Annotated in this window: 47 protein-coding genes and 2 pseudogenes (2 of these 49 only partly in view); 17 read left to right on the forward strand and 32 right to left on the reverse strand. The window is 72.4% G+C overall.

What is annotated here, in order from left to right:
• Positions 1 to 1,609 carry the 3' portion of a subtype B tannase gene (locus tag ACIGO6_RS05680; RefSeq protein ID WP_399871813.1) on the forward strand. It extends 128 nt beyond the left edge of the window, so 1,609 of the gene's 1,737 nt are visible here — the last part of the coding sequence; its start codon lies off the left edge, out of view; the stop codon is at positions 1,607 to 1,609.
• A gap of 188 nt (positions 1,610 to 1,797) precedes the next feature.
• Positions 1,798 to 2,481 (forward strand): DUF899 family protein, encoded by a 684-nt coding sequence (locus ACIGO6_RS05685; protein WP_399871815.1) that lies wholly within the window; start codon positions 1,798 to 1,800, stop codon positions 2,479 to 2,481.
• A 170-nt stretch (positions 2,482 to 2,651) separates the two neighbouring features.
• Here the strand turns inward: ACIGO6_RS05685 and ACIGO6_RS05690 are convergent, their stop codons facing one another.
• Positions 2,652 to 3,731 carry a hypothetical protein gene (locus ACIGO6_RS05690; RefSeq protein ID WP_399871818.1) on the reverse strand — a complete coding sequence of 360 codons (1,080 nt, stop codon included), beginning with the start codon at positions 3,729 to 3,731 and terminating at the stop codon, positions 2,652 to 2,654.
• Between the two features lie 72 nt (positions 3,732 to 3,803).
• Between ACIGO6_RS05690 and ACIGO6_RS05695 the strand changes: the two genes are divergently transcribed.
• Entirely contained in the window at positions 3,804 to 5,639 is a 1,836-nt protein-coding gene (locus tag ACIGO6_RS05695) for a LuxR C-terminal-related transcriptional regulator (protein WP_399871819.1), read from the forward strand.
• 188 nt (positions 5,640 to 5,827) lie between these two features.
• Here ACIGO6_RS05695 and ACIGO6_RS05700 read toward each other — a convergent pair whose 3' ends face one another.
• Positions 5,828 to 8,488 (reverse strand): CHAT domain-containing protein, encoded by a 2,661-nt coding sequence (locus ACIGO6_RS05700; protein ID WP_399873558.1) that lies wholly within the window; start codon positions 8,486 to 8,488, stop codon positions 5,828 to 5,830.
• Between the two features lie 146 nt (positions 8,489 to 8,634).
• Between ACIGO6_RS05700 and ACIGO6_RS05705 the strand changes: the two genes are divergently transcribed.
• The 3 genes from ACIGO6_RS05705 to ACIGO6_RS05715 all read left to right on the forward strand — a co-directional run bounded on the left by ACIGO6_RS05705 (position 8,635) and on the right by ACIGO6_RS05715 (position 11,197).
• Positions 8,635 to 10,068: a S8/S53 family peptidase gene (locus tag ACIGO6_RS05705; protein WP_399871820.1), complete on the forward strand. Its 1,434-nt coding sequence runs from the start codon at positions 8,635 to 8,637 to the stop codon at positions 10,066 to 10,068.
• A 71-nt stretch (positions 10,069 to 10,139) separates the two neighbouring features.
• Positions 10,140 to 10,715, forward strand: a complete 576-nt coding sequence (locus ACIGO6_RS05710) for an RNA polymerase sigma factor (RefSeq protein ID WP_399871821.1) — start codon at positions 10,140 to 10,142, stop codon at positions 10,713 to 10,715.
• Positions 10,712 to 11,197, forward strand: coding sequence for a hypothetical protein (locus ACIGO6_RS05715; RefSeq protein WP_399871823.1), 486 nt, complete (start codon positions 10,712 to 10,714; stop codon positions 11,195 to 11,197). The genes ACIGO6_RS05710 and ACIGO6_RS05715 overlap by 4 nt, the downstream gene beginning before the upstream one ends.
• 321 nt (positions 11,198 to 11,518) lie before the next feature.
• On the opposite strand, the gene ACIGO6_RS05720 is transcribed toward ACIGO6_RS05715, so the two are convergent.
• From ACIGO6_RS05720 to ACIGO6_RS05740, 5 genes are all read right to left on the reverse strand, one after another.
• Entirely contained in the window at positions 11,519 to 12,319 is an 801-nt protein-coding gene (locus ACIGO6_RS05720; RefSeq protein WP_399871825.1) for an N-formylglutamate amidohydrolase, read from the reverse strand.
• Positions 12,320 to 12,442: 123 nt separating this feature from the next.
• Entirely contained in the window at positions 12,443 to 14,662 is a 2,220-nt protein-coding gene (locus ACIGO6_RS05725) for an NADP-dependent isocitrate dehydrogenase (protein ID WP_399871826.1), read from the reverse strand.
• A gap of 128 nt (positions 14,663 to 14,790) precedes the next feature.
• The gene (locus ACIGO6_RS05730) at positions 14,791 to 15,870 is read right to left on the reverse strand and encodes a mechanosensitive ion channel family protein (RefSeq protein WP_399871828.1); all 1,080 of its coding nucleotides are present in this window, start codon (positions 15,868 to 15,870) and stop codon (positions 14,791 to 14,793) included.
• A gap of 216 nt (positions 15,871 to 16,086) precedes the next feature.
• Positions 16,087 to 17,631: an amino acid permease gene (locus ACIGO6_RS05735; RefSeq protein ID WP_399871830.1), complete on the reverse strand. Its 1,545-nt coding sequence runs from the start codon at positions 17,629 to 17,631 to the stop codon at positions 16,087 to 16,089.
• Positions 17,632 to 17,671: 40 nt separating this feature from the next.
• Complete coding sequence (locus tag ACIGO6_RS05740; RefSeq protein ID WP_399871832.1) at positions 17,672 to 18,676, reverse strand: hypothetical protein; 1,005 nt, start codon at positions 18,674 to 18,676, stop codon at positions 17,672 to 17,674.
• Positions 18,677 to 18,956: 280 nt separating this feature from the next.
• Between ACIGO6_RS05740 and ACIGO6_RS05745 the strand changes: the two genes are divergently transcribed.
• From ACIGO6_RS05745 to ACIGO6_RS05755, 3 genes are all read left to right on the forward strand, one after another.
• Entirely contained in the window at positions 18,957 to 20,396 is a 1,440-nt protein-coding gene (locus tag ACIGO6_RS05745) for an FGGY family carbohydrate kinase (RefSeq protein ID WP_399871835.1), read from the forward strand.
• A 178-nt stretch (positions 20,397 to 20,574) separates the two neighbouring features.
• On the forward strand, positions 20,575 to 21,981 hold the full coding sequence (locus ACIGO6_RS05750; protein ID WP_399871836.1) for an FAD-dependent oxidoreductase: 1,407 nt from the start codon (positions 20,575 to 20,577) through the stop codon (positions 21,979 to 21,981).
• Positions 21,978 to 23,192, forward strand: coding sequence for an NAD(P)/FAD-dependent oxidoreductase (locus tag ACIGO6_RS05755; RefSeq protein ID WP_399871839.1), 1,215 nt, complete (start codon positions 21,978 to 21,980; stop codon positions 23,190 to 23,192). Before ACIGO6_RS05750 ends, ACIGO6_RS05755 begins: the two co-directional genes overlap by 4 nt.
• Before the next feature lie 43 nt (positions 23,193 to 23,235).
• Here the strand turns inward: ACIGO6_RS05755 and ACIGO6_RS05760 are convergent, their stop codons facing one another.
• Complete coding sequence (locus ACIGO6_RS05760; protein WP_399873560.1) at positions 23,236 to 24,168, reverse strand: YbhN family protein; 933 nt, start codon at positions 24,166 to 24,168, stop codon at positions 23,236 to 23,238.
• 180 nt (positions 24,169 to 24,348) lie between these two features.
• On the opposite strand from ACIGO6_RS05760, the gene ACIGO6_RS05765 reads away from it, so the two are divergent.
• Positions 24,349 to 26,274 carry an ABC transporter ATP-binding protein gene (locus ACIGO6_RS05765; RefSeq protein ID WP_399873563.1) on the forward strand — a complete coding sequence of 642 codons (1,926 nt, stop codon included), beginning with the start codon at positions 24,349 to 24,351 and terminating at the stop codon, positions 26,272 to 26,274.
• Positions 26,275 to 26,281: 7 nt separating this feature from the next.
• Here the strand turns inward: ACIGO6_RS05765 and ACIGO6_RS05770 are convergent, their stop codons facing one another.
• The 9 genes from ACIGO6_RS05770 to ACIGO6_RS05810 form a co-directional block, all read right to left on the reverse strand.
• Positions 26,282 to 28,063: a SpoIIE family protein phosphatase gene (locus tag ACIGO6_RS05770; protein WP_399871842.1), complete on the reverse strand. Its 1,782-nt coding sequence runs from the start codon at positions 28,061 to 28,063 to the stop codon at positions 26,282 to 26,284.
• An 89-nt stretch (positions 28,064 to 28,152) separates the two neighbouring features.
• Positions 28,153 to 29,757, reverse strand: coding sequence for a glycoside hydrolase family 13 protein (locus ACIGO6_RS05775; protein ID WP_399871844.1), 1,605 nt, complete (start codon positions 29,755 to 29,757; stop codon positions 28,153 to 28,155).
• Positions 29,758 to 29,867: 110 nt separating this feature from the next.
• A complete protein-coding gene (locus ACIGO6_RS05780; RefSeq protein WP_399871846.1) occupies positions 29,868 to 30,743 on the reverse strand; it encodes a carbohydrate ABC transporter permease in 876 nt (291 codons plus the stop codon).
• Positions 30,744 to 30,759: 16 nt separating this feature from the next.
• Positions 30,760 to 31,719, reverse strand: a complete 960-nt coding sequence (locus ACIGO6_RS05785; RefSeq protein ID WP_399871849.1) for a carbohydrate ABC transporter permease — start codon at positions 31,717 to 31,719, stop codon at positions 30,760 to 30,762.
• 67 nt (positions 31,720 to 31,786) lie between these two features.
• Positions 31,787 to 33,202, reverse strand: a complete 1,416-nt coding sequence (locus tag ACIGO6_RS05790) for an extracellular solute-binding protein (protein ID WP_399871852.1) — start codon at positions 33,200 to 33,202, stop codon at positions 31,787 to 31,789.
• Positions 33,203 to 33,353: 151 nt separating this feature from the next.
• Positions 33,354 to 34,367 carry a LacI family DNA-binding transcriptional regulator gene (locus tag ACIGO6_RS05795; protein ID WP_399871855.1) on the reverse strand — a complete coding sequence of 338 codons (1,014 nt, stop codon included), beginning with the start codon at positions 34,365 to 34,367 and terminating at the stop codon, positions 33,354 to 33,356.
• 73 nt (positions 34,368 to 34,440) lie between these two features.
• Positions 34,441 to 38,730 (reverse strand): discoidin domain-containing protein, encoded by a 4,290-nt coding sequence (locus ACIGO6_RS05800; protein ID WP_399871858.1) that lies wholly within the window; start codon positions 38,728 to 38,730, stop codon positions 34,441 to 34,443.
• Between the two features lie 263 nt (positions 38,731 to 38,993).
• The gene (locus ACIGO6_RS05805; RefSeq protein WP_399871860.1) at positions 38,994 to 40,007 is read right to left on the reverse strand and encodes a LacI family DNA-binding transcriptional regulator; all 1,014 of its coding nucleotides are present in this window, start codon (positions 40,005 to 40,007) and stop codon (positions 38,994 to 38,996) included.
• A 51-nt stretch (positions 40,008 to 40,058) separates the two neighbouring features.
• On the reverse strand, positions 40,059 to 41,105 hold the full coding sequence (locus tag ACIGO6_RS05810; RefSeq protein ID WP_399871863.1) for an endonuclease/exonuclease/phosphatase family protein: 1,047 nt from the start codon (positions 41,103 to 41,105) through the stop codon (positions 40,059 to 40,061).
• A gap of 265 nt (positions 41,106 to 41,370) precedes the next feature.
• Here ACIGO6_RS05810 and speB point away from each other — a divergent pair.
• A pseudogene (gene speB / locus ACIGO6_RS05815) lies at positions 41,371 to 42,440 on the forward strand (agmatinase).
• Positions 42,441 to 42,448: 8 nt separating this feature from the next.
• Here the strand turns inward: speB and ACIGO6_RS05820 are convergent.
• The gene (locus ACIGO6_RS05820) at positions 42,449 to 42,664 is read right to left on the reverse strand and encodes a class II aldolase/adducin family protein (RefSeq protein ID WP_399871866.1); all 216 of its coding nucleotides are present in this window, start codon (positions 42,662 to 42,664) and stop codon (positions 42,449 to 42,451) included.
• A 213-nt stretch (positions 42,665 to 42,877) separates the two neighbouring features.
• Positions 42,878 to 43,027 (reverse strand): annotated as a pseudogene (locus tag ACIGO6_RS05825) (DUF397 domain-containing protein); the annotation flags it as partial.
• A gap of 335 nt (positions 43,028 to 43,362) precedes the next feature.
• Here ACIGO6_RS05825 and ACIGO6_RS05830 point away from each other — a divergent pair.
• On the forward strand, positions 43,363 to 43,794 hold the full coding sequence (locus tag ACIGO6_RS05830; RefSeq protein ID WP_399871869.1) for an ATP-binding protein: 432 nt from the start codon (positions 43,363 to 43,365) through the stop codon (positions 43,792 to 43,794).
• Here the strand turns inward: ACIGO6_RS05830 and rpsR are convergent.
• The 4 genes from rpsR to rpmG are packed head-to-tail and all read right to left on the reverse strand — an operon-like array spanning position 43,748 to position 45,642.
• On the reverse strand, positions 43,748 to 43,984 hold the full coding sequence (rpsR, locus tag ACIGO6_RS05835) for a 30S ribosomal protein S18 (protein WP_399871871.1): 237 nt from the start codon (positions 43,982 to 43,984) through the stop codon (positions 43,748 to 43,750). The genes ACIGO6_RS05830 and rpsR overlap by 47 nt on opposite strands.
• A gap of 38 nt (positions 43,985 to 44,022) precedes the next feature.
• Positions 44,023 to 45,177, reverse strand: a complete 1,155-nt coding sequence (locus ACIGO6_RS05840) for a CobW family GTP-binding protein (protein ID WP_399871873.1) — start codon at positions 45,175 to 45,177, stop codon at positions 44,023 to 44,025.
• On the reverse strand, positions 45,177 to 45,431 hold the full coding sequence (locus ACIGO6_RS05845) for a type B 50S ribosomal protein L31 (RefSeq protein WP_399871875.1): 255 nt from the start codon (positions 45,429 to 45,431) through the stop codon (positions 45,177 to 45,179). Before ACIGO6_RS05845 ends, ACIGO6_RS05840 begins: the two co-directional genes overlap by 1 nt.
• A gap of 46 nt (positions 45,432 to 45,477) precedes the next feature.
• Positions 45,478 to 45,642 carry a 50S ribosomal protein L33 gene (gene rpmG / locus ACIGO6_RS05850; protein ID WP_399871878.1) on the reverse strand — a complete coding sequence of 55 codons (165 nt, stop codon included), beginning with the start codon at positions 45,640 to 45,642 and terminating at the stop codon, positions 45,478 to 45,480.
• 68 nt (positions 45,643 to 45,710) lie between these two features.
• Here rpmG and rpmB point away from each other — a divergent pair, with 68 nt between their 5' ends.
• Together rpmB and rpsN are read left to right on the forward strand one after the other, a co-directional pair.
• A complete protein-coding gene (rpmB, locus tag ACIGO6_RS05855) occupies positions 45,711 to 45,947 on the forward strand; it encodes a 50S ribosomal protein L28 (RefSeq protein ID WP_399871879.1) in 237 nt (78 codons plus the stop codon).
• A complete protein-coding gene (rpsN, locus tag ACIGO6_RS05860) occupies positions 45,947 to 46,252 on the forward strand; it encodes a 30S ribosomal protein S14 (protein WP_399871882.1) in 306 nt (101 codons plus the stop codon). Before rpmB ends, rpsN begins: the two co-directional genes overlap by 1 nt.
• A gap of 81 nt (positions 46,253 to 46,333) precedes the next feature.
• Here rpsN and ACIGO6_RS05865 read toward each other — a convergent pair whose 3' ends face one another.
• The 8 genes from ACIGO6_RS05865 to ACIGO6_RS05900 form a co-directional block, all read right to left on the reverse strand.
• Positions 46,334 to 46,984, reverse strand: a complete 651-nt coding sequence (locus tag ACIGO6_RS05865) for a class F sortase (RefSeq protein WP_399871885.1) — start codon at positions 46,982 to 46,984, stop codon at positions 46,334 to 46,336.
• 43 nt (positions 46,985 to 47,027) lie between these two features.
• Positions 47,028 to 47,516: a sortase gene (locus ACIGO6_RS05870; protein WP_399871888.1), complete on the reverse strand. Its 489-nt coding sequence runs from the start codon at positions 47,514 to 47,516 to the stop codon at positions 47,028 to 47,030.
• Between the two features lie 278 nt (positions 47,517 to 47,794).
• Positions 47,795 to 48,514: a FadR/GntR family transcriptional regulator gene (locus ACIGO6_RS05875; protein ID WP_399871891.1), complete on the reverse strand. Its 720-nt coding sequence runs from the start codon at positions 48,512 to 48,514 to the stop codon at positions 47,795 to 47,797.
• A gap of 121 nt (positions 48,515 to 48,635) precedes the next feature.
• Entirely contained in the window at positions 48,636 to 48,971 is a 336-nt protein-coding gene (locus ACIGO6_RS05880) for an SMP-30/gluconolactonase/LRE family protein (protein WP_399871894.1), read from the reverse strand.
• Between the two features lie 58 nt (positions 48,972 to 49,029).
• Entirely contained in the window at positions 49,030 to 49,950 is a 921-nt protein-coding gene (locus tag ACIGO6_RS05885) for a sugar kinase (protein ID WP_399873565.1), read from the reverse strand.
• 38 nt (positions 49,951 to 49,988) lie between these two features.
• A complete protein-coding gene (locus ACIGO6_RS05890) occupies positions 49,989 to 50,633 on the reverse strand; it encodes a bifunctional 4-hydroxy-2-oxoglutarate aldolase/2-dehydro-3-deoxy-phosphogluconate aldolase (protein ID WP_399873568.1) in 645 nt (214 codons plus the stop codon).
• A gap of 88 nt (positions 50,634 to 50,721) precedes the next feature.
• Entirely contained in the window at positions 50,722 to 51,867 is a 1,146-nt protein-coding gene (gene dgoD, locus ACIGO6_RS05895) for a galactonate dehydratase (RefSeq protein WP_399871897.1), read from the reverse strand.
• A gap of 48 nt (positions 51,868 to 51,915) precedes the next feature.
• Entirely contained in the window at positions 51,916 to 52,692 is a 777-nt protein-coding gene (locus tag ACIGO6_RS05900) for an SDR family NAD(P)-dependent oxidoreductase (protein WP_399871900.1), read from the reverse strand.
• 234 nt (positions 52,693 to 52,926) lie between these two features.
• Here ACIGO6_RS05900 and ACIGO6_RS05905 point away from each other — a divergent pair, with 234 nt between their 5' ends.
• The 3 genes from ACIGO6_RS05905 (at position 52,927) to ACIGO6_RS05915 (ending at position 56,715) form a co-directional block, all read left to right on the forward strand.
• Entirely contained in the window at positions 52,927 to 55,353 is a 2,427-nt protein-coding gene (locus ACIGO6_RS05905; RefSeq protein ID WP_399871903.1) for a beta-galactosidase, read from the forward strand.
• A 76-nt stretch (positions 55,354 to 55,429) separates the two neighbouring features.
• Positions 55,430 to 56,428, forward strand: coding sequence for a cellulase-like family protein (locus tag ACIGO6_RS05910; RefSeq protein WP_399871906.1), 999 nt, complete (start codon positions 55,430 to 55,432; stop codon positions 56,426 to 56,428).
• The gene (locus tag ACIGO6_RS05915; protein ID WP_399871908.1) at positions 56,422 to 56,715 is read left to right on the forward strand and encodes a hypothetical protein; all 294 of its coding nucleotides are present in this window, start codon (positions 56,422 to 56,424) and stop codon (positions 56,713 to 56,715) included. Before ACIGO6_RS05910 ends, ACIGO6_RS05915 begins: the two co-directional genes overlap by 7 nt.
• Before the next feature lie 19 nt (positions 56,716 to 56,734).
• Here the strand turns inward: ACIGO6_RS05915 and ACIGO6_RS05920 are convergent, their stop codons facing one another.
• Positions 56,735 to 57,671 carry the 3' portion of an alpha/beta hydrolase gene (locus ACIGO6_RS05920; protein ID WP_399871911.1) on the reverse strand. The gene runs 650 nt beyond the window's last position, so the window shows 937 of its 1,587 coding nt (coding positions 651–1,587); its start codon lies off the right edge, out of view; its stop codon occupies positions 56,735 to 56,737.

Below are 57,671 nucleotides of genomic sequence, written 5' to 3' on the forward strand. Positions count from 1 at the left end.
GGACCCCCAGGACGCCGCCCTGGACTTCGACTCCGCCGCCTACACGATGATCACCGTCACCGTCGACGGCCGGCCGATGAACGTGCGCTGGTACAAGGAGATCTGCTACGTCGCGAACCCGGTCGCGGCGGCGGCGCAGCAGCCCGGCGGCCCCGGCGGCGGCACCACCACGATCTCCAACACCGCCTGCGGCTACCAGAGCATGAACGTGTTCGTTCCCGAGAACGCCTTCGGCGACCAGCGCACCCCGGTCTACTTCGCGGTGAACAACGGCGGCTGGAAGGCCAGTTACATCAGGGCGAGCGTCACCGACGGCACCTCCTACAACAGCTCGACCAGCAACGTCGGCGCCGCCCTGAAGGCGGGCTACGTCTTCGTCGACGTCGCCAACCGCAGCCGCGGCCTGGTCGGCGCCGACGGCTCCGCCCCCGGCAAGGCCCCCGCCGCGGTGGTCGACGCCAAGGCCGCCGTCCGCTATCTGCGCCTCAACGACGCCACCATGCCCGGCAGCGCGGAGCGGATCGTCATCAACGGCACCAGCGGCGGCGGCGCCCTGGTGTCGATCCTGGGCGCCTCCGGCAACAGCGGCGAGTACACCCCGTACCTCGCCGCGATCGGCTCCGCCGGTATCGACGCCAAGGGGCGCAGCACCCTGCGCGACGACGTCTTCGCCGTCAACGCGTACTGCCCGATCACCGACCTCGGCAACGCCGACGTCGCCTACGAGTGGCTGTACAACGCCCTCGCGACCCGCGACACCACGGGCTCGAACCCCTCGCCCGAGGACGCCGCCGCGATCGCGGCCGAGTTCGCGGCGTACGAGAAGAGCCTCGGGCTGCGCAACCCCGACGGCTCCCGGCTCACCGTCGCGAACATGCTGGACACCATCAAGGCGGAGGTCGTCCGCTCCGCGGAGACCTACCTGCAGGCGGACCCCGCCCACACCGTCCCGCCGCTGGGCGGCACCTTCGAGATCACCTCCGGCGGCCCCGGAGGCCCGCCCACCACCACGTCGTACGTCAACGACTGGATCGACGTCGACACCGCCACCGGCACGGTGCGCTCCGTCGACATGGCGAAGTACCTCGCCTTCGTCGCCACCCAGGCCAGGCTCAAGACGACCCCCGCCTTCGACGCCGTGGGCGTCGACGGGAACACCACCAGCGGCACCGAGACCGACCTCTTCGGCCCGTCGACCCAGAAGTACATGAACTACACCGAGTACAGCTGGAACCACAACGACGTCGCCGGGGACGGCAGCGGACTCGACGACACCGGGCTCACCTGGGACCGGTACACCCGCAGGAAGAGCACCACCGTCGACGACCAGGTCCACCTGATCAACCCGATGGACTTCGTCGGCACGCGCGCCGACACCGCGCCGAACTGGTACGTCCGCCACGGCACCCGTGACCGGGACACCGCGTTCACCGTCTCGGTCAACCTCGACCGGGCGCTCGCCGCGGACCAGCAGGTCGAGGACCTGAACTACCGGCTCGCCTGGAACCAGCCGCACGCCGGCAACTACGACGTGCCCGAAGCCATGGCCTGGATCGCCGAGGTCGTCCGCAAGGCCGGCGACCCGCTCGCCTCCGGGAACCACGGATAGCGAGGCTCGCCGACCGCCGCGCCTCGCAGCGCGCGATCCGTGACGGTCGCTTCACGGGCCGCAAGACGAACGCCACGGCCGGACCCCGGCTCATCGGCTCAGGTGTCGGCCGGCCGTGGAGCGGCCATAGACTCGAAGAACCGGTTCGGGACCCGGGCACGGGGGGACGGCTACCCCAGGAGGACGCGATGTTGCGGCACACCAGACTGGCCGGCGAATCGAAGGACTACCTCGACGCCCGCGAGGAGCTGCGTCTGGCCGAGATCGACCTCATGCGCCACCGCGAGAAGGTGGCGGCCCGGAGACGGGAACTCCCGCCGGGGCCGGCCGTCGACGACTACGTCTTCCAGGAGGGCCCCGCCGACCTCGACGCGGGCGACACACCGGTCCGCGAGGTCACGCTGAGCGAGTTGTTCACCGCCCCGGACCGCCCGCTGATCGTCTACCACCTCATGTACGGCAAGCTGCAGACCGAGCCCTGCCCGATGTGCACCCTGTGGGTCGACGGCTTCGACGGCATCGCCCACCACATCGCCCGCAACGCCGACTTCGTCGTCGCCGCGGCCGCCGACCTGCCCGCCCTGCGACAGCACGCCCGCCATCGCGGCTGGTCCCGGGTACGGCTCCTGAGCTGCGGTGACAGCACGTTCAAGTACGACCTGGGCAGCGAGGACGAGCACGGCGAACAGGACTCCACCGTCTCCGTGTTCACCCGCGACGGCGACGGCACGGTCCGCCACTTCTACTCCACCCACCCGCGCATGGCCGCCGACATCGACGAGCGCGGCATCGACCTCCTGGCCCCCGTCTGGCACCTCCTCGACGTGACCCCGCAGGGCCGCGGCGACTGGTACCCGACCCTCGACTACTGACCCCCGGCCCAGCCGGGCCCTCGGAAAGACATGACCGGGCCCGCCGCCTCCCCCGAAGCGGCGGGCCCGGCGTGCCGCGGAACGTCACCCTCCCCCGAAGGCGACGTCCCGCGGCCGGCCCCCGGCGCCGGTCTGTGGCCGTGGCGCCCGGGTGGTTCGGAGCCGTGCGGTCACCAGCACATGACCGCCGTCTCGCCCACACCCCACGTGGAGTACAGGCGCACCCGGACGACATAGCGGCGGCCCTTGACGAAACGGGCCCTGATCGTGGCGTTGCGGGAGGTTCCCCCGTCGTCCTGTCCGACGAGGTAGCGGGGCTCGCCGTCCCGCTCCTCGAAGATCACGACGACGGCGTCGCTGTCGCCGAAGGTGCCCACGGTGTACTCCCGGGTCTCCGGCGGATCCAGACGGAAGTCGGCCTGTTCGCCCGGGCCCAGACCGAGCGGCACCGAGCGGAACGGCACCAGGGGCCCCGGCCGGCCGGTGGGCGGGTACCAGCGCAGGGCGAACTCCTTGTCGGCCGCGGAGAGGGTGCCGGGCGGGTGCAGGCCGGAGCGGTAGTGCTCGGGCTCCAGTATCAGCCCCGACGGGAAGGGGTACTCCATGATCGACTGCGGGTCCCAGACCGGGCCGTTGACCTCGTCGGTGTCCAGCTTGCGCAGGATGTTGTGGAAGGTCCGCTCCCGGCTCCAGTGGTTCGGCGGGCCCGCCAGCTCGGCGTAGACGGCCTCGTCGTCCCAGAGGATGCCGGCGTACGGGTTCTGGTGCTCGTGCAGCATGCCGAGCGCGTGCCCGATCTGGTGCAGGGCCGTCGCACGTTCCCCGGGTGCCGTCAGGTCCCAGCCGAAGTTCATCGTGCGGTCGTTCAGCCCCACCCGGAGGGCGTCCTTGCCCACCGACGACCAGGAGCCGTCGCCGGGCTGGAAGCCGATGCGCAGCTCGGCCTCCGAACGGTCGCCGACCTCGGTGAGGACGAGTCCGATGCCGAGGTCCTGCCACTCCCGGAAGCAGTCGCGCACCACGCTGCGCTGCTCCTCCGTCCCGGACCACGACACGCGCCGGGGCCGGCCGGTGCCCGGCATGGGCACGACCGAGGCGTCGGTGTCGCCGCCGAGGAAGCAGTAGTGCAGGACGGTGCCGTTGGCCCACATCCGCTGCCCGCCGACGAGCGCGGCGACCCGCCCGGCGGCCAGCCCCGGCGCGAACGCGGGGGCGGGCTGCTGCGCGAGCGAGCAGTAGCGTGCGGTCATGGCCTCCACCCTGCCGCCCGGCCCGGCCCGCACGCTTGAGTCGAGGGCTACTCAAGTCACCCTGTATCAGGGATGAGTATGCCGACTCATGTTGCCGTGACGACTTCTCTGCGGCACGTGAGGACGCTGGAACCGGCCTGGCCGTTCACCGGGCGGGCGGACGAACTGGAGTTGGTGCGCCGGTCGCTGGCCGCCGGACGGAACGGCATCGTGGTGACCGGCCCGGCGGGCTGCGGCAAGACCCGGCTCGTGACGGAGGCCGTCCGCGGCACGGAACACGCCCGGGTGGCCGGGACGCCCGCGACCGGAGGCATCCCCTTCGCCGCGTTCGCCCATCTGCTGCCGGAGACCGTCACCCTGCACCGTGCCGTCCAACTCCTGTCCGGTGTGCGGCTGCTGGTCGTCGACGACGCCCACCTGCTCGACGACGCGTCCGCCGCCCTGGTGCACCAGCTCGCGGTGCACGGCCGTACCCGGCTCGTGGTCGTCGCCACGGAGGGCGTCCCCGTGCCGGGCGCGGTGTCCCGGCTGTGGTCCGGCGAGCTGCTGCCGCGCCTCGCCCTGGAGCCGCTGCCCCGCGAGGAGACGGCCGAACTGCTGTCGGCGGGCGCGGGAGGCGGCCTCGAGCCGCTCACCGTCGACCGGTTGCACCGCCTGTGCCGGGGGGACCTGCGGCTGCTGCGCGAGCTGCTGACCGCCGTGCGCGAGCGGGGGCTGCTCACGCCGGTCCCGGGCACGGACCGGTGCGCGTGGCGCGGGCCGGTGCCGGTCACCGCGGCCGTGCGGGAGCGCACCGCCCACGTCCTCGACCGGGCCCGCCCCGAGGAGCGCGAGACGCTCGAACGCCTGGCCTTCGCCGAGCCCTTGCCCCTCGACCCGGACTCCCTCGACGCGCGCACCCTGGAGCAGCTGGAGGCCGAGGGCCTGGTCGGCGTCGACGAGCGCGGGGCCACGCGTCTCACCCACCCCCTGCACGGCCCCGTCCTGCGTGCCGCCGCGGGCCGGCTGCGGGCGCGGCGCCTGTCCCGCACCCCGGACCAGTGCGGACCCGCGCTGGCGGCGGAGCAGGCGGAGCTGGCCCTGCGCATCGAGCAGGCCGACGTACGGGCCTTTCGGACGCCCGTGGGGGAGTGGCTGGTGGCCGAGGGGGTGCCGCTGCCGCCCGAGTACGCCGCGCTGCGGGCGCGGTTCGCCCGGCTGCGGGGCCTGCTGCGCGAGGCCGGGGCCTGGGCCCGCGAGGGCCTGCGGACGGCCACCGACGATGCCTCCTGCCGACGCGAACTCGCCCTCGCGGCGGCCCAGTCGGGAGACGCGGCGGCGGCGTCGGCCCAGGGTGCCCCCGGCGCGGAGGCCGCCGTCTGGGCCGCCGCGGCGTGCGGCGACCTCGACGACGCGGTCCGGACGGCGGCGCACGCCGGGGACCCGTACGACGCGGTCCGGCTCGGTACGCCCGAGTGGGCGGCCGGCCGCCTCACCGGCGTCTTCGCCGCGCACGCCGACGCCCTCGCACGGGGCGACGGGCCGGCGCTGGACGCGGTGGCCGAGCAGCTGGAGGGGCGGGGCTTCCTGCTGTTCGCGGCCGAGGCACACGCCCAGGCGGTACGCGCCCACCGCGACCCGAGCGCCGCCCGTACCGCCCGTACCCGCGCCGCCGCCCTCGCCCGGCGCTGCGAGGGCGCCCGGACCCCCGCCCTGTCCGGTCTGGTGCTCGGCGAACTCACCGCCCGCCAACGGCAGGTCGTCACACTCGCCGCCGCCGGTCTGAGCAACCGGCAGATCGCCGAGAGACTCACCCTGTCCGTCCGCACCGTCGGCAACCACCTCTACGGCGCCTACACCCGCCTCGGCGCCGGCGACCGCGACGCCCTGCCCTGGCTGACCACCCTCCCCGAAACCCAGCCGGCCTGACCCCCGGCCCGATCCCGCCCGCCCTGCCCCCCGGCGTGCCCCGCCGGGCCGGACCCACCTGGTCGGCCCCGCCCGGCCCGAGCGATCTGGCCTTGACCCGCGCTGCCGGGCCCGAGCCCGGCCCGACCGGCCCAGGGGGCGGCGTGGCGTGCCCGGTCCGAGCCTCCCGGCCCAGGGGCCAACGGCCCTCAGGCCGCGCCGAAGGCGCTGAATGCCCACCCCGTCGCCTGGTGCACCGCGTCGTCCGGCAGGGCGGCCCGTGCGTCGCGGAGTGCCTCCGCCAGGGACAGTCCGGCGTCCAGGCCCTTGTGCAGGGCGAGCATCAGCGGCACCACCGCGGCGTCGTTGACCGGTGCGCTGCACGCCACCACCCCGGCCGTGCCCAGCGGCAGCAGCGCGGTGACCAGCCCGAGCAGCTCGTCCGCGCCGACCGATGCGAAGCGGGCGGTGTCGCAGCAGGACAGGATGATCCGGTACGGGCTGCGGTCCAGCCGTTCGAAGTCGTGCACGATGAGCGGCCCGTCCGCCATCCGCAGCGACGAGAACAAGGGGCTGTCCGCCCGGAAGGTGCCGTGCGCGGCGATGTGCGCCAACGCGGCCCCGTCCAGCTCCCGCAACACCCGCGGCACCCGCGCCTCGCCCCCCTCCAACACGGTGGGCGACCCCTGCCCGTACGCCGCCCGAGCGCCGCCGCTCTCCGCTTCCGTGCGGGTGCGAGGCGTCGCCCCCGCGCCCTCCGGCGAACGCGGCACCCCGTACCGGGCGGCGAGTTCCGGCACCTCCGCGCCGCCGCTCGCCAGCCCCGGGCCGCGGACCAGGACCTGGCGGCCGCCGGGCGGGGGCGCGGTCTCCCTCGCGCGCAGCCAGCTGGTCGCCGACGGCGACACGCTCAGGACCCGTTCCCGCAGGGCGGGCAGCAGAGCCCACGGCACCCGGTGCAGTCGCCCCGGCGGGACCACGACGACCGGGCCGGAGCCGAGGTGTGCCACGGCCCGGCCCAGCAGCAGCTCCTGGAGGCGCGCGCCCGCCGCCTCCACCAGCGGCAGCCGGGCCTCCGCCCCCGGATGGGCCAGCCGCCGCAGCCCGGCCTGTACGTGCTCGGCCTCCCGCTCCGCCTCGGCCAGCAGCCCCGCCTCGAACCGCCGCACCCGGCCCTGCCCGCACAAGAGCACGTGCACCCGCCCGTCGAGCACCGCCAGCTCCACCAGCCGTACGTCGTCACCCAGCCGCCGCAGCAGACGGCCGACGTCGAACCGGTCACCGTCACCGGGCGCCTCGCCCCGCATGTGCAGGGTGCGGGAGCGGATCTCCCGCTCCAGGCGCCGCCGTTCGCGCTCCAGGGCGGGCGCGGGCCGGCCCCCGTCCAGCCGGGCCTCGTCCGCGCGGGCGGCGATCTCCCGGAACGCCGTCATACCGCTCAGCAGCGCGGGGTCGGCCGGCGGCCGGGTCGGCGGCGCGGCCAGCACCGTCGCCCGCCAGCGCTCGCTCCACACCAGCAGCCGCCGCGGCCCGCCCGAGACCAGACTCGCCCGCTGGGCCAGCGCCGCCAGCTCCGCGCCCTGCGCGGTGGCCCGGGCCCGCAGCTCCGACGCGCCCAGCGTCATCCGGTGGTCGTCGAGTACGTCCAGCCCGCGCCGGCAGGCTTCCAGCACGCCCCGCGCCGAGCCCGCCGCCCGCGCGCGCAGCGCCTGCGCCGCCCAGCCCGTCATCCGCGCCAGCGGCGGCCCGCGGTGCCGGCTGCGCGCGGCGACCGCCAGATGCCGCTCCGCGTCCGCCGTCCAGCCCAGGCCCAGCGCGATCCGGCCCGCCAGCAGCGACGCCTCCGGCGCGGCCGGCGCCCCGAACGCGGCCAGCCGCTCCGCCACCGCCGCCGCGTCCGCCACCATCCGCCCCGACCCGCGCCCCGCCGCGACGCGCGCCTCGATCAGCACCAGCCGGGCGTGCGTCTCGTACCAGGTGCGCCGCTGCCCGGCGAACAGCCGCACCGCGACGGCCGCGCGCGCGATCGCGGTCTGCGGATCGTCCGCCAGCCGGGCCGCCCGCGCGGCGACCAGCAGCAGCTCCGCCCTGCGCGTGGACTGCCCGCCGATGCCGTCCAGCGCGGCCAGCGCCCCGTCCGCCTCGGCCAGCGCCTCCGCGGCCAGCCCCGCCGCCATCAGCACCTCGCAGCGCCGGATGGACAGCATGAACGTGGGCGTGTCCAGCTTGGCGTACCGCTCCTCGGCCTCGTCCAGCAGCCGCAGCGCCGCCGGCACGTCGCCCGACCGGAACGCCGCGAGCCCCCGGCTCTCCACCGCGTCGGCCTTGTCGTGCTCCTGGCCGGTGGTGTCCCACAGGGCCTCCGCCGCGGTGAAGTCGGCGTCCGCCCGCTCCACCGCGCCGAGCGCCAGATGCACAGTGGCCCGCAGCGTCAGCGCCCGCGCCGTCCAGATCACGTCGTCCGCCTGCCGCAGCACCGGGATCGCCCGGCGCACGTCCTCCAGCGCCTCGCCGTGCCGGCCCAGCACCCACCAGACGTACGCCCGCCGGTACAGCACCCGCGCCCGGGTGTGCCCGGTGCCCCGCGCCACGCCCCGCTCGAACGCCGCCAGACCGTCCCGGGTACGGCCGCAGTGCACCAGCGCCACCCCGAGGGTGGCGAGCACGTCCGCCTCCCGGTCGGCGGAGTCCGCGCGGGCCGCGAGGTCACGGGCGCGCCGCAGATGGGCCAGGGCCCGCCGGGTGTCGCCGAAGTCCCGCTGCCAGATGCCGATCACCTGGTGCGCGATCGAGGCGTGCAGCGGCGACGCATCGGCCCCGAGCAGCTCCTCCGCCCGCGCCAGCGCCTCGTTGGGGGCGGCGAACACCATGGGCAGCAGTTGGAGAACCGAGTCGTTTCCCGCTGTCACCCCACGGATGGTAGTGCTCCGCAACCGCACCCCACAGGTTCGAGTCTGTATCAATCGGCCACCCCCGGACTCTGATTGACGACCGCCGCCCCAGTGGAGGACATGCCATGGCACCCCAGAGATTCCGCGAGCAGTTCGACCAGATCCAGCGCTCGATGCCGGACGTCCCGCTGGCGATGGGTCCGGACGACTCCGCCGAGTTCTTCTACGAGAAGGGCGTCGTCCTCGCCCGTGACGGCGAGGAGGCCCGCATCGTCGAGGACACCGTGCGCGACCACTTCACCACGATGGCCGGCCTGACCTCGGACCACGTACGCCGGGCGAGCCCGGAGACCAACCGCACCGGCATCACCCGCATCCAGGTCGGCGACCCCGGCGAGGGCGACCGCGGCGGCGACCCCACCGTCGCCCACGCCCTGCGCTCGCTGAGGACGATGGAGGGCCGCGCCGGACGCCGGCTGATCAGCCGCAACCACGTCGTCTCCATCGCCGTCAACGCCTGCCCCGGCGACGAGCCCGTCCCCGTACCACTGAGCGAGCCGCCGAACCCGGCCGCCGACGGGACGCCGTACGACGCCGGGACCGCCGTCGGCGTCCTCGTCATCGACACCGGCCTCATGCACGACTACCGGTCCTCCCCGCTGCTCGCCCACACCGACGGCGACGCCCAGATCAGGGAGTGCGACGACGACGGCGTCCTCCAGCAGTACGTCGGCCACGGCACCTTCATCGCCGGACTCGTCGCCGCCGTCGCCCCGAACACGGAGGTGACCGTCCGCAACACCCTCAACGACGCCGGTGCCATCCTGGAGTCGGAGCTCGGCGAGAAGCTCTTCGAGGCCGTCGACCGGGGCGGCTGGCCCCAGGTCCTCAGCCTCTCCGCCGGCACCTCCAACGGCCGCACCGACGGCCTGCTCGGTGTGCACGCCTTCATGGAGGAACTGCGCGAGCAGCGCACGCTCCTGGTCGCCGCCGCCGGCAACAACGGCAGCGCCACGCCCTTCTGGCCCGCCGCCTACGCCACGCTGCCCGGCTGGGAGAACTCGGTGCTGTCGGTCGGAGCGCTGCGCTCCGACGGGGAGTTCGGCGCCTGCTTCAGCAACCACGGCGGCTGGGTGAGGGTCTACGCCCCGGGCGAGCGCCTCACCAGCGCCCTGACCGGCTTCGGGACGCCCGTGCCGTACGTCTACCAGCACTCCACCTTCGACGCCTGCCGGTACGGCTTCGCCTACGCCTGCACCTGCCAGTACCCCCGGCACAACGGGGTGCTGAGCGAGCCGGGCGACGCCCCCGCCAAGCCGGACCAGGTGATGTTCGAAGGGCACGCCCAGTGGAGCGGCACCTCCTTCGCCACCCCGGTCGTCGCGGGCCTGGTCGCCTCCCACATGACGGCGCACCAGGTGACCGACCCGCGCGCGGCGGGCGAGCAACTGCTCGCGGCCAACACCGAGTACGCGGAGGTCCGCGGCGCGCACGTACCGGCGCTGCTGCCGCCCACCTGGCGCCCGGTCCCCGTCGACGCGCCGGACGGCGGCGCGTGAGCGTCCGCACGACGGTCGGAACCACCCCCTCCACGGCGTACGATGACGTGTCGTACACGAGGGGTGGGACAGTGGAGCGTGCAGAGGTCGGGGCGCTCGTCCAGTTGGCCGCCGACGGGGACGCGGCGGCGTGGAAGTCGCTGGTGGACGGACTGGGCCCGCTGGTGTGGTCCGTGGCGCGGGCGCACGGGCTGTCCGACGCCGACGCGCACGAGGTGTACCAGACCGCCTGGTTCCGGTTCGCCCAGCACCTGGGGCGCATCCGCGAACCGGAGAAGACCGGCTCCTGGCTGGCGAGCACGGCGCGGCACGAGTGCCTGAAGCTGCTCAAGGCGTCGAAGCGGTGGACGCCGACCGACGATCCGCAGGTGCTCGACCGGCCGAGCGAGGAGCGCACGCCGGAGGAGTCGGTGCTCGACTCCGAGGAGGCCGCCGCGCAGACCGAGCGCGTGCGGCGCCTGTGGCAGGAGTTCGAGGAACTGGGCGAGCGGTGCCGCCAGTTGCTGCGCGTGCTGATCTCCTCGCCGCCGCCCAGTTATCAGGAGGTGTCCGCCGCGCTGGGGATCGCGGTGGGCAGCATCGGGCCGATGCGCCAGCGCTGTCTGCGCCGGCTGCGGGCCCGGCTCGAGGAACGGGGGACGACATGAGCGACACGCACGACGACGGATTCGGCGACGGGGCCTTCAGGGAGGGCGAGTGGGACACCGCCCTGCTGGAGGAGGAGCTGCGGCAGGCGGCCGCGATCCTGGACCCGGTCCCGGCCGAGTTGCGGCGGATCGCCGTCGACGCCTTCGCGCTGCACGACCTGGACGCACGCGTCGCCGAGCTGACCTTCGACTCGCTGGTCGACGCCCTTCCGGTCAGGGGAGAGCCGGACCCGCCGCGGATGCTCACCTTCCGTGCGGACGAGGTGACCGTCGACGTGGAGGTGACCGCGGACGGCCTGATCGGGCAGGTACTGCCCCCGGGCCCGGCCCGGATCGAGGTGCTGAGCGGCCCACGGGCCCACGCCCACCTGACGGCGGACGACATGGGCCGCTTCACCGCCGACGCCCCGCCCACCGGCCCGTTCGCGCTGCGCCTGCGAACCGACCGCGAGGTCGTCGTGACGGAGTGGCTGCGCACCTGACCCACGGCCCCGCGGCCCGCGGTGACGGCCAGCGCGGTCCGCGGATCATGCCCGGCGCCGACGGGGCCGGGCCCCCAGCTCTTCGCTGCGCGGCGGCCGGACCCGGGCCGGCGGCCCCCGCGCGTCGGAGCGGCAAGGGTCGGGGCGCATTCCCGCCCGGTCGGGGCGTGGCGCTGCGGTGCGGTGGAGGCGGTGCGGTCTCCGGTCCGGTCTGGTTGAGGCGGTGCGGGTCGGGGTGCGGTCCGGGCGAGTCGCCGTGCGGGCGGGGCGAGGGCGGTCCGGTAGCGGGCCGGTGGGCGTCGGCCTGAGGTGGGCCCGCGGTCAGGCCGACACGGCGTCGACGAGAGCTGCCAGGGATCCGGCGAGGCAGGAGAGGCCCGGGCCGGGTGGGCCGCCCGGCTCCGTCATGTAGGTGTCGCGGCGGATCTCTACCATCAGTGCGCCGACCTCGGCGCGCTTCAAGTAGAACTCCATCGGCACGTACGTCCCGGCGAACGGGCTGTCCAGCCCGGTCTCCCCGCAGCTCGCGAAGGCCTCCCGGGCGGCGGTGAGCAGCGCGGGCGGTGTGTGGAAGCCGTCGGTGCCCAGGCAGACCGGCGGGCGCGGGCCCTCGCCGTGCAGCTCGTAGGGCAGCGGCTCGGCCGGGTAGGAGTGCACGTCGATGATCACGGCCCGCCCGGTGGCGGCGAGCCGGTCGGCGACCGCCTCGGTCATCGCCCGCGCGTACGGGCGGAAGTACCGCTCCAGCAGCGGCTCCGGGTCGGTGCCGGCGGGCCGCAGCACTTCACGGTGCGTGGTCCGCGTGTAGACGGCGCCCATCCCGACGGCGGTCATCTCCTCCCGCTCGTCCGGGAACCGTTCCGGGTCGACCACCAGCCGCGACGCCCGGTTCACGAACCGCCAGGGCGTGACGCCGGCCAGCCCGGCCGCCGCCTCGGCGAGGTCCGCCGTGTGCGCGTCGGTGATGTGGTCGAGCTCCCGCTCCAGCGCCGCGTCGTCCAGGACGATGCCGGCGCGGACGTCGGCCGGTATCGCCCGCGAGGAGTGCGGCACGTGGAGGATCACGGGGGATCGCGCGGCGCCGGGCAGCAGCTCGAAGGCGGGACGGGGGACATCGGTCACGGGGACTGCTCCAGACGGGTTGCCGGTGGTGTGCGGGGCCGTACGTGCCGGCACCCCGCCTCCGCAGGAGCGGGGACGGGGTGCCACCGGGCCTTGTCGGCCCGGCCAGGGATCGGGCGAGGATCAGGCGAGGGACGCCAGCGCCTCGTTCCAGGTGGCCGACGGGCGCATGACCTCGGCGGCCTTGGCCGGGTCGGGCTGGTAGTAGCCGCCGATCTCGGCGGGCTTGCCCTGGACGGCGTTCAGCTCGTCGACGATCTTCGCCTCGTTGGCGGTGAGCGTCTCGGCGAGCGGGGCGAAGGCCTTGGCCAGGTCCGCGTCGTCGGTCTGCTGCGCCAGCTCCTGCGCCCAGTACAGGGACAGGAAGAAGTGGCTGCCGCGGTTGTCGATGCCGCCGACGCGCCGGGTCGGGGACTTGTCCTCGTTGAGGAAGGTCGCCGTGGCGCGGTCCAGGGTGTCCGCGAGGACCTTGGCGTGGGTGTTGCCCGTGACCTCGGCGTACTGCTCCAGGGACGGCACCAGGGCGAAGAACTCACCCAGGGAGTCCCAGCGCAGGTAGTTCTCCTTGACCAGCTGCTGGACGTGCTTCGGCGCGGAGCCGCCGGCGCCCGTCTCGAAGAGGCCGCCGCCCGCCATCAGCGGGACGACCGACAGCATCTTGGCGCTGGTGCCCAGCTCGAGGATGGGGAAGAGGTCGGTGAGGTAGTCACGCAGCACGTTGCCGGTCACCGAGATGGTGTTCTCGCCGCGGCGGATGCGCTCGACCGACAGCTTGGTCGCGTCGACCGGGGACAGGATCTTGATGTCCAGGCCCTCGGTGTCGTGCTCCGGCAGGTACTGCTCGACCTTGGCGATCAGGTTGGCGTCGTGGGCGCGGCCCTCGTCCAGCCAGAAGACCGCCGGGTCGCCGGTGGCGCGGGCACGGGTGACGGCCAGCTTCACCCAGTCGCGGATCGGGGCGTCCTTGGTCTGGCAGGCGCGGAAGATGTCACCGGCGGACACGGTCTGCTCGATGACGGCGTTGCCGGCCTGGTCGACCAGGCGGACCGTACCCGTGGTGGGGATCTCGAACGTCTTGTCGTGGCTGCCGTACTCCTCGGCCTTCTGCGCCATGAGGCCGACGTTCGGCACCGAGCCCATGGTGGAGGGGTCGTAGGCGCCGTTGGCGCGGCAGTCCTCGATGACGGCCTGGTACACGCCGGCGTAGGAGGAGTCCGGGATCACGGCGAGGGCGTCGTGCTCCTGGCCGTCCGCGCCCCACATGTGACCGGAGGTGCGGATCATGGCCGGCATGGAGGCGTCGATGATGACGTCCGAGGGCACGTGCAGGTTGGTGATGCCCTTGTCGGAGTCGACCATCGCCAGCTCCGGGCCCTCGGCGAGCTCGGCGTCGAAGGAGGCCTTGATCTCGGCGCCCTCGGGCAGGGACTCCAGGCCCTTGTAGATGCCGCCCAGACCGTCGTTCGGGGTCAGACCGGCCTGGGCGAGGGTCTCGCCGTACTGCGCGAACGTCTTCGGGAAGAAGGCGCGCACCACGTGGCCGAAGATGATCGGGTCGGAGACCTTCATCATCGTGGCCTTCAGGTGGACCGAGTACAGGATGCCCTCGGCCTTGGCGCGGGCGACCTGCGCGGTGAGGAACTCGCGCAGCGCGGCGACGCGCATCACGGAGGCGTCGACGACCTCGCCCTTCTTCACCGGTACCGACTCGCGCAGCACGGTGGTGGAGCCGTCGTCGCCCTTGAGCTCGATGCGCAGCGCGCCGTCCTCGGCGATCACCACGGACTTCTCGGTGGAACGGAAGTCGTCCACGCCCATGGTCGCCACGTTGGTCCTGGACTCGGCGGTCCAGGCGCCCATGCGGTGCGGGTGGGTCTTGGCGTAGTTCTTGACCGAGGCCGGGGCGCGGCGGTCGGAGTTGCCCTCGCGCAGGACCGGGTTGACGGCGGAGCCCTTGACCTTGTCGTAGCGGGCGCGGATGTCGCGCTCCTCGTCGGTCTTCGGGTCGTCCGGGTAGGCCGGAAGGGCGTAGCCCTGGCCCTGCAGCTCGGCGATCGCGGCCTTGAGCTGCGGGATGGACGCCGAGATGTTCGGCAGCTTGATGATGTTGGCGGCGGGCGTCTTGGCCAGCTCGCCGAGCTCCGCGAGGGCGTCCGGGATGCGCTGGTCCTCGGTCAGGTACTCCGGGAAGAGGGCGATGATGCGGCCCGCCAGCGAGATGTCGCGGGTCTCGACGGCGACACCCGCCTGCGAGGCGTACGCCCGGATCACCGGCAGGAACGAATACGTCGCCAGGGCCGGGGCCTCGTCAGTGTGTGTATAGATGATGGTCGAGTCAGTCACCGGGTGCTCCGCTCCACGTCTGCAACATTGCTCGACATCAAGATATCTCGTGATCGACCCGGGCTCGACAGGGGTCGCGCGGAGATTCCGGACAACCGGCCGCGCGACCCCGTCGAACGGGTGAGCGATCAGAGGGGTGCGGGGACGTCCTGGTCCGTGCGCTGCTGCGGAATCACCACGGTTCCCTGCTGGAGCGCGACCGTCCGCGCGGGCGACGGAATGCGGATGCCCTCCTCGCGGTACCGCTTGTGCAGACGCTTGATGAACTCGTGCTTGATCCGGTACTGGTCGCTGAACTCGCCGACACCCAGGATCACCGTGAAACCGATCCGGGAGTCGCCGAAGGTGTGGAAGCGCACGGCCGGCTCGTGCTCCGGCACCGCGCCGGTGATCTCGTGCATCACCTCGGCGACGACCTCGACGGTCACCCGCTCCACGTGGTCCAGGTCACTGTCGTAGGCGACCCCGACCTGGACCATGATGGTCAGCTGCTGCTCGGGCCGCATGAAGTTGGTCATGTTCGACTTGGCGAGCTGGCCGTTCGGGATCACGACCAGGTTGTTGGACAGCTCACGGACGGTGGTCTGCCGCCAGTTGATGTCCTCGACATAGCCCTCCTCGCCGCTGCTGAGCTGGATGTAGTCACCCGGCTGCACGGTCTTCGAGGCCAGGATGTGGATGCCCGCGAAGAGGTTGGCCAGCGTGTCCTGCAGCGCCAGCGCGACCGCCAGACCACCGACGCCCAGGGCGGTGAGCATCGGCGCGATGGAGACGCCCAGCGTCTGCAGCATCACCAGGAAGCCGATGGCCAGCACCAGGATCCGGGTGATGTTGACGAAGATCGTGGCCGATGCGGCGACCCCGGAGCGGGACGTCGTCACCGTCCGCACCAGCCCGGCGATCACCCGGGCCGCCGTCACGGTCGCCACGAAGATCAGCAGGACCGTCAGGACCTGGTTGACGCTGTGCTGCACCGTCCGCGTCAGCGGCAGCGCCGCCGCCGCACCTGCCGCGCCGCCCGCGACCGCCGCCCAGGGCGCGACCGTGCGCAGCGCGGCCACGATGACGTCGTCGCCGCTCCAGCGGGTGCGTCCGGCGTGCCCCGCCAGCCAGCGCAGCAGTACGCGCAGCAGGAACGCCCCCAGCAGCCCCGCCGCCAGGGCGATGCCGGCGGGCACCAGGTGGTCCATGGTCAGGTCGTCCGTCACCGGTCACCTCCAGGGGGCACGGCTGCGGCGAAGGGCCCCGCCGACGGCCGGATGTGAAGTCTCGTCACGTCTCACCTGCTCGATACCTGCTGGATACGGGATGTGCGATCGCCCGGTCCGCAAGACAGTTCGACCGGCGCGACCGCTCATCCTGCCGTATGCCGGGTGGTGGTCAGTACCGCGGCGAGGGACGGGCCGAGGGTCGGGGCGAGGTGTTCAGACGATGCCCTCGGCCAGTTCGGCCTGTTCACGGTCGTCGCCGTACGCCGCGGTCGTGGGCGTGCCGTACGAACGGCGGGCGACGAACCACCACACCGTGGCCAGCACCAGTACGACGACCAGCGCGAGGGCGGCGTAGTTCATCGTGTCCACCGTCACCGGTGACGACTGCGGCAGACAGAACAGCACCGTGACGAACGCCACCCACACCACCGCGACCCACCCGATCGGCCTGCTCCACCGGCCCAGGCTCCACGGCCCCGGCGTGAAACGGTCGCCCGCCCGCAGCCGCAGCAGCACCGGGATGGCGTACGCGGGCGTGATGCCGATGACGTTGATGGCGGTGACCGCGCCGTACGCCGTCGCCGAGTACAGGGACGGCAGGGCCAGCACACAGGCGACCGCCACCGACAGCCACACCGCGGCGACCGGCGTCTGGGTACGCGCGGAGACCTTGCGCCACAGCGCCGAGCCGGGCAGGGCGCCGTCCCGGCTGAAGGCGAACACCATCCGGCTGGCGGCGGCGACCTCGGCGTTGCCGCAGAACAACTGCGCCACGATCACCACGAGCAGCAGCGCGCTCGCGCCGTCCGTGCCCAGACCGTCCAGCAGGATCTGTGCGGGCGGCACCCCGGTCTCGGTGTTCCGCGTGGCGTCGTAGTCCTGGATCGCGAAGGTCAGACCGGCCAGCAGTACGAAACCCGCGAGCCACGACACCCAGATGGCCCGCACGATGCCGCGCGCCGCCGACACCGAGGCGTTCGAGGTCTCCTCGGACAGATGGGCGGAGGCGTCGTAGCCGGAGAAGGTGTACTGCGCGAGCAGCAGGCCGATCGCGGCCACGTACAGCGGGTTCTCCCAGCCGGTGTCGTTGACGAACTCGGTGAAGACGAAGGACGGCGACTGGTGGTGGTCGGGGACGATCACCAGGGCGCCGACGATCAGCCCCACACCCGCCAGGTGCCACCACACGCTGATCGAGTTGAGCACGCTGACCAGCCGGACGCCGAAGAGGTTGAGCACGGCGTGCAGCAGCAGGATCGCGACGAAGATCAGCATCGTCTTCTCCGGCGTCGGCTCGAAGCCCCACTGGAGGTTCAGGAACGCGCCCGTGAACAGCGCGGCGCCGTAGTCGATCCCGGCGATCGCGCCGAGCAGCCCCAGCAGGTTGAGCCAGCCGGTGTACCAGCCCCAGCGGCGGCCGCCGAGCCGGTCGGCCATGTAGTAGAGGGCGCCGGACGTGGGATAGGCGCTGGTGACCTCGGCGAGCGCCAGCCCCACGCACAGCACGAACAGGCCGACGCCCGCCCAGCCCCACAGCATCACGGCGGGGCCGCCGGTGCCCAGACCGAAGCCGTACAGGGTCATGCAGCCGGACAGGATCGAGATCACGGAGAAGCTGATCGCGAAGTTGCCGAAGCCGCCCATGCGGCGGGCCAGCACCGGCCGGTAGCCGAGTTCGCGCAGACGCTGTTCCTCGTCGGTCGCGGCGGATGGTTCGGAGGAGGGGGAGGGGCGGGAGGAGCGGGAGGGGCGGGACATGCGGGAACCTCCGGGGACGGAAGGGTGGGGGTGAAGGTGGTCAGGGACGCCGGCCGCCGCCGCGGGCGGCCGACCGACTGCGCGCGCGGGCCTGGAGGAAGACCTCCGCCGCCCGCGGCGCGTCGCCGGGCCCCGCGACGCGGTGCGCCCAGGGCAGCGGCGTCCAGTACGGGCCGAGCGCGTCGAAGACCTGGTCCGCCTCCCGGAACTGGAGGGCGCCCCACAGGGCGTGGGCCAGGTGGTTCATGTCCAGCAGGGACCGTTCGGCGTTCCGGGTGAGCGTGAACCAGGAGCGGAACGCCTGCCGTGCCTCACGGGTGGCGTCCTCGGCCACCCAGTGCAGGTCGAGGGCGGCGTCCCGCCCGCCCAGCCGGCGGTAGCGCTCGACCCGCACGTACAGCGGCAGTACGTGCAGCGCCGAACCCGGCGGCGCCGACCCCGCCGCCCAGTGCGCGAACCCCGCCGCCCGGGCCAGCCGCTCGGACTCGCCCCGCGGATACAGGAACTGCAGCATGCGGTGGTGGGCCTCCCGGTTGTACGGGTCCCGCTTGCCGGCCTCGGCGAGCAGGCCCCAGGGACCCGGCGGCAGCATCGGCTCCGGGGGCGCCACCCGGTGCTCCTGCCAACGCTGCTCCCCGTCCAGCCGGGCCAGCGCCAGCAGGCACACCCACGGCACCGGGTCGTCGGGCGCCACCCGGGTCGCCGCGTCGCACGCGTGCCAGGCCTCCCGCCACAACTCGCGCGTGCGGTGGTGGTCCTCGCGGTGCGCGCGCAGCGCCCGCTCCACCACGACCCGGGTGTGCATCACCACGGCCGGCACACTGTGCGGCTCCTCCGCGAGCCAGGCCCGCACCACGTCCGTACCCGCGGCCGAGGCGGCCAGCACCTGAGTGCGCTGCGTCCACTGCGACCAGGAGGCGGTCTGCTCCAGCAGGGTGCGCATCGACATCCAGCGCCCGGCGCGCAGCTCCTGCAGCGCCGAGCGCAGCGCGGAGTCGTGGCCGGCGGGATCGTAGGCGGGGCGTGCTCCGTCTCTGGCCCTCACCCTCCCGCTCCCGGGAAGGGGGCGGGTGGGACGGCAGACTGGAGTAACAAACAGGCCTCCCCCGGGCGGCGGTCGAGCGGTCGTGCCGGTCGGCGGCCACTATAGAGGCGGAGGTTCCGCCTCTGTTCGGTTTTGCCGCAGCCGAGCAATTCGTATGCCACCAGCATGAACTGACTGGCAGTCAAGCACCCTTGACGTGGTGTGCGCGCGGCGGCAGGCTGACGCCCGGTGATCGCCGAGGCCGTCGGCGCCCGGGGTCGAGGAGTCGGGGAGGGGCGTTGTGACGCGTGCGGTGCTCGCCGTCGACCAGGGCACGTCCGGCACCAAGGCGCTGGTGATCTGCCCCGAACGCGGTGTCATCGGCACCGGATTCGCCGAGGTCCGCCCCCGGTACCTGCCCGGCGGCCTGGTGGAGGTCGATCCCGAGGAGTTGTACGGATCGGTGGTCGTCGCCGGCCGCCGCGCCCTGGCCGAGGCGGGCGAGCCGGTCGCCGCCCTGGGCCTGGCCAACCAGGGCGAGACCGTGCTCGCCTGGGACCCGGACACCGGTCGCCCCCTCACCGACGCGCTGGTCTGGCAGGACCGCCGGGCCGAGTCCGTGTGCGCCGAACTCGCCCCGTACGGCGACGAGTTGCGGCACCTGACCGGGCTGCCCCTCGACCCGTACTTCGCCGCGCCGAAAATGGCCTGGATACGCCGCCACCTCACCCGCGCGGGACGCGTCACCACCTCCGACGCGTGGCTGGTCCACCGGCTCACCGGCGTCTGCGCCACCGACGCCGCCACCGCCTCCCGGACCCAGCTCCTCGACCTCGACCGCGCCGAGTGGTCGCCGCGCGCGCTGGAGCTGTACGGCCTGAGCGGCGAACGGCTCCCGGACATCGTCGACAACGCCGCCCACGTCGGTACGACCACGGCGTTCGGCGCCGAACTCCCGCTCACCGGCCTCGCCGTCGACCAGCAGGCAGCCCTGCTCGCGCAGCGGGTCACCGAGCCCGGAGCCGCCAAGTGCACCTACGGCACCGGTGCGTTCCTCCTCGCCCACACCGGCGACACCCCACGCCGGGGTGCCTCCGGCCTGGTCAGCTGTGTCGCCTGGCGGCTGGGCGGACGGACCAGCCACTGCCTGGACGGGCAGGTGTACACGGCCGCGTCCGCCGTGCGCTGGCTCACCGACCTCGGCGTCATCGCCGGTGCCGCCGACCTCGACGCCGTGGGCGGCACGGTGCCGGACAGCGGCGGCGTCACCTTCGTCCCGGCGCTCGCCGGGCTCGCCGCCCCGTGGTGGCGCGGCGACCTGCGCGGTTCGCTCACCGGTCTCGGCCTCGACACCGGCCCCGGGCACCTGGTGCGCGCCCTCTGCGACGGCCTGGCCGCCCAGGTCGTCCACCTCGCCGACGCCGCGGCCACCGACCTCGGCGGCCCGCTCACCGTCCTGCGCGTCGACGGTGGCCTGACCCGCTCGGCGCTGCTCATGCAGACCCAGGCCGACCTGCTGCAACGGCCCGTGGAGGTCTCCGCCCTGCCGGACGCCACCGCCCTCGGCGTCGGCGCCCTGGCCCGGCTCGGCGCGGACCCGGGCCTGACCGTCGCCGAAGCACTGCCCGACGGCACCCCGGCCACCGTGTACGAACCCCGCATCACCACCGACGAGGCCACCGAACGCCTCACCCGCTTCCGCACGGAGGTCACCGCACTGCTGGAACGGACCTCCGCATGAGGGCCGCCGCGGTCGCGCCGTTGGCGTGCCGGACGGCGTCCGCCGTGATCGCGCCGTTGGCGTGCCCGGTGGTGGTCCGTGGCGGTGGGGCCGGTCGGTGTGTCGCGCGCTACCGGGCCGTCGACCGCCCCGCCTCCGTCCGCGTCGCGGCACCCGCGCCGCTCGAACGGATCCCCGCATGACCGTCACCGCCTCCGGCTGCCCCCTCCCCACCCGGCCCTACGACGTGGCGATCGTGGGCGCCGGTGTGGTCGGCTGTGCGATTGCCCGCCGGCTCGCGCACCACCCGGGTCTGCGTGTCGCCCTCGTCGAGGCGCAGGACGACGTGGGGCAGGGCACCTCGAAGGCCAACACCGCCATCCTGCACACCGGTTTCGACGCCGTGCCGGGCTCCCTGGAGGCCCGGCTCGTGCGCGAGGGCGCCCGCGAACTCGCCGCGTACGCAGCGGAGTCGGGCATCCCCGTGGAAGAGGTCGGCGCGCTGCTGGTCGCCTGGGACGAGGAACAGCTCGCGGTCCTGCCCCGCCTCGCCGAGAAGGCCGAGCGCAACGAGTACCACGCCACCGAACTCCTCGGCCCCGCCGACCTCTACGCCCTCGAACCCCACCTGGGCCCGGGCGCGCTCGGCGCACTCCACGTACCCGGCGAGAGCATCATCTGCCCGTGGACGACGACCCTGGCGTACGCCACCCAGGCGGTCCGCGGCGGAGTCGACCTGCATCTCGACTCGCCGGTCGAGCAGGTGCACCGCACGGCCGGCGTCCACCACCTGACGACGCCGCGCGGCCCCCTCCACGCCCACTGGCTCGTCAACGCGGCCGGGCTGCACTCCGACACCCTCGACCGGCGGCTCGGCCACGACGACTTCACCGTCACCCCGCGCCGCGGCCAGCTCATCGTCCACGACAAGTTCGCCCGCGCCCTCGTCCGCCACATCCTCCTGCCCGTCCCCACCGCCCTCGGCAAGGGCGTCCTGGTCGCCCCCACCGTGTACGGCAACGTCCTGCTCGGCCCCACCGCCGAGGACCTGGACGACAAACGTGCCACCGACTCCACCGCCGAGGGCCTGCGCAGGCTGCGCGAACAGGGCCGCCGCATCCTGCCCGCACTGCTGGAGGAAGAGGTCACCGCCGTCTACGCCGGCCTGCGGGCCGCCACCGAGCACGACGACTACAAGATCGGCACCCACCCCGACCAGGCCTACGTCACCGTCGGCGGCATCCGCTCCACCGGCCTCACCGCCTCCCTCGCCATCGCCGCGCACGTCACCGCGCTGCTCGCCGACTCCGGACTCGACCTCGGCCCGCAGCGCCCGCCGGACCCGGTCCGCATGCCCTACCTCGGCGAGGCCTTCCCGCGCCCCCACCAGCGGCCGGACCTGGTGGCCGCCGACCCGGAGTACGGCACCCTGGTCTGCCACTGCGAACGCGTCTCCTGCGGCGAGATCCGCGACGCCCTCGCCAGTACGGTCCCGCCCCGCTCCCTCGACGGCCTGCGCCGCCGCACCCGGGCCCGGGCGGGCCGCTGCCAGGGCTTCTACTGCGGGGCCGCGGTACGGGCGCTGTTCGAGGAGGCTCAGGGATGACCCGGCAGGTCGACGTCCTCGTGGTCGGAGCCGGCCCCGCCGGACTCGTGGCCGCGTCCCTGCTCGCCGCGACCGGCGCGCGTGTCGAGGTCCTGGAGCGGGAGCAGCAGGCCGGGGGAGTGCCCAGGCACTGCGCGCACCGGGGCTTCGGCAACCGGCCGCGCGCGCTGACCGGCCCGGCCTACGCACGTCTGCTCGCCGACGCGGCCGTCCGCGCCGGGGCCGACGTTCGGACCGGCGTCACCGCCCTCGACTGGGCGGGCCCGCGCACACTCGCCACCGTGGGACCGCAGGGCGCCCAGGCCCTCGCCGCCCGCGCCGTCGTCCTCGCCACCGGCGCCCGCGAACGCCCCCGCGCCGCCCGCCTCGTCCCCGGCACCCGCCCGGCAGGGGTGTACACCACCGGCGAACTCCAGCAGGCCGTCCACCTGTACGGGCAGCACATCGGGACCCGGGTGGTGATCGTCGGCGCGGAGGATGTCTCCTACGCCGCCGCCGACACCGTACGCACCGCCGGAGCCGACGTCGTCGCGCTGGTCACGGACCGGCCGCGGGCCCAGACCGCACCCGCGAGGGTCGTGGAAGCCCGCCTGCGCCACCGCACCCCGCTCCTGACCTGCACCACGGTCACCGAACTCCTCGGCCACGGGCGCGTGTCGGGCGTACGCGTCCGCCACCGCGACGGCCGCACCGCGACGCTGCCCTGCGACACCGTCGTGTTCACCGGCGACTTCGTCCCCGACCACGAACTCGCCCGGCGCGGCGCGCTGACCCTGGATCCCGGCACACGCGGCCCCACCGTGGACGGCGCCCTGCGCACCTCGCGGCCCGGCGTCTTCGCGGCCGGCAGCCTGCTGCACGCGGTGGAGAGCGCGGACACGGCGGCCCGCGAGGGCGCCCACGCGGCGACCGCCGTACGGGACTGGCTCGCGGACGCCGAGTGGCCGGGCGGCGTCCCTGTGATCGCGCAGACGCCCCTGAGCCGGATCGTCCCGAACCGCGTCACGCCGGGCTGTGGCCTCCCGTACCTCCTGCGCACGGCGGTCCCCCTGTCCCGGCCGGTCCTCCAGGTGAGCCAGGACGGCCGCCGCCTGCACCGGGAGCGGCCGGGCCCGCGCACCGTCCCGCCGCACCGGCCGCTGACGCTGGGGGCGGGCTGGGCCCACCGGGTCGACCCGAAGGGCGGACCGGTACGCGTCACCCTCGCCTGAGCGTGCCGCCGCCACCCTCGGACCGTCACCACCCTCGGGCCTCTCAGATCACCCGCATCCGGACCAGCGCCGCCAGCGTCAGCGCTCCCGGCAGCAGGGGCAGCCAGACGGTGATGAGCCGGAAGGCGAGCACCACCGCCGTGGCCACGGCCGCCGGACCGCCCGCCGCCACCAGCGCCACGACCAGCGCCGCCTCCACCGAGCCGATCCCGCCCGGTGAGGGCACCAGCGCGACGGCGACCGTCGCCGCCAGATACGCCACCGCCATGTGCGCGGGCGGCACCGGCAGCCCCAGCGCCAGCCCTACCAGGACCAGCGCGGCGGCCTGGAGCGCCGGGAAGGCGAGCGCGCCGCCCCACAGGGCCAACGTCCGCGCCGGACGGGTGTGCACCGAGCGGGCCTCGCCGAGCGCCGTCCGCAGGAAGGAGACCAGCGACGCACGCAGCCGTGGCAGCAGCGCCAGCACGCCCGCCGCCACCACCGGCACCGCGCCCGCCGCGACCAGCACCGGCCCGACCGCCGCCTCCGGCAGCAGGGTGCCGAGCCGCAGCGCGTCGGGGAACGCGATCAGCAGGGCGCCCAGCAGGGCGAGCCGGCCCACGCTCTCCGCCAGCAGATACAGGGCGAGCGCGGCCGACGCACGGGAGAGCGGCAGCCCGCACACCGCCATGAACCGCAGGTTCACCGCGCTCGCGCCCAGTCCCGTGGGCAGCAGGTGGTTGGCCGCCCCGGCCGCGAACTGCGTGGCCAGCAGCCGCCGCCGGGGCAGCCGCTCCACCACGGCGCCCTGCCGGGTGCAGGCCGCGGCGACCCAGGTCAGACAGGTCGCGCCGACCGCGGCCAGCAGCCAGGGCCAGCGGGCCGTGGCGAGATGGCCGAAGCCCTCGGCGAGCACGGACCGGTGCCGTACCGCGACCACGGTGACCAGCAGCAGGGGGAGTACACACAGGATCCGGCGGACCGGGACGCGGCGCAGGAGTCGCTTCTCGGGGAGTCGTACCGCTGTCGTCACACCACCAGAGATTCCCGCAGCCGCCCCAACTACGGATGGCCGACGCGCGGACGCGGGCTTACGGACCGCGGGCGGCGCCCCCTCGCCCTTCTTGTCCCTCTTGACCTCAAGGTTGCTTGAGGTTCTACCGTCGTGGGCATGAGCATGGAGACCACCGCCTGGACCCAGCTGCACAGCGTCATGAACGCCGAGCAGGAGCGCCGACCCCTCGCCCGCGCGACGCTGCGCCGCATCGGCGCGTTCGCCCGTCCGCACCGCCGCCGCATCGTCCGCTTCGTCCTGCTCGGGGTGGTGACCGCGCTGCTCGCCGTCGCCACCCCCGTACTGGCCGGACGCGTCGTGGACGCGATCGTGTCGGGCGACGACGAGGGCACGGTCGTCCGCCTCGCCCTGCTGATCGCCCTCATCGCGGTCGCGGAGGCGGGCCTCGGCATCCTCTCCCGGAGGCTGTCGGCCATGCTCGGGGAGGGACTCATCCTCGATCTGCGCACGGCTGTGTTCGATCATGTGCAGCGCATGCCGGTCGCGTTCTTCACACGCACTCGTACGGGCGCCCTGGTCTCCCGTCTCAACAACGACGTCATCGGCGCCCAGCGCGCCTTCAGCAACACCCTGTCCGGCGTGGTGACCAACCTGGTCACGCTGGTGCTCACCCTCGCCGTGATGCTCACCCTGTCCTGGCAGATCACCCTGCTCGCCCTGGTGCTGCTCCCCGTCTTCGTCCTCCCGGCCCGGCGCATGGGCCGCCGCATGGCCCGTATGCAGCGCGAGGCGGCCACCCTGAACGCCGCGATGGGCACCCGCATGACCGAGCGCTTCTCGGCACCCGGCGCCACGCTGATCAAGCTGTTCGGCCGTCCGGAGGAGGAGTCCGCCGAGTTCGCCGACCGCGCCCGCCGCGTCGCCGACATCGGGGTGCGTACCGCGACCGCCCAGGCCGCCTTCATCACCGCGCTCACCCTGGTCTCCGCGCTGGCCCTCGCCCTCGTCTACGGCCTCGGCGGCTTCTTCGCCCTGCGCGGCACCCTGGACCCGGGCGCCGTCGTGGCGCTGGCCCTGCTGCTGACCCGGCTGTACGCGCCGCTCACCGCGCTCGCCGGGGCCCGCGTGGAGGTCATGAGCGCCCTGGTCAGCTTCGAGCGGGTCTTCGAGGTGCTGGACCTGGCCCCGCTCATCGACGAGAAGCCCGACGCCCGCCCGGTCCCCGACGGCCCGGTCGCCGTCGAGTTCGACGACGTCCGCTTCGGCTACCCGTCCGCCGACAAGGTCTCCCTGGCCTCCCTCGAAGAGGTCGCCTCCCTCGACACCCGGGGCGGCGCCGAGGTCCTGCACGGCCTCTCCTTCCGCGCCGAACCGGGGCAGACCGTCGCGCTCGTCGGGTCCTCCGGCGCCGGCAAGTCGACGATCGCCCAGCTGCTGCCGCGGCTGTACGACACCGACGGCGGCACCGTGCGCGTCGGCGGCGTCGACGTCCGCGAACTGACCGCCCGCTCCCTGCGCGACACCGTCGGCATGGTCACCCAGGACGGGCACCTCTTCCACGACACGGTCCGGGCCAACCTGCTGCTGGCCCGCCCCGACGCCACCGACACCGAGCTGTGGGACGCCCTGAGCCGGGCCCGCCTCACCGACCTCGTACGGTCCCTGCCCGACGGCCTCGACACCGTGGTCGGCGAGCGCGGCTACCGGCTCTCCGGCGGGGAGCGCCAGCGCATGACCATCGCCCGGCTGCTGCTGGCCCGCCAGCGCGTCGTCATCCTCGACGAGGCCACCGCCCACCTCGACAACACCTCCGAGGCGGCCGTCCAGGAGGCCCTCACCGAGGCCCTGGAGGGCAGGACGGCCGTCGTGATCGCGCACCGGCTGTCCACCGTCCGGGCGGCCGACCAGATCCTGGTGGTCGAGGCGGGGCGCATCGTGGAGCGCGGCACCCACGAGGAACTCCTCGCCGCCGGAGGCCGCTACGCCCAGCTCAGCCGCACCCGGTTCGGCCACCGAGCGACGGACAAGACCGACCGGGCCGACGAGGCCGACGAGGTGAGTGCCGAGAAGGTCGAGAAGGCGGCGTAGGGGCCGGCTAGTGCGGGCCGGGCTGACCGGTCCGCACCGGCAGGTCCTGCTCGGCCCAGACGACCTTCCCGTCGGGCGTGCGGCACGAGCCCCAGCGGCGGCACAGCATGTTGATCAACTGCAGGCCGCGCCCGCTCTCGTCGCTCACGTCGGCGTGCTGGATCTGCGGCAGGTCCGGCCCGGAGTCGGAGACCTCCACCGACAGCCGCTCGTACCGCAGCAGCCGCAGCTCGCCCGGGGCGTTGCCGTAGCGCAGGGCGTTGCCGACCAGCTCGCTGACCACCAGCTCCGTCGTGTCCACCAGGTCCTGAAGACCCCACGCCACCAGCTGCTCGCGCACCGCGGCACGGGCCTGCCCGGCCGCCTTGCCGTCCGGCGGGAGCGTGCGGGCGTACACCTCACCCGCGGGAGCGAGCGGCCGGGTGGCGGCGACGAGCACGATCGCGTCGTCGGACCGGTCGCCGCCGACACGTTCGGTGAGCACCTCGCACACCGTGCCGTCCCCGGGCAGACCGTCACAGACCGCCCGGCGCAGCCGCTCCATCCGGGTGCCGAGGTCGGCACCGCGCGATCTGATCAGCCCGTCCGTGTAGAGCGTCAGCCGCCCGCGCTCCGGCACGGGGCAGTCGATCGGGTCGTACGGGATCACCCCGCTCCCCAACGGCGCCCCGATCGGCACGTCGAGGAACGAGGCCCCGTCCGGCCCGGTCAGCAACGGCGGCGGGTGACCGGCGCTGGCGATGCGGAAGCTGCCGCCGAGCGGGTCGTGGACCGCGCACAGGCAGGTGGCGACCTGGTCCTCCTCCAGGTCACGGGCGGCCAGGTCCAGCCGGGCCAGCAGCCGCTCGGGCGCGATGTCGAGCCCCATCAGGGTCCGGGCCACCGTGCGCAGCCGGCCCATGGTCGCGGCGGCGGCCAGTCCGCGCCCCATCACGTCGCCCACCATCAGCGCGGTGCGTCCGCTGGGCAGAGCGACCACGTCGAACCAGTCACCGCCCACGGCGGCCGGGTCGACGGCCGGGACATAGCTCGAGGAGACGTCGAGGCCGGGTGTGCTCGGGTTGGAGCGGGGGAGCAGGGCGCGTTGCAGCGTGATCACGTGCTCGTGTTCACGTCCGTAGAGCCGGGCGTTGTCGATGTACACGGCGGCCCTGGACGCCAGCTGCATGACCAGGGGCAGATCGGCACGGGTGAACGGCGACCGGCTGCCGGCCCGGACGAAGTCGGCCAGGCCCAGCAGCACCCCGCGGGCGATCAGCGGCACCGCCAGGTACGAGTGCACCCCCGCACGGCGCATCAGCCGCGCCGCCTCGGGCGAGGGCGCGACGGCGAGGAAGTCGGACGGCTCCATCCGGGTGACCAGGACCGGCTTCCGGGTGGTCAGGCACTTGCGCACCAGCCGGTCCGCGGTGAACACGGAGACCTCGCCGACCGGATCCGGTGCCAGGTCGAGACCCGGTACCTCACAGACCGCCATGGCCCTGAGCTCGGGGGTGCCCGTCTCCGACTCGAGGCGGTCGCCGTCCTGGAAGCGGAGCACCGACTCCAGCAGGTCCACCGCGCACCCGTCGGCCAGTTCGGGCACGGTGAAGCCGGCCAGCTCCTCCGCGGTGCGCCGCAGATCCAGCGTGGTCCCGATGCGCACGCCGGCCTCGTTCAGCCAGGCCAGCCGGCGCCGGGCGCGCACGGCCTCGGTCACCGGCCGCAGGGCGGACTTGACCGCCCGGCGTCCGTCGGCGAGGGGCTGTGGAGGACGGCGTTCCCCGCGCAGCCACGGTCGTTCCCGCACGCGTCGCCTCCTCCCAAGGCCTCCTGCCCCGATTCTGCCTCCCCTCGGGGCGACCGGCGACGGCGGACGCCCGGCCAGGGCGGGGCACCTCAGGAGCGCAGCCACACCGCCGTGTCCCGCGGCAGCCGGCCCTCCGCGTCCAGGGGCCCGCTGCGGAGCAGCACCGTGTCGTGCTCGGGCAGCGCGAAGGGTTCGGCGGCCAGGTTGACGACGCAGGTCGGGCCGCCCGCACGGGCGAACGCGAGGACACCGTCCGGCGCGGGCAGCCAGCGCAGCGGGCCGTCCCCGAAACCCTCGGTGGAGCGTCGCAGCCGCAGCGCCTCGCGGTAGAGCGAGAGCATCGACTCCGGGTCGGCGCCCTGGCGGTCCGCCGCGTAGGCCGCCCAGCCCTCCGGTTGCGGCAGCCACGGTTCGGTCTCGGAGCCGAAACCGCAGTACGGGGCGTCGGCCGACCAGGGCAGCGGCACGCGGCAGCCGTCCCGGCCCGGATCGGTGCCGCCGGAGCGGAAGTGCATCGGGTCCTGGATCCGGTCGAGGGGGATGTCGGCCTCGGGCAGGCCGAGTTCCTCCCCCTGGTACAGGTAGACGGACCCGGGCAGGGCCAGGGTCAGCAGTGCGGCGGCCCGTGCGCGCCGGGTCCCGAGGGCCAGGTCGGTCGGGGTGGCGAAGGCCTTCGTCGCGAAGTCGAAGCCGGTGTCCGCACGGCCGTACCGGGTCACGGTGCGGGTCACGTCGTGGTTGCAGAGCACCCAGGTGGCGGGGGCGCCGACGGGGGCGTGCTCGGCGAGGGTGTCGTCGATGGTGCGGCGCAGCCGGTCCGCCTCCCAGGGGCAGGACAGGAAGTTGAAGTTGAAGGCGGTGTGCAGTTCGTCGGGCCGCAGATAGCGGGCGAAGCGTTCGGCGTCGGGCAGCCACACCTCACCCACGAAGACCGCCCCGTACTCGTCGGCGATCGCCCTCCAGGAGCGGTATACGTCGTGCAGTTCGTCCAGGTCGATGTACGGGTGCGGGTCGACGCCCTCCTCGAAGTCCGCCAGCGCGGGGTCCTTCGCGAGCAGGGCGGCGGAGTCGATGCGTACGCCGGCGACGCCGCGTTCGAACCAGAAGCGCAGCACGTCCTCGTGCTCCTGCCGGACCTCCGGGTGGGCCCAGTTGAGGTCGGGCTGCTCCGGCGTGAAGAGGTGCAGGTACCACTCGCCGTCGGGGACCCGGGTCCAGGTGGGGCCGGAGAACTGCGAGGGCCAGTTGTTGGGTGGGAGCTCACCGTGCTCGCCGCGGCCGGGGCGGAAGTGGAAGCGTTCCCGCTCGGGGCTGCCCGGGCCGGCCGCCAGCGCCTCCTGGAACCAGACGTGCTGGTCCGAGACATGGTTGGGGACGATGTCGACGATGGTGCGGATGCCCGTCTCCCGGGCCTCGGCGATCAGCTTCTCCGCCTCGCCCAGGGTGCCGAAGGCGGGGTCGATCGTGCGGTAGTCGGCGACGTCGTAGCCGCCGTCGACGAGTGGTGAGACGTACCAGGGGGTGAACCAGACGGCGTCCACCCCGAGTTCGGCGAGGTGGGGCAGTCTCGCCCGGACGCCCGCGAGGTCACCGGTGCCGTCGCCGTCGCCGTCGGCGAAACTGCGGGGATACACCTGGTAGATGACGGCGTCGCGCCACCAGTCTTCGGGGCGGTGCGAGTCGGGGGCTGCCACGTGAGGGTCCTTTCGGGCAGGTTGGATCTTCGCCGCCGGCCCGGACAGGGCGGGGCGTCGGACGGGCCGGCGGCGAAGGTTGACGGGGACGATCCGGACGGGGTGGGGCCTCAGCCCTTGAGCCCGCCGGCGGTGAGTCCGCTCATGATGTTGCGCTGGAAGATCAGGAAGATGATCAGGGTCGGCAGCGAGGCCATGGTGAGCGCGGCGATCAGCACGTTCTCGGGCACACCGGTGGACAGGGAGTAGATGCCGACGTTCAGCGTCTGCTTGGCGGGGTCCGGCAGCGTCAGCATGGGCCACAGGAAGTCCTTCCAGACGCCCACGATCGCGAAGATGGACACCACGCCGAGGATCGGACGCGAGATCGGCAGGACGATCGACCAGAGCGTGCGCATCGACGACGCCCCGTCCATGGACGCGGCGTCCAGCAGTTCCCTCGGGATGGAGTCGAAGAAGCGCTTCAGCAGGAAGATGTTGAACGCGTTGGTCACCGACGGCAGCCAGATCGCCCACGGCGTGTTGAGGAGGTTCCGCTCGAAGATCGGCACGTCGAGCACCGTCAGGTACTGCGGGACGACCAGCACGGTCGCCGGGATCATCAGGGTCGCCAGCATCATGCCGAGGATGGCCTTGCCGAGAACCGGGCGGAGCTTGGACAGCGAGTAGGCCGCCGCCACGTCCAGCACCAGCTGGAAGGCGAGCGCGCCGAACGCGTAGTACAGCGTGTTCCCCAGCAGGCCGGCCAGGTCCATGACGTTCCACGCCTGGGTGTAGTTGTCGGACTCGAAGGACTCGGGGAACAGCGTCGGCGGGGTGCGGACCGCTTCCTGTGTGTCCTTGAAGCCGCTGGAGACCATCCAGTACATCGGGCCGAGGAAGACCACGGTGAACACCGTGACGACCAGACCGAACGTGAGCCAGTAGAGGCGTTTGCCGCGCGGCCGGGCGAGCAGGGCCGGCGAGATGAGCGTGCGTGTGGACATCGGTTCTTCCCCCGGCCTACTCGTTCTCGGCGCGGTTCAGCTTCACGTACACCGCCGACACACCGGCGAGGAGTACGAGGAGCAGCAGGCCGAGGGCCGCCGCGGCGCCGTAGTTGTTGAAGTTGAAGGCGTACTGGTAGATCAGGTAGACGACCGTCGTGGTCGAGCCCTCGGGGCCGGCGCCGCCGGTGAGCAGGAAGGGTTCCACGAAGACCTGCATGGTGGCGATGATCTGCATGAGCAGCATCAGCGACAGGATGAGCCGCGTCTGCGGGATCGTCACGTGCCAGATCTTGCGGAACAGCCCGGCACCGTCGAGTTCCGCCGCCTCGTACAGCTCCCCGGGGATGCCCTGGAGCGCGGCGAGGTAGATGAGGGCCGCGCCGCCCATGTTCATCCACGTCGAGGCGACGACCACCGAGAGCATGGAGAGGTCGGGGTCCTGCAGCCACTGCTGCTCGGGCAGTCCGACCGTGCTGAGCAACTCGTTGAGCAGGCCGTAGCCGGGGTCGTACAGGTACTTGAAGAGCAGGACGGCGGCGACCGGCGGCAGCATCACCGGCAGGTAGACCAGCAGCCGCAGATACCCCTTGCCGTGCCGGAGTTCGTTGATGACGAGCGCGACGACGAACGGCACCGCGAAGCCGAAGACCAGGGCCAGCACGGTGAACAGCAGGGTGTTGCGCCAGGCCTGCCAGAAGGCCGGGTCGTTGAAGACCGTGCGCAGGTTGTCCAGGCCGACCCAGGAGACCTCGCCCTGGTCCGTCTTCTGGAAGGCGAGGAGGAACTCCCGGACCATCGGGTACCAGGAGAAGAACGCGAAGCAGAGGACCGCGCCGATGAGGAAGCCGTGCGCGGTGAGGTTGCGCCTCAGGCTCCTGGCGAAGGAACCGCCGGGCGGGGGCGGGCCGTCCGGCGGCGGCTGGGAGCGGCGGGATCTCGCCGCCTTGCTCGGGGTCAGACTGGGGGCCGACATCGTTGCTCCTCGGTACTGATCTCATGGGCCCCGGGGGGCGGTGCGGCCCGCCCCCCGAGGGAGCCGGTCACTGCGTGGCCAGGACCTGGTCGACCTGCTGCTCGGCGGTGGAGAGCAGCTTGTCGATGTCGGCGTCCTTGTTGGTGAGGATGCCGGACATCACGTTGTCCAGGACCTTGTAGACCTCCTGCGCCTTCGGCGGCTCGGCCATGCCCGGCACCGGGTTGTCCATGAACGACTTGAAGTTCTCCACCGGCATGGTGGCGTGCTCCAGGCGGGCCGCGTCGTCCTTCTTCTTCGACTCGTTCAGCCAGAAGTTGGGCTGCGGGAGGCCCACCGGCAGCTTGTCGGTCTTCTTGCGGGCCCAGTCGAACTGCCCCTTGCCGACGGTGAGGTTCTCGAAGTTCAGCCAGGCGATCGCCGCCTTGACCTTGTCGGAGGAGATCCCCTTCTTGATCATGTAGCTGTTGCCGCCGGCGAGGGTGTTCTTCTCGCCCGGTATCGGGCCCATGCCGAAGTTCTCGTAGTCCGCGCCGAGCTGCTGGACCATGTACGTGATGTCGTCGGGCGCGGCGAGGAACATGCCCAGCTTGTCCGTGGCGATCTGCTTCTGCAGGTCGCCCCACTTGAGCAGCTGGGTCTTGCCCATGCTCTCGTCCTCCCAGCGCATGGCGTGGAGGTTCTCGGCGACCTCCTTGCCCACCTCGTTGTTGAAGGTCGCCTTCTTGCCGCTCTCGTCGACGACGTCGGCGCCGCGGCTGTACATCTGGGCGGTGAAGTGCCAGCCGCCGGTGTTGCCCGCGCTGTACTCGCCGAAGCCGGCGATGCCGTCGCCCAGGTCGGCGATCTTCTTGGCGGCGGTGCGGACCTCGTCCCAGGTGCGCGGCGGGGTGTCCGGGTCGAGACCGGCCTGCTCGAAGAGCTTGCGGTTGATCAGCAGGCCCATCGTGTAGTTGCTCGTGGGGAGGCCGTAAAGCTTGTTCTCGTGCTTGAGCGAGCCGAGGACGTTCGGGTCGATGTCCCCCAGCGCCGGGACGGTCTTGTCGTTGACGTAGGCCGTGATGTCCTCGGCGCCGTCGTTGTCCAGCACCTGGGGGAGGTCGGTGAAGTAGGTGTAGAAGACGTCGGGCTGCGACTTGGCCTTGAGCATCGCGGTGAAGCGCGGCGGCTCAAGACACTGGCCCGGGGTGGAGCGGCCGTCGATGGTGACGTTCGGGTAGATCTTGTTGAACGCCTTGACGTCCTCCTTCCACTCCTTGAGCTCGGCCGCCTTCGCCGCCGGGGGCATGCAGTCGATGGTGATCGTCACCTTGGTCTTCGGGTCCAGTGGAGCAGCCGGGTCGGAGGACCCGCTGCCGCCTTCGGAACCGCCGCCGTCGTCACTGCTGCTCGTGCCGCAGGCGGCCAGAGCGGTCAGGGTGAGAGCGGAGACGAGCGTGATGGCGCCGGCGCGGCGAGTACGGCGGAACCGAGCACTTCTCATGGGTGGTCCCCTTCGGGCATGAACGTGGAAGGCGCCCCACCGCCGATGCGTTGTGGGGCGCCGCTCACTCAACCACCGCGAACAAGTGAACGCAATATCTCGCGCTGATTTCGTAATTGCTCGACAGTCTGTCGAAGATGCTGAAGTGCCGCTAGCGTTCGGTCACCTGTGCCGTGGAGCCGCGGACGACGAGTTCGGGCTCGAAGAGCAGTTCCCTGTGGGGGACTTCGGTGCCCTGGATCTGCGCGCAGAGCAGGTCGACGGCGGCGCGTCCCATGGCCTCGATGGGCTGGCGGACGGTGGTGAGCGGGGGTTCGGTGCAGGTCATGAAGGCGGAGTCGTCGTAGCCGACGACGGACACGTCGCGGGGTACGTGGAGTCCGCGCCGGCGGGCGGCGCGTACGGCGCCGAGGGCGAGGGGGTCGCTGGCGCAGATGATGCCGGTGACGCCGCGCTCCAGCAGGCGGGACGCGGCGGCCTGGCCGCCCTCCAGGGAGAACAGTGCCCGCTCGACGCACTCCTCGGGCAGCTCCGCGTCGGCGGCACGGGCCGCCTCCTGGGCGGCGGCCAGCTTCCTGCGGGACGGGATGTGGTCGGAGGGCCCGAGCACCAGGCCGATGCGCTCGTGGCCGAGGGAGGCCAGGTGGCGCCAGGACTGCTCGACGGCCACGGCGTCGTCGCAGGCGATGCACGGGAAGTCGAGGTCCGCGATGGAGGCGTTGATGAGCACCACCGGGATGTTGCGTTCGGCGAGCAGCCGGTAGTGGTCGTGCGGGGCGTCCGCCTGCGCGAACAGGCCGCCTCCCGCGAAGACCACGCCGGACACCTGCTGCTGCAACAGCAGCTCCACGTAGTCGGCCTCGGAGACGCCGCCCTTGGTCTGCGTGCACAGCACCGGCGTCAGCCCCTGCTGGGCCAGCGCGCCTCCGATGACCTCGGCGAACGCGGGGAAGATCGGGTTCTGCAGCTCGGGCAGCACCAGCCCGACCAGCCGGGCCCGCTCGCCCCTCAACTGCGTCGGACGCTCATAGCCCAGGACGTCCAACGCGCTCAGCACGGACTGCCGGGTCGCCTCCGAGACTCCGGGCTTGCCGTTGAGGACCCGGCTGACCGTGGCCTCGCTGACTCCAACCTTTTTCGCTACCTGAGCAAGTCGTCGCGTCACATACGCAAGACTAGCGCAAGTCTCCGCAAGAGACTTGCGCCAGCCATCGAGCCGCCCGACGGGAATGTCGGGTCTAGGGATTGCGGATGATCTTGAAGGTGGACGTGGTGTTCCGGACGTCCACGGCGTTGTCGCCGAGCCTCAGCCCGTTGAACGTGACCTCACCGACCGCCGGGCCCTGCCCCGCCTCGGGCAGCTCGTTGGCCCAGAGACCGAAGCCGGACTTGGCGTCGAACGCGTCACCGCTCTTGCGTGCGCCCGTGACGGAGACGTCGGTGAAGACCGTGTCCTTGATCGGGAACTGCGGCTGCCCGCCCACGTAGTTCGTCTGGAACATGATGCCGCTGTAGGTCGGATCGACGATGTCGACGTGGTTGACCCGGATGCCCTGGAACACCTTGGACGCCGAGAACACCCAGATGCCGGGGAAGGTCTGCTGCCCCCAGAAGTGACCGCCGGCCCGGACGATCGAGATGTTCTCGAAGGTCGTCGGATCGGTGCCGAAGCCGTTCATCGGGTAGCCGAAGTCCAGCGAACTGATGGTGATGCCGGAGTAGACCAGGGTGTCCGCGATGTGGATGTTGCGGAAGGTGTTGCTGTAGCCGCCGTAGACGGCGAGACCCGCGGCGCGCCAGGTCAGCGTCGTCGTCAGGTTCTCGTAGAGGTTGTTCTTCATGTCCGCACCGCCGGCGTCGATCGCCGAGAACAGCGCGAAGCTGTCGTCACCGGTGGCGCGGGCGTCGTTGTTGGACACGAGATTGTCGGTCGAGCCGTTGGTCATGTTGACGCCGTCGGCGAACATGTTGCGGATCCGGGAGTTCTTGATCGTGATCCGGTCGGTGTTGGCGCCCCAGTACAGGCACACCATGTGCTCGTTCCAGATGTTGTCGATCACGATGTCCGACACGTTGGAGAAGTCGAACACCTTGCCCGGACCGTCGATACGGCTGGTGTAGTTGCCGAAGTAGGCGAAGTTCGCGAAGGACGAGCCCTTCGCGGTGGCGTCGGCCCGGAAGCCGACGTCGGTGTTGTCCTGCGTCGACGGCGCGTGGAACCTGGTGAACCAGGGACCGGCGCCCACCACCTGCACCGCCTTGCCGTACACCTGGAACTTGCTCGACGTCCGGTAGTCGCCGGGCGGCAGATACACACCGACCAGCTTGCCCGTGCCGTCCATACGGACCCGGTCCAGTGCGTTCTGCACGTCCTGGTGCGTGAATCCGGCGGGTACCGCGTACGCCGCCGGGTCCGGGTTGGCCACCGGCGCGACCTGCTCCAGGTTGACGAAGTCGATCGCGTAGTCCGTGGTGTTCGCGGCGTCCTTCTGCAGCCGGATCCTGCTGCCCGCCGGCACGGTCTCGCCGAGCATGATGTGTGCCTCGTCGTAGATGTGACGCGGCGCGCCCGCGCTCGGCGCGTTGCCGGGGGAGGCCTCGGCACCGTACAGCCAGGCGTACTTCGAGGTGAGCGGGAGCGCCTTCTTCATGACGCCGTCGACGTACACGTTGATGGTCGAGTCGATGCCGCCCCCGCCCGGCGCGTCCGGGATCGAGAAGCGCGTCACCAGGGTGTTGGTGTCCGCCTTCGTGGTGAACTCGACGTACTCACCGGTCGCGTCGAGGTGCACGGCCCTGCGGCCGGACGCCTCGCCCGCGATGTCGCCGATGGTCCGGTTGGGGCCGACCACCTGGGCACCGCCGCCGACCGTGCCGTCCTCCGCCTCGTACATGGCGTACGGCATGTTGGCGCCGCGCCCGACGAACAGCGGCTGCGTGGAGGTGTTGTTCTCCCGTTTGACCGGCAGTTCGTTCGCGTCGTCGGCGACCGTGACCTTCACGGTGTAGGAGCCGTTGGCCGCCTTCCAGGTGCCGAGGCCGACGGCCGGGGTCGTCGTACCGGCGGCGACGACTCCGGAGTGCGCGCCGGTCAGGGTCTTGACCGTGGTGCCCTTGGCGTCGACCAGGTCGAGCGTGACCGCGTGGTTGCCGCCCGCGGAGTCCTGGGTGCCCTGGTTGCGGAGCGCGACCCTGAAGGTCACGTCCTCGCCGGCGGCCGGACTGGAGGGGGAGGTGGTGACCGAGGCGGCGACCAGGTCGGAGCTCCGCACCGGCTTGACCACCAGCGGCTCCGGCCGCGTGTAGCTGTTGTTGGTCTCGTTCTGCTCGGTGATCTCGTTCGCGTCGTCGGCGACCGCGCCGAGCTCGTACGAACCGGCCTCACGTGCGCCGATGGAGGCGCTCACCGTGCGCTGGGCGCCCGCCGCCAGGGCGCCGACCTCGGCCGTGGCGACCTTGGTGCCGCCCAGCCGCAGCGCGACCGTGCCGGCCGGGGCGGCGGCGGGGCCGCTGTTGCGGACGGTGGCGGACACGGTGATGTCGTCCGACTCGACGGGGGCGGCCGGTGAGGTGGTCAGCCCGGTCACCTCGAGGTCGGGGTTGGGCGCCGGGACGCCGATGACCTGGAACTCGGCGACCTGCCCGGCCGTCGCACCGGTGTTGGAGGTGAACCTGAGCTGCACGTCGGCGACGCGGGCGTCGACCGGCACGGTCACCTGGTTGCCGCCGCTCGCCGGGTCGAAGACGTAGTCCTTCGCGGCCACCAGACTGGTGAAGCCGGACGCGTCCTGCTCCCGTCCCAGCACCTCGATGTTCTGCGTGCGCTTCGACCAGCCGGGGTCGGGATTGAGCTTGAGCACGACGGCGCTGATGTCCGCGTTGGCACCCAGCTTGAGCGTGAGCGTGTTGGGGTAACTGCCCGCCGCGCCCTCCCAGTAGGTCGACGTGCTGTTGTCGTTGGCGTTCTGGGCGACGTAGGTGTGGATGAAGGAGGAGGCGCTGATCGCCTTGCCGACGGCCAGGTTCGAACCGACCCCGGTGCCGTTGCGGGTCACGGAGTTGCTGTTGCCCGACTGGTTGCCGGCCGCGTCCTTCGCCCGCACGAAGTAGGTCACGTTCGCGGCGGCCGGCTGCGTGTCGGTGTACGTCGTCACGTCGCCCGCGAGGCTCTTGCGCAGCGTGTTGTTGGCGTAGAGGTCGTAGCCGGTGACTCCCGTGTCGTCCGTCGACGCGTCCCAGGTCAACTTGACCTGACCGGCCGCCGGCTCGGTGAACGCCAGGTTCGCGGGCGCCGTCGGAGCCTGTGTGTCGCCGGTGTCGGCGCGGCGGGTCACGCTGTTGCTGTTGCCCGACTGGTTGCCGGCCGCGTCCCTGGCCCGTACGTAGTAGGTGACCGTGGTGTCGGTCGGCCGGGTGTCGGTGTACGTGGTGACATCGCCCGCGACCGTCGTCAGCAGCTCGCCGCCCGCGTAGATGTCGTAGCCCGTGACGGCCGTGTCGTCCGTGGCCCCGTCCCAGGTCAGCCTGATCCGACCGGTCGCCGGCTCGGTGAACGCCAGGTTCGCGGGCGCGGTCGGGGCCTGTGTGTCTCCGGTCTCCGGGCCGTAGACCTCGAGCTCGGAGACCTGGGCGGCCGGGTGACCGGTGTTCGCCGACACCAGGACGCGTACATGGCGCGTGGTGGTCGCGTCGAAGGTGATCGTGGCGGACCGCCCGCCCGCCGCGTCGAAGGTGTACGCCTTGGAAGCGGTCAGATCGCTGAAGTCCGAGCCGTTGTCGCTCGCCTGGATCTTCAGGGTCTGGCTGCGGCTCGGCCAGCCGTCCGGCAGACGCAGCACGACGCGGTCGATCCGGCGGGACGTGCCGAGGTCGGCCTGGAGCCATTGCGGGAACGCGTGGTTGGCGCTCTCCCAGTACGTGGCCTTGTTGCCGTCGTTGCCGTTGCCGGGTGTGTACGCGCCCGTCGAACTGCTCGCCGTGAGGCGGCGCCCGGCGGCGAGGTTCACCGACGACTCGCCGGCCGCGTGGACCTCGAGCTCGGAGAGCTGGGCCGCCTGCCAGCCGCTGTTGGCCGTGATGGCGACCCGCACGAACCGCGTCTGCGTGGCCGGGAAGCTCACGGTCACCGTGTTGCCCGACGCCGCGCTGAAGCGGTAGGTGGCGGAGGTCTTCAGCGTGCTGAAGGCGGTGCCGTCGGCGCTGCCCTGGAGGGACAGCGTCTGGTCGCGGCTCTCCCAGCCGGCGGGCAGCCGCAGGACGACCTCGTCGATCCGCTCGGTGCTGCCGAGGTCGGTCTGCACCCACTGGGGCAGGTCAGTGCCCGCGCTCTGCCAGTAGGAGTTCTGGTTTCCGTCGGTGATGTGGGCGGCGCCGTACTCGCCGTGCGAACTGCTCGCGGCCGCGGGGTCTCCCACGGCGAGGTTGGGTCCTCCGGCTGCCGAGGCCGACAGCAGGGGCCCTCCCCACGCCAGGAGACTGGTCGCGACCACGGCGCCCAGGGCGCGCGATCTCCAGTTCCGGTTTCTCATGTCTCCCCGATCACTCAATGATCTTCAACATTTACGTTGAGCGCTCAGAGAGTTGCAGAGAACTGTCAGGTCGTCCACAGCCCGGACAGGCCGAACTCGGCGCCGGGCAGGCGGAGAGTTCTCCGTGGGACAGGGGTGATCCCCCAGTGGTGCCCCGGAGCAGGGACTTTCAGGCGCTGCGTCGCACAGCCGCAAGCAACTGCCAATTCACGCAAGGAACTTGCGCACCGAAGAGACGTGCGTGGGTACGTGGGCGGGTCCCGCTACTGAGCGGACGCCGCCTGTGCCGTGGAGCCGCGGACGACGAGTTCGGGCTCGAAGAGCAGCTCGCCGTGGGGGACTTCGGTGCCCTGGATCTGCGCGCAGAGCAGGTCGACGGCGGCGCGTCCCATGGCCTCGATGGGCTGGCGGACGGTGGTGAGCGGGGGTTCGGTGCAGGTCATGAAGGCGGAGTCGTCGTAGCCGACGACGGACACGTCGCGGGGTACGTGGAGTCCGCGCCGGCGGGCGGCGCGTACGGCGCCGAGGGCGAGGGGGTCGCTGGCGCAGATGATGCCGGTGACGCCGCGCTCCAGCAGGCGGGACGCGGCGGCCTGGCCGCCCTCCAGGGAGAACATCGCCCGCTCGACGAACTCCTCCGGCAACTCGGCGGCCATGGCCCGCGCCGCATCCTGGGCGGCGGCGAGCTTCCGCCGCGAGGGGATGTGGTCGCTGGGACCGAGTACCAGACCGATGCGCTTGTGCCCCAAGGAGACCAGATGCCGCCAGGACTGCTCGACGGCCACGGCGTCGTCACAGGCGATGCACGGGAAGTCGAGGTTCTCGATGGACGCGTTGATGAGCACCACCGGGATGTTGCGCTCGGCGAGCAGCCGGTAGTGGTCGTGCGGCGCGTCCGCCTGCGCGAACAACCCGCCCGCGAAGACCACGCCGGACACCTGCTGCTGCAACAGCAGCTCCACGTAGTCGGCCTCGGAGACGCCGCCCTTGGTCTGCGTGCACAGCACCGGCGTCAGCCCCTGCTGCGCCAGCGCGCCCCCGATGACCTCGGCGAACGCGGGGAAGATCGGGTTCTGCAGCTCGGGCAGCACCAGCCCGACCAACCGCGCCCGCTCACCCCTCAACTGCGTCGGACGCTCGTACCCGAGAACGTCCAACGCGCTCAGCACGGACTGCCGGGTCGCATCGGAAACCCCCGGCTTGCCGTTGAGGACCCGGCTGACCGTGGCCTCGCTGACCCCGACCTTCTTCGCCACCTGAGCCAGTCGTCGCGTCACACCCGCAAGGCTAACGCAAACCGCGCAAGAGGCTTGCTCTCCGGTCCGCGGTCACCGCGGGCGGGCAGTGCTTCCCGTATCGACCCGGGCGATCACCGGCAGATGGTCGCTGCCGGTGGCGGGCAGGGTGCGGATGTGGTCGACCGTCGCCGAGCGGGCCATGACCTGGTCGATGCGGGCCAGCGGGAAGGCGGCGGGGAAGCTGAGGGCGACGCCCCGTTCGGCCACGTTCAGCCGTGTGGTGAGGGGATCCAGCGCCCGGTCGTCGACCGTGCCGTTGAGGTCGCCCAGCAGGATCACCGTGCTCAACTCCTCGGCCGCGACGGCCCTGCCCAGCAGACCGGCGCTCTCGTCGCGCCGGGCGGACGCGAGACCGCCCGCGCCGACGCGGACCGAGGGCAGGTGCGCGACGTACACGGCGATCTCGCCGCGCGGCGTGCGCACCGCGGCCCGCAGTCCGCGACTCCACTCCTCGGTGATGCCCCGGGGCTTGATGTCGAGCGTCCGGTCGGCAGTGAGCGGATGCTTCGACCAGAGCCCGACCGTGCCCCGGACCGTCCGGTACGGGTAGTGGGGCGCGAGGACGCTCGCGTACACGTCGAGCGCGGGGTGCACCAGCTCCTGGAGCGCGATGAGGTCGGGCTCGGCGGCGGCCAGGGCACGGGCGGTGCCCGCGGGGTCGGTGTTCTCGTCGCTGACGTTGTGCTGCACCACGACCAGGTCGTCCGGGCCGGAGTCCGGCGCGGGCAGGAGCAGCGGGCCGAAGAGGTGCGCCCAGGCCGCCGCCGGCAGTAGCAGGGCCGCCAGCGCGAGCGCCGAACGGCGCAGCAGCGCCAGGGCGAGGAGCACCACGACCGCCAGGCCGAGCCACGGCAGGAACGACTCCAGCAGACTGCCCAGCCCGAGCCCGCCGCCCGGTACCGCCCCGTGGAACGCGAGGAGGGCGGCCGTCAGCGCCGCGGTCACGGCGAGCACCCGCCCCCGCGTCCAGGCAGACCCGCCCTGCGCCGCCGCCCCGCGCAGCCACCTCGGGCGCCGTGCCCACCACCGCGCCGCCGCCCGCACCACCGGCGCCGCCCGGCCCGTCCGCTCCGTCATCGCTCCCCGTCCACTCGTCCTCGCCCGTCTGGACGAGTGGACGGGAGGACCCGGTTCCGTATGGGGGCCGGTCAGCGGGCGGCGGTGGCGCTCGTCGTCGGTGGCCGACCTGGCAGGTCGCAATGAGGTGGGGCATAAAGGGCGTATCGGCTTCGCAAGCCCCATGACGTCATGAGCCCCACGATGTGAAGAACCCATGACGTGAAGAACCCATGACGTGATGCACAGTGCCCCCAGGGAAAGGCCCGCCGTGCCGACTCCACCCATGACCCTCTTCGGCCCGCACCTCACCTTCCTGGGGGTCGACGCATGCGACCTCGACGACCCGACCACCTACGCCGACGCGGACGTCGTGATCCTCGGAGCCCCCCTGGACGGCGGCACCACCTATCGCTCCGGTGCCCGCTTCGGCCCCTCGGCCGTCCGTCAGGCCTGCTACCTCCCCCAGGACGGCTCCCGCCCCAGCCTCGCGATGCGCGTCGACGCGCTGAAGGACCTCAAGGTCCACGACGCCGGTGACGTCGCCCTGTACAGCGGCGACATGGCCCGGTCGGTCGAGCACATCGAAGCGGCCGTGTTCAAGATCGCATCCTCGGGGGCGGTGCCGGTCGTCCTGGGCGGCGACCACACCATCGCGTGGCCCGACCACACAGGCGTCGCCAGGCACCACGGCTTCGGCAAGGTGTCGATGATCCACTTCGATGCCACGCGGACACCGCCGACACCCAGTTCGGATCCCTCGTCGCCCACGGCACCCCCATGCGCCGGCTGATCGAGTCCGGCGCCCTGCGCGGGGACCGCTTCCTGCAGATCGGGCTCCGCGGCTACTGGCCCGACGAACCCGTCCTGACCTGGATGGCACGGCACGGCATCCGCTCCTTCGAAATGACCGAGGTCGTCGAGCGCGGCCTCGACGCCTGCCTCACCGAGGCCGCGGACATCGCGCTCGACGACTGCGAGGGTGTCTTCCTCTCCGTGGACATCGACGTCGTGGACCCGGGCTCCGCCCCGGGCACGGGCACCCCCGAACCCGGCGGCCTGACCCCGCGCCAACTCCTCGACGCCGTGCGGCGCCTGTGCTACGAGCTCCCCGTCGTCGGCATGGACCTCGTCGAGGTCTCACCGCCCTTCGACCACGCGGACGTGACCGCGCTGCTGGGCAACCGCGTCGTGCTCGAAGCGCTCTCCGCCATCGCCCGACGCCGCAAGGACCATCGGGAAGGGACCACTTGGGACCCCCGCGAACCCTTGCTCCACGGCCGAGCGGTCGACGAGCAACTCGACCGCATCGACCAGGGCCGAGTCGCCGGCCACCGGCACACGGCGGGTCCCTGATCCGACCGTCAGGAGGCTACGGGCGCGAGCCCGGCGGCCTGCTCGCGAGTGAGGGGCCGGGTGACGTGTCGTTCCCGTAGGAGCAGGTGCAGCTTGGCGGTCTCCTCGAGTTCCTCGATCGCGTCGACCGCCTGCTCCAGGGATGCGCCGGCGACGACGGGACCGTGGTTGGCGAGGAGGACGGCGTGGTGGGAGCGGGCCGTCCGCTCGGCGAGTACGGGCACGGCTGGGCCGACTGCACCGCCCACCTCGAGGCCGTGGGGAGCGTTGCCAACTGCCGTGTGCGCAAGGCCGTCCCAGGAGGAACGGGCCAACCGCATCCGCGGTCGACCGCTGCCAGGGGGCCGGGGCGCCGGGACCGCCACAGAGGGAGAGGCCGCGCCGCGAGCCCTGGGTGGTGCGGCCTCGCGGCGCGGCAGGTCAGAACCGGTTATGCCTCACAGGTCCCCGACGAACCCGGACCATGCGCTCCGCGCGAACGCGAGCCGAGGACCGCCGCGCTCCTTGGAGTCCCGTACGTGTTTGGCGGTGGCGTCGACGGCTACCTCGACGCACTCGCCCCCTTCGTCACCGCTGTAGCGGCTCTTGGACCAGTTGAGCTCCGCGGAATGTTCCGCCGCGCCCGCTCGACCGACGAGATCGTTTCCTCGCCGTACCCGACCCGGTCGCCCAACGCCTACTGGCTCAGCCCGGCTCGCTCACGGGCGACCTTGATCTGCCGGCCCAGGGCCCGGAACAGGTCCGCGACCTTGTCCGTGCCGTCAGCTTCGCCGCCCGTGGGGGCCCCTGTACCCGACTGCGCTGCCAGCCGTACGACCACCCTGTTCCCGGTGCCGAGAGCGAACCGGCGAGGGCCCGGCCGGGTCACGGCTGTACGCCCGTACCCGGTGAACCGACCGTCGGCACAGCCCACTTCCGCGCCTTGTTCCCCACCACCGCGCACGGTGCGCACGCCGCACGCCACGCCGCCGCCGACAGCATGTCCACAGCCTTCCTCCTCATCGCCGAACTGACCGCGAATGCGGCCCTGCACGGCCAGGTGAGAGGCAGGAACGCACGCCTCGTCCTCACCCTGACCCCGGCCACCCTCCGAATCAAGGTCACCGACGCGCGGGGCGAGCGCCAGCCCGTGCCGGCTCCGGCCACCGATGCCGACGGCGGGTCCGGACGAGGGCTGCTCCTGGTCGCCTCGCTCGCGGACGCCTGGGGCTGCGCGGCGCACCCGCCCGGCGGCAAGACGGTGTGGGCGGAGTGCGCCCGGCGGGCACCCCTGAGGCCGGCGGGCGCAGGGGACGGGGTGGCGCTCCTCACCGGCTCGAGTACGGAAGGAGCGCCATCTCTCGGGCGTTCTTGACCGCCGCGGCGATCTGTCGTTGCTGCTGGGCCGTGACGCGGGTGACGCGGCGGCTGCGGATCTTGCCGCGGTCGGAGATGAACTTCCGCAGCAGGTCGGTGTCCTTGTAGTCGATGTAGGTGATCCCGGCCGCGTCCAGCGGGTTGGGGCGGGACTTCAGCGGCTTGCGGGGGACTTGGCGGGGGGCCATGGTGTGCTCCTTCTGTGTTGAGGCGGACGGGGCCGGAGTTACGCGACGGGGTCGAGGAGAGAGTCGAATGCGGCCGGGAGCCGCTTCCACGCCTCGGGTCCCGCGGCGTACTCGGCGTCGGTGAGCAGACAGGACTCCAGCACCCGCGCGAGCCCGTCGCGGTCCAGGCCGGGTGAGGTGAAGACGAGGTGCTGGCAGCGGTCGCCGTGCTCGGCGTGCCAGTCCAGGGCGGCGGCCGCTCGGCGTACGGGCGGGACCAACTCCCAGGCGGCGTCCGGCAGGGAGGCGAGCCACGGGCCGGCACTCTCCACGCACAGGGCTCCGCCTGCGGCGTCCCAGGCGAGCAGGGTGTCGGGGCGGTCGGCGAGCCAGAACCGTCCGCGGCTGCGGGCGGCGGAACAGCAGAGGTCTTCCAGCGCCTCGTAGAGGCGTTCGGGGTGAAACGGGCGGTGCCGACGCCAGACGAATGTGGTGACGCCTGCCGCGTCGGCTTCCTGGGGGAGCAGCGCGCAGGCCGGGTGCTGGGCTGCGGCGGCCGCGTCGACGTCGAAGCCGGCGAAGGCCAGCCGTGCGAGTTCCGCGGAGCCTGCGTCCACCTGGCGGGCGGTGGGGTGGAGTTGGGTGAGCAGCGCGCGGTCCTCGTCGTCGGCGTCCTCGCTCTCGACGACCGCGAGGACGGGGGCGTACTCCAGTTGCCTGGCCCAGGTGTCGCCGACCGTGCGCTGGTCGCCGGCTGCGGCCGCGAGGCCCGCCTCGGCCAGGTCGTCGCCGTTGCCCAGACAGGGGAGTACGAGAGCCGGGTCGACCGCTGTGATCACGTTGGTGAGCCGCACCGCGTCGCCGCCGTGGTGGACGACGACCTCGGCCATCCCCCTGGGTTCCACGGAGTCCCACAGTTCGACGACGGCGAGCCGGGTGAGGCCGGCTCCGGCGAGCCGTTCCAGCTCGGGGACCAGGTCCTCGCGCAGGGCACAGCAGGCGCAGTCGTTGACCAGCGGGGCGTCGCCCCGGGACAGCTCGCCCGAAGCGTCGCGCACCTGGCGCAGGACGGTGCCGTCGGCCGCGGAGGACAGGTCGTGGTGCAGGGCGACGCTGCCGGGTACCAGGCGCAGGAGGTGCTCCACGACCTGGCGGCGTGCCTCGGAGTGGAGCCCGGCGACGATGACGACGGGCAGTCCGGTCTCTTCCCGCATCACTTGGCTCCGTGCCGACCGTATCGGCGTCCGAAGCGCTCGACTCGCCCGGCGGTGTCCAGGACTCGGGCGGTCCCCGTGTAGAAGGGGTGGCTGACGTTCGAGATCTCGACGTCGACGACCGGGTAGGTGTTGCCGTCCTCCCAGTCGATGGTCTTGTCGCTGGACATGGTGGAGCGGGTGAGGAACGCGTAGTCGGCGGCGCGGTCGCGGAAGACGACGGGGCCGTACGCGGGGTGGATTCCGGGCTTCATGGGGCGTCCTTGAGGTCGGGGTCGGCGGGGGAGGTGCGGCGGGAGGTCAGCGTTCCTCGCGGAAGTCCACGTGGCGCCGGACCATCGGGTCGTACTTGCGCAGGACCATGCGGTCGGGGTCGTTGCGGCGGTTCTTGCGGGTGACGTACGTGTAGCCGGTTCCCGCGGTGGAGCGGAGCTTGATGATCGGGCGTACCTCGTTGCGTGCCATGAGCGGTACTATATGGGAATGGTTTCCATTATCAAAAACTAGCCGTCCGACGAGAGGTAGGTACGACCTTGTCCGCCCACTGCCAACTGACCGGCGCCCAGCCGGGCTTCGGCAACCACATCTCCCACTCGCATCGGCGCACCTCGCGCCGTTTCGACCCCAACATCCAGCGCAAGCGCTACTGGCTGCCCAGCGAGGGGCGGCACGTCCGGCTGACGCTCAGTGCGAAGGCGGTCAAGACCGTCGACAGCATCGGCATCGAGGCCGCCGTGGCCCGCATCCGCGCCCGAGGGGGGAAGGTCTGATGGCCAAGAAGAGCAAGATCGCGAAGAACGAGAAGCGCAAGGCGACCGTCGAGCGGTACGCGAGCCGCCGTGCGGAGCTGAAGGAGATCATCCGCCGGCCGTCCTCCACCGACGCCGAGCGCCGGGCCGCACTGGAGGAACTGCGGCGCCAGCCCCGCAACGCGAGCGCCACGCGAGTGCGCAACCGGGACAGCGTGGACGGGCGACCGCGCGGTCACCTTCGGAAGTTCGGCCTGTCGCGGGTCCGCGTGCGCGAGCAGGCCCACGCCGGCTTCCTGCCCGGGGTCACCAAGTCCTCCTGGTAGCCGCGCCGCTCGCACAGCGGGCGGAGCCTCGGGCCGTGACTCGGCGGAGTCACGGCCCAAGGCCCGCGTCCGTTCGGCCGGCTACGTCACTGCGGTCAGCGTCGCGTAGACCACGACGTTGCCCAGGTAGCCGGTGCGCTTGCTGTAGCCGCCACCGCAGGTGATCAGCCGGAGTTCGGGCCGGCCGGAACTGCCGTAGACCTTCTCGCTGGGGAACTTCTTCCTGTCGTAGAGCTCGACGGCGCGGACGGCGAACACCGCCGTCCGCCGGTCCGTCCGGCTGATCTCGATGGTGTCGCCCTCGCTCAGGGTGCCGAGGTTGTAGAAGACACCCGGGTCGCCGGTGGGTGTGTCCACATGGCCGGTGGCGACGGCGGTTCCTGCCGAGCCGGGAGGTGTGCCGTCGCCGTACCAGCCGGCGAGGCCGGGTTCGTCACCGGGTGGAGTCCGCAGCGCCCCTGCCGCATCGAGGCCCACTCGTGTCATCGGGGCGTCCACGTCGATGGCGCCGATCCGGATCCGGACCGGATCCGCGGGAGGCAGCGGAGGGACCGTGGGGCGGGTGGGGCCTGCGGAGGTGGAGAAGGCCTGGGCCTGTGATGGCTGCGGTGGCCCCTCGTCGTGCACCCCGCTGATCAGCAGCACCGCACCTGCCGTCAGTGCGCAGGCCAGTAGGAGCACCGCAGGGTTGGACGGATCTTCGGGAGCGCCGGTGCGCTGTCTGGGTGCCATGGCGGTGAGGACGTGGGAGGGGCCGGCCGGCGGAGTCGGACGGTCAGGTTCGGTCGGCGTTCGGGCGGCGGCACATCCAGAGCGCACCCCCGGCTGCCGTGACGAGCAGTCCACCGCCCAGGGCGAGCCCCATACCCGTGTCGTCGGCCGGTCCGAAGCCGGCGCTGACCGAGCCCCTCGGAGAGCGGCCGGTGACCTGGTACGTTTCCGTGGCCTTGGTCCGGGGCGGACACTTCAGGGTGACGGTGTCGCTGCCCGGCCCGGCTCCTTCCGGGATCTGGAACCGACCGGTGAGTACCCCCTTCTCGTCGCCTTCGAAGAGGTGGAACTCTCCTGCCACCTCCGACCAGCCCTTGCCGTAGTCCGTGTCGGGGGCGCAGGCCCTCGTACTGACCGTCACCGTGGAACCCGGGGAGGCGTTCCACGGGTCGATACGGACATCCGGGTCGTCGGCGGCGACGGCGGCCGGGATCTGCAGTCCGAGGGCACCGAGAGCCAGGACGACACCTGCACCCAAGCGTGTGTAGCGCATGCGAATCCTCCAACGGAACCGGGTCCGGCCTGTCTGCGCGGCACCTCTCCTGTGTTCCGCTCACGAGGCAACCGACAGACCATCAGGTTCGCAACCTGACGAGTCACCACATGTGTCACCCGGTCAGGTGCCATGGCGATCCCTCTTGAAGGCTTGCGCAGGTCACCGACGCGAAGATCACCCCTACCAATCACCCGCCGTTCCGTCCCCATAACGGTGAACGTCCACCGGGCGGTCGGGCAGCGCTCACGCGGGGAAGGGACGGCGCGGGGGAGGAGTCAGCGGGGTGTCGTCGACTGCTCCCCGGTGACCCGGTCGAAGTCGTGCGTGGCCTGTGCGAGCAGGTCGAGCATGGCCAGCTCCGCTCGGGCCGCGTCCTGCTCACGGACGGCGTCGAAGACGGCCCGGTGGCTGGGGAGGGGGTCGGAGGCCTCGCTGTGGGAGTGCACCATGCGGTCCCGCTCGCGCAGTCCCGGCTCCAGGAGCAGGTCCATGCGGGCCAGCATCTCGTTGCCCGTGGCGTTGAGCAGGGCTCGGTGGAATGCCGCATCCGCCTCGGCGGCTCCTGCGGGGGAGTGGGCGTGAGCCTCTGCCATGGCGTCGAGGGCCGTCTGCATGGCCTGCAGATCCTCGTCGGTGCGATGCAGCGCGGCCCGGTGCGCGGCGGCGGGTTCCACGATGGAGCGCACGTCGGCCAGGTCCCGCATCAGGCGCTGCCCCCCACCGCTTTCCACCTGCCAGCGGATGAGGTCCGCGTCGAGGAGATTCCAGTGCCTGCGCTCCCGCACGAAGGTGCCGCGCTTCTGGCGTGCGTCGATCAAGCCCTTGCCGGCCAGCACCTTCATGGATTCGCGCATGACGGTCAGGCTGACGTCCAGTTCCTCACCGAGGGCCCGGACGTCGAGGATCGCCCCCTCGGGCAGATCGCCGCGGACGATGCGAGTGCCGAGGGTGTGCACGATCTGTCCGTGTACACCTCTGCCGGTGTAGGACGCCATGGGGGGTTCTCCTAGCGGTGGTGGAGCGGTGTCGTGCGGGAACGGGTCTCATCCTAGCCCTGACCGTTAATTATGAATACATTTCGACAGGGGCGCGGCCCCCACCCACGATGAACGCACTTCACCGAGCCGCTGCCGTAGGAGCCGATGAGAGGGTGCGGCCGTCCGGGCCGAAGGCTGGCCCGTTGGGAACGGTCAGCCCGTCGAGGACGCAGGTCACAGAGCCGTCGGGGTCCCACCGGTGCAGCGCACCGGCGCCCAACGGCTGGGCCAGGCGGGCCAGTTCCTTCAGGGGAGCGCCGGGCCTGGCCTTGGGCAGGCGCAGCAGTCTGCCGGTGGGGATGTCGACGAGCACGACGTCGCCGTCGGCCGGCAGGCGTGGGCCTTCACCGAGTTCCAGCCGGTCGGGCGCAACGGGTGTGAACGTGCCGACCAGCTGGTGAGCGGACAGGGACATGCACCGTCCTTTCGTGGCAGGGAGGAACGGGGATCGAGCCGCCGGGTGCCAGGAGAGCTCAGCGCACTGCCGCGCCGGGCGCCGAGTCCAGCAGGGACAGCTCGTCGCGGTGGGGCAGCCCTTCCCAGTCGCCGTGGCAGGCGACCGCGAACGCGGCGGTGCGGGTGGCCCGGCGCAGCCGTTCGTCGGCCGGCAGCTCGTCCAGCACGCCGGAGAGATATCCGGCGCAGAACGCGTCACCGGCGCCCACCGTGTCGGCCACGGGCACGGGATGGGCGGCGGCGTGCAGGACCCTGTCGGCGTCGAGGTACAGGTCCGCGCCCTGGGCGCCCCGCTTGACCACGACCTCCCGGACCCCCTGGTCGAGCAGCTCCGCCACACGGTCGGCCTCGGGCGTACTCTCGCCTCCGGCGATCAGGGGCAGCTCGTCGTCGGAGGCGATGACGATGTCGACGAGCCCGAGCAGCGGCCGCAGGGCGGCCGAGGCGGCTGCCGCGTCCCACAGGCGGGTGCGGTGGTTCACGTCGAGGGACACGGTCCAGCCGCGCTCGGCGGCGTGTCCGGCGGCAGCCCGCACGGTGTCCAGGGGACCGGGGCCCAGGGCGCAGGTGATGCCGGTCAGATGCAGGAGACGGGCCCCGGCGGCCAGAGCGCCCCGGACGTGCTGCGGCTGCATGCGGGACGCTGCGGATCCGGCGCGCCAGTAGTGGACGCGGGCCAGGTCGGCGACCCGACGCTCGCGCATCAGGGCGCCGGTGGGGGCGTCGGCATCGACGGTGGCATGGTCCACGTGTACGCCTTCGCCGCGCAGCGTCCGCAGGATCACCCGGCCGGGCTCGTCGGAACCGAGGCGGCCGGCCCAGCCGACGTGGTGGCCCAGTCGGGCGAGCCCCACCGCCACGTTGGACTCCGCGCCCGCGACCGCCGTGCGGGCCGACCCACCCGCGGTCAACGCTCCGTCCACCTGGAGCGAGAGCATCGTCTCGCCGAACGTCAGGGCCTGCAGCGGTGCGGCGCTCACGCGGCGTCTCCCGTCGCGCACACGGCCAGGAACTCCCGGGCCCGGGCCCGCAACCGGGTGAGGTCGCCGCCGTGCGGGGCATCGCCGAGCAGAGGCGAACCCACGCCCACGGCGACGGCGCCGGCAGCGAAGTAGGCCCGCGCCGCTTCGGCGTCCACTCCTCCCACCGGCACGAACGGAATGTCGGGCAGCGGGTCGCGCAGTGCGCGCAGATAGCCGGGGCCGCCCAGGGAGGCGGGGAACAGCTTGACCGCGCCGGCGCCGGATCGCATCGCGGCCACCGCTTCGGTCGGGGTGAGCGCTCCGGCCAGCACGGGCACGCCGAGCGTGACCGCGTGCTCGAAGCCCTCGTCCAGGGCGGGCGTCACCATCCACCGGGCTCCCGCGTCCCGGGCCCGCAGCGCGTCCTGGCGGGTGACGACCGTTCCCGCTCCGATGACGGCGTCGGGGCCCGCTTCCTTGCCGGCCTGGGCGATGACGGTTTCGGCGCCGGGTGTGGTCAACGAGATCTCGATCAGGCGCACGCCCTCCTGGGCGAGGGCCAGGACGCTGCGCAGCGCGGCCGCGGGGTCACTGCCGCGCACGATGGCCACCAGCCGGTTGCCATGCAGTTCGCGGGTGAAGTCGGTGTGGTTCAGCATGCGTTGTTCTCCGTCATGGTCGGCGAGAGCGAGAGCGAGAGCGAGAGCGAGAGCGAGGGCGAGGGCGAGGGCGAGGGCGAGGGCGGGGTCACCATTCGGCGAACGAGCCGTCGGCATGGCGCCACAGAGGGCCGCGCCAGTCGGGCGCGCTGTCGTTCGCGCGTCGTACGGCCTGTTCGTCGACCTCGATGCCCAGGCCTGGGCCCAGGGGTCGGTTGATGTGGCCCTGGTCGAACCGGAAGACCGCGGGGTCGATCAGGTAGTCCAGGACCTCGGCGCCGGAGTTGTAGTGGATGCCGATGCTCTGCTCCTGGATGAGGAAGTTCGGTGTGGTGAAGGCGACTTGCAGACTGGAGGCCAGAGAGATCGGGCCCAGCGGGCAGTGCGGCGCCAGCAGCACATCGAAGGTCTCGGCCAGCGACGCCATGCGCCGCACCTCGGAGATGCCGCCCGCGTGGGAGAGGTCCGGCTGCAGCACGGCGATTCCGGCCTGCAGCGCGGGCAGGGCGTCGGTGCGGGAGAAGAGACGCTCTCCGGTGGCAATGGGTACAGGAGAGGCCGCCACGACCTCGTGCAGGCGGTGGGCGTACTCCGGCAGGACGGGTTCCTCGACGAACAGCGGATGCAGCGCGGCGAGCTCGGGCAGGATGCGACGGGCGCTCGCGGTGGTGAACCGGCCGTGGAAGTCGAGGGCGAAGTCCCGGTCGGGCCCCAGCACTTCACGGGCGACGCGTGCTCGCTCGACCACCGCGTGGACTTCCGCGGCGTTGGCCATCCTGCCGATCCGTCCGCAGGCGTTCATCTTGATCGCCGTGAAGCCGGCCTCGGCCTGGGCGTGGACGGCTTCGGCGATCTCGGTGGGTTCGTCGCCGCCCACCCAGCTGTAGGCGCGGACGCGGTCGCGCACGGGGCCGCCCAGCAGCACATGGACCGGCACGCCGAGGGTCTTGCCGGCGATGTCCCACAGGGCCTGGTCGATGCCGGCGACGGCGCTCGACAGGATGGGGCCGCCCCGGTAGAAGGTCCCCTTGGACATGGCCTGCCAGTGGTCCTCGATACGCATCGGGTCCTGGCCGACGAGGTATTCGGCGAGTTCGTGCACGGCCGTGCGGACGGTGGCGGCCCGGCCTTCCACCACGGGCTCGCCCCAGCCCACCACACCGTCGTCGGTCTCGATGCGGCAGAACAGCCAGCGGGGCGGCACGGCGAAGGTTTCAACCCGGGTGATTTTCACGGGACGTGACTCCAAGGCAGTAAGCGGGAGGCGGGGCGGGGGTGCTGCTCACGAGGAGTTCTTCAGCACGCTCCACCCGCCGTCGACGACGAGGGATGCTCCGGTCATGAAGGAGGCGTCGTCGCTCGCGAGGAAGGCGATGGCGGCAGCCACCTCCTCGGGGCGGCCCAGGCGGCCCTGGGCGGTCTCGGCGGCGCTGGCCTGCCGGTCGGCCTCGCCGATGGCGTCCCAGGCCTGGGTCAGGACCGGGCCGGGCAGCACGCTGTTCACGCGGACCTGTCCGCCGTACTCGACGGCCAGCTGCCGGGCCAGGCCGGTCAGACCGGCCTTCGCAGCCGCGTAGGCGGGACGCCCGGGCAGGCCGACCAGGGCGTGCACCGAGGAGACCAGTACGACGCTGCCGCCGGTGGCCCGCAGATCGTCGAGGCAGGCCCGCATCCCGAGGAAGGACCCGCTCAGGGTCACGGCGAGTTGCCGGTTCCACTGCTCGACGCTGGTCTCGTGGGCCGCGGCGACCCGGACCGTGTAGGCGTTGCTCACCAGGGCCTGAATCGGGCCGAACGTCTGACGGGCGGCCTGGGCCGTCCGTGCCCAGGACGACTCGTCGGCGACGTCGCAGTGCTGGAACCGCGCCTGCCCGCCTTCCTCGTGGATGGCGGCGGCCACGGCCTCGCCGGCCTCGGTGTCGACGTCGGCGAGGACCACGCGGGCACCCTCGGCGGCGAGGCGGTGGGCCGTGGCGGCCCCGATGCCGGAAGCGGCTCCGGTGACGAGCGCGCACCGGTCACGGAGGCGTTCCGAGAGGGTCGGCGGTGCGGGATGCATGGAGGCGACTCCTGGGGCTGAAGCGGCAACGATGACATCATTAAATATTAATTATCCATACACGCCAAGGGGGTCGGGCAAGTGGCTCGGTCGAGCGGATCGGTCGAGCGGCTCGGCCCAGGGGTTCGAGGGAGGGTTCTCTGATCGGAAATTATGAATTAATGTGCCGTCGTCGAATGCCGACACCGCCGGCCCGGCCCTGTCCGGACCCGGCGCCGAGCCAGGAGGCCGATCGTGCACACCCTGACCCTGCGCCCACCCACGACGCCGCTGAGCGGTCACCTCCGCATGGGTGAGTCTCAGGGGCCGGACCGGATCCACGCCACCAGCACCCACCTCATGCGCGGCGACCGCCCGTGGTTCCCCGTGATGGGTGAGTTCCACTTCAGCCGATACCCCCGTGACGGCTGGCGCGAGCAACTGCTGAGCATCCGTGCCGGCGGCATCGACGTCGTCGCCACCTACCTGTTCTGGCATCACCACGAGGAACACCGCGGCGACTTCCGCTTCGACGGCAACCGCGACATCCGCGCCTTCCTCGAGCAGGTCGCCGACTGCGGGCTGGACGCGGTCGTGCGGATCGGCCCGTGGTCCCACGGCGAGGCGCGCCACGGCGGCTTCCCCGAGTGGGTTCAGCACTCCCACACCCGGACCCGCACCAATGACCCGGCCTACCTCGAACTGGTCCGGCCCTACTACGAGCGCATCAGCTCCGAACTGGACGGGCTCTTCCACGCCCAGGGCGGACCGATCGTCGCCGTCCAGATCGAGAACGAGCTCTACGACCAGCCCGAGCACCTGCGCACCCTCAAGAACATGGCCCACGATGCCGGGATCACCCCGCCCCTGTGGACCGCCACGGCATGGGGAATGGCAGACCTGCCCGCCGACGAGTTCCTCCCGCTCTACGCGGGCTACCCCGAATCGCCCTGGGACGACGCCCACCCGGGATGGGCCCGCCACAACCGCACGCACTACTTCTTCACCCCGCTGCGCGACGACCACACCGTCGGAGCCGACCTTCGCCGCAAGCCCACCGCGGGCGAGGGACCGGACCTCGACCGCCACCCCTACGCCACCTGCGAACTCGGCGGCGGTGTGCAGGTCACCTATCACCGCCGGCCCCGCGTCACCGCGGACGACGTGGCCGCCCTGGCCCTGACCAAGATCGGCTGCGGTTCCGCCTGGCAGGGCTACTACATGTACCAGGGCGGCTCCCACGTCACGGACGCCGCCACCACGATGCAGGAATCCCTCGACACCGGCTACCCCAACGACGTTCCGATCGTCAGCTACGACTTCCAGGCACCCTTGGGCGAGTACGGGCAGGTGCGCCCCGTCTACGGACTGCTGCGACTGCAACACCACCTGCTCGCGGCCGCGGGCAGGGAACTGGCCCCGATGCCGCTCATCGCCCCGGACCGCACCCCCGAGGGACTCGACGACCGGGACACCCTGCGATGGGCCGTCCGCACCGACGGCGCCTCCGGAATGCTGTTCGTCAACACCCACCAGCCCGGCGGTGAGGACCTGGCCGCACACAGCGGCGTCCGCTTCCGCCTCGACGGCCCCGCGGGACCGCTCGAACTGCCCACGCATGCCGTCGACATCCCCTGCGGAAGCTACTTCGCCTGGCCCTTCCGCCTGCCGCTGCCCGGAGACGCAACGCTGGAATGGGCGACCGCCCAGCTCGTGACCGTCCTGGACGACACGGTCGTGCTGACCCGCACCGCCGGCATCCCGGTCGAAGCCGTGCTCCGCGGTGTCGACGCGGCATCGGTCCACAGCCCTCACGCCACGACCGAGGACCTGGGCGACGGCCGGACCCGCCTGCACGTCCCGCACCCCGGCACCGACACGCTGATCGACCTCGGAGCGCTGCGGCTGCTCGTCCTCGACGAGGACACCGCGCGGCGCACGGCCATCGGCGAGCTGTGGGGAACGCGTCGCCTCGTCGTCGGCAACAACCTCCACCCCGTGCCCGACGGTGACCTCCTGCACATCGAGTGCGGGCCCCAAGGCGGCTCCCTGCTCGTCCACCCGGCACCCCCCGGACCGGTGGAGGTGCAGGTGCAGGTACAGGACCAACAGACCCAGGACCAGCGGACCCAGGACCAGCGGACCGGACCTGCCGGCAGCACACCGCTGCGCCTGCACGAGGCCGCGGAGAACGGGGTGTTCGCCCGCTTCGAGATCGACGCCCCCGCGGACATCCCCGCCGTCGACCTGGTCGAGGTGAGCGCCGCCACCGGCCCCGCCCCGCAACGCGCCGGTGGACCGCTGCACCGCGCAGCCGCCCCCACCCCCGACGACTACGCCCAGGGCACGGCCCTCCGCGTCGGCATCACTCCCGAGGCGTTCTCCCGCGCCCACCGCCTGCTGCTCCAGCTCGACTGGACCGGTGACGCGGCCCGCGCCGAACTGGACGGCACACTCGTCGCCGACCAGTTCTGGAACGGCGACCCGTGGGAGATCGACCTCGCCCGGCACCGCGACGCGCTGACCAACGGCGCCGAACTGATCCTCAGGCTCCTGCCGTTCGACCCGACCGCCAAGATCTACGTCCCCGAGGACCTGCGGCCCACCGAGCCCACCCTGCGCGTGACCTCCGCCCGGCTCGCGCCCGTCTACCGCGCCGCCCTCACCACGACAGCCCCGTAACCCGGCACCGTCAGCCGCAACCGGGCCGCACTCCCGCCCGCCAGGCAACCCAGAACCACCGACCACGAAGGACGTCATGGCCTACACACCGATACCCCTGCCGGCCCACCTGCCCGACCGACTCACCATCACCCTGTGGGACTTCACCTGGTACACCCGCACCGGACCCGGCGAACCCTTCGAGGACCTCGACCGCGCCTTCACCGAGGCCGTCGACCGCGGGTACAACACCATCCGGATCTGCGCCATGCCCTTCCTCGTCTTCGGATCCGGCCTGACCGGAGAACTCGAACTCGGCCCGCTGGGAGGCGAGTACGGCCAGGGCACCCGCTGGTACGACGTCCGGCACCGCACCCGGATCGACCCGAAGGCACACCTGCTGGAACTACTGCGTGCCGCGCAGCGCCACGGTGTCGTCGTCATCCTCTCCAGCTGGGAGTACCAGCAGAGCAGCTCCTTCGCCGGCGACCGCCGATGGTTCGACGCGCTCATGGCCGTCAGCCCCGAAGACCGCCCCACCCGGCTCGCCGAGTCCCTGGCCGACCTGTGCGATCTCGCCGAGGCCGAGGGACTGGCCGACGTCGTCGCGTTCGTCGAACTCCACAACGAGGTCCAGGGCGGATACCTCACCGAGGGACTGCCCGGTAAGGAACCCGCAGTGGTGGAACTGCGCGAGCGCCTCGAAGCGGGCCTGAGCCGCTTCCACGAACGGTGTCCTCGGACACCCGCCACCGTCAACTACGCCCGCGTCCCGCTCGAGTCCTTCCGCGGCATACCGGAGAACATCGACGTCGGCGTCTTCCACCCCTACGTCTACGGCGTCCTCGATGAGCTCGTCACCGGGTACGGACTGCGCTCGGCCGACGGCGGCTTCGACGAGGAGCGTGCCCGCACCGACCTGATGCGCCCCGGCGCGCCGCCGTTCGACCAGTGGCATCCCCGGCCGGAGAGGAATGGCGCCTGGAGGCCACGATCGTCGGCAAGCCCGAGATCTACGTCCACGACTGGTGTGACGCCGACGCGTGGGACCGCATCCTGTACGAGCGCTACGGCGCGCACCGCCTCGCCATGCTGAGCACGCTGGGCACCTGGATGTCCGCAGCCGCCGACCTGTGCGCGGGCCGCGGCATCCCGCTGGTCTTCGGGGAGGGCTGGATCGGCTACACCCCCTTGAACGGCACCTTCGAAGAAGGCCCGATCGGCGCGGAGTTCTGCCGACACGCCGTCCGCAGCAGCGCCGAGGCCGGTGCCTGGGGAACCATCGTGTGCTCCAACGCAGCACCCCACCATCCGATGTGGAGCCACACGGCACTGCAGCGCGAGTGCAGCGAGCTCTTCCTCCACCACGCAGAGCGCAGCTGACCGGACTCCTGGCAGGTGCTCAGGTGCAGACCTCGCCGGCGGTCGGGAGCTGGCCCCGTGTCAGGTAGCGGTCCACGGCGGTGTCGACACAGGTGCTGCCGCGCTGGTAGGCGCCGTGCCCGTCGGCGTCGTAGGTGAGCAGGCGGCTGGAGGAGAGCTGGTCGGTGAGCGACTCGGCCCAGTGGAGCGGGGTGTCGGGATCGCGAGTCGTGCCGACGATCAGGATCGGAGCGGCACCTGGCGCCGTGACGGCCTGGGCGGGCTGGGTCGCCGGCACGGGCCAGTGGGTGCACTGCCCGAGACCGGCCACGTCCAACGCGCCGAACAGGGGCGAGGCGTGCAGGAACTGCGGCAGCGCCGCCGCGGCCTCGGCGGAGCTGAACCGGGAGTCGAAGGGAGAGCTCAGGCAGCCGATGGCGTAGAACGCGTCGACGGCATTGCTGAAGGGGATCTCCGAGGCGCCGTTGAGTTGCTGCAGCGCGGTGGTGTCCCCGGCCGGCACTCCCTGGAGCGCGGCGCGCAGCAGCTCCCAGTCGGCGGAGCGCAGCGCGTTCCTGACCGCGTTGAGGAGGTCGGACCCCGTGATGGCGATGTCCTTGCCCTGTCGGAGGGGGGTACTGTCCAGGGAGTGCAGCAGCGTGACCAGTCTGCGGCTGATCTCCGTGACGGAGTGCCCCAGAGGGCAATCAGTGCGGGCGGCGCAGTCGGTGGCGAAGGACTCCCAGGCCACCTGGTAGCCGGCCGTCGTCTGCAGGGCGTTCTGGTAACCGTCGAGGGTGGGGTCGACGACACCGTCCAGCACCATCCGTCCCACCCGGCTCGGGAAGAGATCGGCGTAGGTCGCGCCCAGGTAGGTGCCGTACGAGACACCGACGTAGTGCAACGCGTCATCGCCCATGAGCGCGCGCAGCACGTCCATGTCCCGGGCCGCATCCAGGGTGCCGACATGGGGAAGC

The organism is Streptomyces sp. NPDC053750 (assembly GCF_044544295.1).
Taxonomy (GTDB): Bacteria; Actinomycetota; Actinomycetes; order Streptomycetales; family Streptomycetaceae; genus Streptomyces.

Coding starts and splice junctions, on each gene's coding strand:
- ACIGO6_RS05685 (WP_399871815.1), top strand. CDS start 1,798: ATGTTGCGGCACACCAGACTGGCCGGCGAATCGAAGGACTACCTCGAC.
- ACIGO6_RS05690 (WP_399871818.1), bottom strand. CDS start 3,731: ATGACCGCACGCTACTGCTCGCTCGCGCAGCAGCCCGCCCCCGCGTTC.
- ACIGO6_RS05695 (WP_399871819.1), top strand. CDS start 3,804: ATGAGTATGCCGACTCATGTTGCCGTGACGACTTCTCTGCGGCACGTG.
- ACIGO6_RS05700 (WP_399873558.1), bottom strand. CDS start 8,488: ATGGTGTTCGCCGCCCCCAACGAGGCGCTGGCGCGGGCGGAGGAGCTG.
- ACIGO6_RS05705 (WP_399871820.1), top strand. CDS start 8,635: ATGGCACCCCAGAGATTCCGCGAGCAGTTCGACCAGATCCAGCGCTCG.
- ACIGO6_RS05715 (WP_399871823.1), top strand. CDS start 10,712: ATGAGCGACACGCACGACGACGGATTCGGCGACGGGGCCTTCAGGGAG.
- ACIGO6_RS05735 (WP_399871830.1), bottom strand. CDS start 17,631: ATGTCCCGCCCCTCCCGCTCCTCCCGCCCCTCCCCCTCCTCCGAACCA.
- ACIGO6_RS05750 (WP_399871836.1), top strand. CDS start 20,575: ATGACCGTCACCGCCTCCGGCTGCCCCCTCCCCACCCGGCCCTACGAC.
- ACIGO6_RS05755 (WP_399871839.1), top strand. CDS start 21,978: ATGACCCGGCAGGTCGACGTCCTCGTGGTCGGAGCCGGCCCCGCCGGA.
- ACIGO6_RS05765 (WP_399873563.1), top strand. CDS start 24,349: ATGGAGACCACCGCCTGGACCCAGCTGCACAGCGTCATGAACGCCGAG.
- ACIGO6_RS05780 (WP_399871846.1), bottom strand. CDS start 30,743: ATGTCCACACGCACGCTCATCTCGCCGGCCCTGCTCGCCCGGCCGCGC.
- ACIGO6_RS05785 (WP_399871849.1), bottom strand. CDS start 31,719: ATGTCGGCCCCCAGTCTGACCCCGAGCAAGGCGGCGAGATCCCGCCGC.
- ACIGO6_RS05790 (WP_399871852.1), bottom strand. CDS start 33,202: ATGAGAAGTGCTCGGTTCCGCCGTACTCGCCGCGCCGGCGCCATCACG.
- ACIGO6_RS05800 (WP_399871858.1), bottom strand. CDS start 38,730: ATGAGAAACCGGAACTGGAGATCGCGCGCCCTGGGCGCCGTGGTCGCG.
- ACIGO6_RS05810 (WP_399871863.1), bottom strand. CDS start 41,105: ATGACGGAGCGGACGGGCCGGGCGGCGCCGGTGGTGCGGGCGGCGGCG.
- rpsR (WP_399871871.1), bottom strand. CDS start 43,984: ATGGCCCCCCGCCAAGTCCCCCGCAAGCCGCTGAAGTCCCGCCCCAAC.
- ACIGO6_RS05840 (WP_399871873.1), bottom strand. CDS start 45,177: ATGCGGGAAGAGACCGGACTGCCCGTCGTCATCGTCGCCGGGCTCCAC.
- ACIGO6_RS05845 (WP_399871875.1), bottom strand. CDS start 45,431: ATGAAGCCCGGAATCCACCCCGCGTACGGCCCCGTCGTCTTCCGCGAC.
- rpmG (WP_399871878.1), bottom strand. CDS start 45,642: ATGGCACGCAACGAGGTACGCCCGATCATCAAGCTCCGCTCCACCGCG.
- rpsN (WP_399871882.1), top strand. CDS start 45,947: ATGGCCAAGAAGAGCAAGATCGCGAAGAACGAGAAGCGCAAGGCGACC.
- ACIGO6_RS05865 (WP_399871885.1), bottom strand. CDS start 46,984: ATGGCACCCAGACAGCGCACCGGCGCTCCCGAAGATCCGTCCAACCCT.
- ACIGO6_RS05870 (WP_399871888.1), bottom strand. CDS start 47,516: ATGCGCTACACACGCTTGGGTGCAGGTGTCGTCCTGGCTCTCGGTGCC.
- ACIGO6_RS05875 (WP_399871891.1), bottom strand. CDS start 48,514: ATGGCGTCCTACACCGGCAGAGGTGTACACGGACAGATCGTGCACACC.
- ACIGO6_RS05880 (WP_399871894.1), bottom strand. CDS start 48,971: ATGTCCCTGTCCGCTCACCAGCTGGTCGGCACGTTCACACCCGTTGCG.
- ACIGO6_RS05885 (WP_399873565.1), bottom strand. CDS start 49,950: ATGCTCTCGCTCCAGGTGGACGGAGCGTTGACCGCGGGTGGGTCGGCC.
- ACIGO6_RS05890 (WP_399873568.1), bottom strand. CDS start 50,633: ATGCTGAACCACACCGACTTCACCCGCGAACTGCATGGCAACCGGCTG.
- ACIGO6_RS05900 (WP_399871900.1), bottom strand. CDS start 52,692: ATGCATCCCGCACCGCCGACCCTCTCGGAACGCCTCCGTGACCGGTGC.
- ACIGO6_RS05910 (WP_399871906.1), top strand. CDS start 55,430: ATGGCCTACACACCGATACCCCTGCCGGCCCACCTGCCCGACCGACTC.
- ACIGO6_RS05915 (WP_399871908.1), top strand. CDS start 56,422: ATGCTGAGCACGCTGGGCACCTGGATGTCCGCAGCCGCCGACCTGTGC.